This window comes from Geodermatophilus sp. CPCC 206100 (assembly GCF_048569675.1).
Classification (GTDB): domain Bacteria; phylum Actinomycetota; class Actinomycetes; order Mycobacteriales; family Geodermatophilaceae; genus Geodermatophilus.
The window spans coordinates 1-53967 of record NZ_JAQISV010000031.1 but is presented as its reverse complement, the minus strand read 5'-3'; the positions used below and the strand labels follow the sequence as shown (position 1 = coordinate 53967).

The following is a 53967-nucleotide window of genomic DNA, read 5'->3' as shown; positions in this document are numbered from 1 at the left end:
CCTCGCCGCTGACGGTGTGGTCGGCCGGCCACCACGTGCCGATGCCCGCGGTCCAGACGGCGAAGGCGTGGGCCACCGGGCAGGCGACGTCGAAGCCGAACCGCAGCGGCTCGGTCACGTGCCCGGCTCCGTGTTCTCCGCGACCAACCGGAACCGGGCCGCGGCCTCGCCCCACACCCGCTCCAGGTACTCCTGGACCGCCGCGAGCCCCTGCTCCTGCAGGCGGTAGATGCGCCGGGTGCCGCGCGGCTCCTCGACGACCAGACCGGCCTCCTTGAGCAGCCGCAGGTGCTTGGAGACGGCGGGCCGGCTGACCGGGAGGTCCCGCGCGAGCTCGCCCACCGAGCGCCCGCCCTGCCCGAGCAGGCTCAGGATCTGCCGGCGGGTGGGGTCGCCGAGGGCCTCGAAGGGGTCGCGCGCCGGGGCGCCCACGGTCAGGCGCCCGACTCGGCGCGGTCCTTGAGCCCGGCGGCGAACCGGTCGAAGGAGGGCTGCAGGTCCGGCATCGACCGCCAGACCAGCCCGAGCAGCGGGCCGCTGTACTCCTCGCGCACCCGGAAGTGCGTGCCCGCGCCGTCCGGGGTGAGCGTGTGGGTCCGGACACCGCGGAACAGGCCCAGCGGCATCCCGCCGGTGAACTCCAGCCGGGACGGCGCCTCGAACGCGGTCACCCGGACCGGGAACGCCCGCCCGGGCGCGGCCTCGGTGCGGATGCGCACCGTCCCGCCGGGCGCGATCGCGCCCTCGACGGCGGTGACGCCGGAGTCCCAGGACGGCCAGGTCCGGCCGTCGACCAGCAGCCGCCACACCTCCTCCGGTGCCGCCGCGATGGTCGCCGTCGCCTCGTAGGACCGCATCCCCCACTCCTCCCGCCTGGGGAACCCCAGCGTCACCGTAACCGACGGGTTACCGAGCTGGCCACCCGTGCGGGCGCCCGGGTGCGGCCACGTCGGCCGGGGCGCATGACCGGTCGCTCCACCGGGCACCCCTCCCTGGTCGGAGCCCGACGACCGAGGGAGTCCCGATGTCGACACCGATCCGTACCCTCCGTCCCCGCTGGCGCTCGGCGGCCGCCGGCGTCGCGATCGCCCTCGCCTCCTTCACCGCCGCCGGCTGCGGGGAGGACGTCGTCGACGACGGCGTCCAGCAGGAGGTCGAGGAGGGCGTGGACGACGCCGAGCAGGAACTCGAGGACGCGACCGACGGCGAGGACGACGGCGGCTGACCTCGCGTGATCGCGCGCCGCCAGGGGTAGGCAGCGCCGCGATGACCACCGACGCCACGACGCACTCGCTGTCCCGGGCCCGACGACTGGACCGCCTGCCGTTCACCCGCCAGCACGGCCGGCTGGTGGTCGGCTCCGGTCTCGGGTGGGCGCTGGACGCGATGGACGTCGGCCTCATCTCGTTCGTCATGGCCGCGCTCGCGGTCCAGTGGTCGCTGACGCCCACCGAGCTGTCCTGGATCGGCTCCATCGGCTTCGTCGGCATGGCCCTCGGCGCCACGCTGGGCGGCCTGCTCGCGGACCGGATCGGCCGCCGGCAGGTGTTCGCGCTGACCCTGCTGGTCTTCGGCGTGGCCACCGGCGCGGCGGCGCTGTCGTGGTCGGTGGGCGCGCTGCTGGTGTTCCGCTTCCTCATCGGCCTGGGGCTGGGCGCGGAGCTGCCGGTCGCCTCCACCCTGGTGAGCGAGTACGCGCCGGCGCGGGTGCGCGGCCGGGTCGTCGTCCTGCTCGAGGCGTTCTGGGCGGTCGGCTGGCTGATGGCCGCGCTCATCGGCTACTTCGTCGTCCCCCGGAGCGACGCCGGGTGGCGGTGGGCGCTGGCGCTGGGGGCGGTGCCGGCGGTCTACGCCGTCGTGGTGCGCCGCGGACTGCCCGAGTCGGTGCGCTTCCTGGAACTGCGCGGCCGCGTGGAGGAGGCCGAGGCCGCGGTGCGCCGCTTCGAGTCCGCCGCCGGGGTGGCGCCGGTGCCCTCGACGCCGCCGGAGCCGACGGCACCGCCAGGCCCCCGGGCGCTGTGGGCCCGCGGCACCCGCGGCCGGACGGCGGCGCTCTGGGCCGTGTGGTTCGGCATCAACTTCGCCTACTACGGCGCGTTCATCTGGCTGCCCACCCTGCTGGTGGCCTCCGGTTTCTCCCTGGTCCGCTCCTTCGGCTTCACCCTGCTCATCACGCTGGCCCAACTGCCGGGGTACGCCGCGGCCGCGGTGCTCATCGAGCGGTGGGGACGCCGTCCGACGCTGGTCGTCTTCCTCCTCGGCTCCGCCGTCGGGGCCGGCCTGTTCGCGCTGGCCGACGGCGAGACCGCCGTGCTCGTCACCGGCATGGTGCTGTCGTTCTTCAACCTCGGCGCCTGGGGCGCGGTGTACGCGGTGACGCCGGAGGTCTACCCGACCGCGCTGCGCGGCACGGGTTCGGGCGCGGCCGCCGGCTTCGGCCGGATCGCCTCGATCCTCGCGCCCCTGTGCGTGCCGCCGCTCCTGGACGCCGGCGGCAACGGGCTGGTCTTCGGCACCTTCGCCGCCTGCTTCGTCCTGACCGCGGTCGCCTCGTGGGCGCTGCCGGAGCACCGCGGTCAGGCGCTGGAGGAGATCGACGCCCGCGACGACGTCCTGACGCGGTGACGACGGCCGGACCCGGCGGCCTCGCCGAGCGCTACCGCCGCTACAACGCCTTGTGCAACGCACACCGCTTCGACGACCTGGGCGAGTTCGTCGCCGAGGAGCTCGAGGTGAACGGGGAGCGCCAGGGGCTGGCCGACTACGCCGAGGGCCTGACGGCCGTGGTGCGCGCGTTCCCCGACTACCGCTGGGACCTCCGGCACCTGCTGGTCGACGACCCCTGGGTGTCGGCGCACTTCGTCGACACCGGGACCCACCGGGGACCCTGGCTGGGCGTGCCGGCGACCGGGCGGGTGGTCCGCACGCAGGAGTTCTCGGTGTACCGCTGGGTCGACGGCCGGATCCGGGAGGTGTGGGTGACCGCGGACGACCTCGGCACGCTGCGCCAGCTGAGCTGACGCCGGCGCAACGCCCGCCGCGGCGCTCCGTCCCTCAGCAGGCAGCGCCGCCGCCCCAGCCCCCGCCGCCGCCCCAGGCGCTGCCGGCGGCGGTCGAGGTGGAGGGCGGCGCGAGCCGGGTGTCGTACTGGTTCCGGTCGACGTGACCGGCGCCCCACTGGCGGTGTTCGGTGCGGGGCAGGCGGACGGCGAGGGCGGTTCCGAGGACGAGTGCCAGCACCACCGCGATGCCGATGACGACGCTCATGGCTGCACCTCCGTGTCGGGAGCAGTGTGCCGGGTCGCCGTCCACCCGAGCGAGTCGCTCGACGGGGTGGGCGCCGCCCGGTCGACCCTCGTGCGTCACGCGAACGGGTGATCCGGCACGGCACTCGCGGCCGGAGCTGGGGAACCCCGCGCAAGGTCGGTCCGGTGACCGCCGCGCTGATCGCCGCGCTCACCATCGCCGTCGGCCTGCCACTGCTGGCGTGGTGGGTCGGGGGACGGCGGTTCTGGGGCCGGCTCCGGGGCTCGGCGGTGCCCGACCCGTGGCGTGACCTCGTACAGCGCCACCGGCTGTCGGCCGCCGAGGCAGCACGCATCGCCACCGAGGTGCCCCGCGGCCGGCCACTCGACGAGCCCCGCCTGCGCCGGGCGGCCGTCGACTGGGCCACCCGGTTGCTGGAGCAGGAGGCCGTTCGAGGACCGCGGAACCCGCGCACTCGCCGGCTGGTGCTGGCGCCGGTCGTGTGCTGGGCATCGGCGGTGTTCGCCTGGCTGGTCCACCGGGTCCTCAGCGGTCGGCCCGAGGACGTGAACTGGGTCAGCGTCGCCGCCTGGACCCTCGGGGCCTGGTGGATCGTCCGCCGACGCCGACGTCTGCGGCGCACGATCGCGGTCAACGCCGAGCCGTCCACGGTCGACGAGCCGTGAGGCCGCCGACCGACTCCGTGAGTGGAACCGGCGGCACCGGGGGACGTGACACCCCATGCCGAGCACCGTCAGCCGTCTCCTGCCCCCGCTGTTCCGCCTCCTCGGCGCCCGGCGCGAGTTCGCCGACCCGGAGGTCATGCTGCGCGGCGTCCGGGACCGCCAGGTACGGCCCGTCCCCTACGGGCCGCCGCGGGGACTGCGCGGTGTGCAGATCGAGGTCGACGTCCGCCACGACACCGGCTGGCCGGTGTACCGCGTCCTGCCGCGCTCCCGCACGGCGACCCGTGCCGCCGTCTACGTCCACGGCGGTGCCTGGGTCAACCAGATCCACCCGCTGCACTGGCGGCTGGTCGCCGGGCTCGCCGCGCGCAGCGGCACCGCGATCACCGTGCCGATCTACCCGCTGGCGCCCGTCGGGACCGCGGCCACGGTCGTGCCCCCCGTCGCCGACCTGCTCGCCGCGCTGGTCGACCGGCACGGCGCCGGGCAGGTCGCCGTCCTGGGCGACTCGGCCGGCGGGCAGATCGCGCTGTCCGCAGTCCAGCTCCTCCGCGACCGGGGGGTGCCGCCGCTGCACCGGACGGTGCTCGTCTCACCAGCGCTGGACCTGACCCTGGCCAATCCCGAGATCGACCTCGTCGAGCCGCAGGACCCGTGGCTGGCCCGGCCCGGCACCCGGGCCGCGATCGAGCTGTGGCGAGGGGACCTGCCGGTCAAGGACCCGATGGTCAGCCCGCTGTTCGGGGAGTTGGCCGGGCTCGGCCCGCTGACGGTCTTCAGCGGCACCCGGGACATCACCAGCCCGGACACCCGGCTGCTGGTCGGCCGCGCCCGGGCGGCCGGCGTCCCGGTCGACCACCACGAGGAACCCGGCCTGGTCCACGTGCACCCCCTGCTGCCGGTGCCGGAGGGGCGGCGGGCGCGCCGGCTCATGGCCGGCGTCCTCGGCGACTGACCTCGTCGGGGGCGGTCAGCTCCGGGCGGTGCCCGGTTGGTCCAGCTCGCGGCGGGCGGCGGCCAGCACGGCCTCGCGGACCCGGTCCAGCGTGGCCGAGCGCAGCCGCCACTGCTGCCAGTACAGGACGACGTCCACCGCGCCGGCCGGGTCGAGGACGAGCAGCTCCGCCCGAACGCCGCGCGCCTGCAGGTCAGGCACCATGCCCCACCCCAGACCGAGGGCGACGGCGGCGACGTAGTCCGCCGAGGCCGGCACGTGGTGCACGGGCGGAGCGACGCCGGCACCGGCCCGCGCGTGCAGGTAGCGGTGCTGCAGGTCGTCCTTGCGGTCGAAGACGACGACCGGCGCGCGGGCGAGCGCCTCGGCGGTCGGGCCGGCGGGGAACCAGCGCTGCGCGAAGCCGGGGGTGGCCATCGGCCGGTAGCGCATGCCACCCAGCCGGGTGGAGGTGCAGCCGGGCACCGGCTCGGCCTCCGCGGTCACCGCCGCCATGACCGCGCCGGCCCGCAGCAGGGCACTGGTGTGCTCCTGGTCCTCCCGGTGCAGGTCGAAGCAGACGTCGCCGCCCAGTGCGGCCAGCGCGGGCAGCACCCAGGTGGCCATGGAGTCGGCGTTGACCGCGACCGGCAGCGTGGGGACGGGCTCGGGCGACGGGTCGCCGCCGAGCTCGCGGGCGACGTCGGCGGTGAGCAGGTCGACCTGCCGGGCGAGGCGCAGCACCGCCTGTCCGGACTCGGTGACCTGCACCGGCTTCGTCCGCACCAGCAGGATCCGGCCGGTCGCGACCTCCAGCGCGCGCAGCCGCTGACTGATCGCCGACGGCGTGACGTGCAGTGCGCGGGCGGCCGCCTCCAACGTGCCTCCGCGGACGGTGGCGTCCAGCGCCCGCAGTTGGCCGAGGTCCAGCTCCATGAAGGGATGCTAACGATGCCTCAGGATCATGAGCTGGACGACGGTCCGTCGGGTTCCTACCGTCGATGGGGTGCTGACGACCCCCGCCCTGCTGGCCGTGGCGTCCGGACTCGCGCTCGGCATGGGGCTGATCGTCGCGATCGGCGCCCAGAACGCCTTCGTCCTGCGCCAGGGACTGCGCCTCGAGCACGTGGCCGCGGTGGTGGCGGTGTGCGCGCTCTCCGACCTCGCGCTCATCGGCGCCGGGGTGCTCGGCGCCGGCGCAGCGCTGTCCCGGGTGCCGTGGCTGATCCCGGTCGTGTGCTTCGCCGGGGCCGCGTTCCTGCTCTGCTACGGCGCGCTGGCCGCGCGACGGGCGCTGCGTCCGGGTGCGCTGCTCCCGGACGCCGCCGGCGCACGCACCGGTCTCGCGTTCACCGTGGGCACCTGCCTGGCGCTGACCTGGCTCAACCCGCACGTGTACCTGGACACGGTCGTGCTGCTGGGGTCGATGGCCTCGACGTACGGCGAGCACCGGTGGCAGTTCGCCGCCGGTGCCGGGATCGGCAGCGTCATCTGGTTCACCGGCCTCGGCTTCGGCGCCCGCCTGCTCCGGCCGGTGTTCGCCCGCCCGGCCGCATGGCGGGTCCTCGACGGGAGCATCGCCGTCGTCATGACCGCCCTCGCCGTCTCCCTCGCCGTCCGCGGACTCAGCGGGGCCTGAGCCCGGTAGCAGCCGTGGGTGGACGCCTGGAGGGGACGCGGCGGGTGCCGGTCAGCCGAGGGCGAGGAGGACGCACAGCACGGTGAGGCACGCGGTGAGCCCGCCCATGCCCCAGCGCTCCAGCGGGTGCCGGCCGGCGAGGTTGCCCGCGGTGTTCACCGCGAAGAGCACGGCGAGCCCCCAGCACGCCACGGTGAGCGCCGGGCTCTCCGACGCGGAGCCCACCACACCGCCGCGGAGGAGCAGCAGCCAGCCGATCCCGACCAGGACGACGGCGGCGACCAGGCTGGCGGCCCGGTACCTGCCCGGCAGCCGCCCGTCGGACCGCGCCGCCCGGCCGCCGTAGGCGGCGGCCGCCCACGGCGCCCCGGCGGTGAGCGCCAACTGGAAGGCGGCAGCGAGCAGCAGCAGGCCGCAGGCGGCGACGGCCAGGCTCTCGGTCACAGCGCGCTCCTCCGTCCGGAACCGGTCTCGCGAGGCCGGGATCAGCTGAGCGCTCCCCCGGCACCCGGTCTCGTCCCCGCGGCCCTCGCCCGGCACACGCGGGTGTAGGCCACGAGACCCAGCGCGATCCGGAGCAGCCCGACGGGCGAGACGAGTCCGGCCCACAGCGGGGACCGTCCGGGCCGGATCACCCCGCGGTCCCCCCAGGCCGCCACCGCCGGGGACAGGGTCAGGTGGACCAGGCCCGCGAGCCACGCCCACCGCGGGATGCGCCGGCGCTGCCACCGCTGCCACTCCCCCGGGCGCCGGCGGACGTGGTGCGCCACCCCCAGCGCGACGATCCCGCTGGCCAGGTTCACCAGGCCCGGGCCGACCGGCACCCCCGACCGGCGGCGCAGGCAGCGCACGACGGGGACGGCGACCTCTGCCGTGCTCCCCAGCATCGCGACCGCCCCCACCGCGCCGAGGTAGGGCCGCAGGTCGTCGAGGACCGCGGCGGTGACCGGATCGAGGGGTGTGGGCGCTCTCGGCGTCACGGCGGGACCGTAGCCGCTGCGGCGTGCCGCGCGACCGGCTCCGCGCCCCCGTCGGGCGGCTCCGGGTAGACCGCCGTCCTGCGGGTAGCGGCCCTGCATGGCAGAACTGACCCGGGACCACCTCCAGGGACTGCGCGTGGCCGTCACCGGCGCCACCGGCAACGTCGGGACGGCGTTGCTGCGCCGGCTGACCGCGCCGGGCAGCGGGGTGGCCGAGGTGCGCGGCCTGGCTCGGCGACAGCCGCCGGAGGGGGCTCCCTACGACGGCGTCCAGTGGCACCAGGCCGACCTCGGGGAGACCCGCAGCGAGCACGTCCTCACCCGGTTCCTGGACGGCGCCGACGCCGTCGTCCACCTGGCCTGGGCACTGCAGCCGGGCCGGCAGCCCGAGCGGCTGGCCCGGGTGAACGTCGACGGCACCCGCCGGGTGGTCCGCGCGGCGGTGGCCGCGGGCGTGGGCCACGTGGTGCACATGTCCTCCCTCGGCGCCTACGCCGCCGGCGCCGGTCAGCGGGCGGTGACCGAGGACTGGCCGACCACCGGCATCCCCAGCGCGCAGTACAGCCGCGACAAGTCCCAGGCCGAGCAGGTGGTGCGCGACGTCGTCGGCCGGCGGCAGGACACCACGCTCACCGTCGTCCGCCCCACCCTCGTGCTGCAGCCGGAGGCGAGCAGCGAGATCGGCCGCTACTTCCTCGGGCCGCTGCTGTTCGGCGCCGCGCGACTGGTCCCCGAGCCGCTGGCGAAGGTGCTGCCCCTGCCGCTGCCGTCGGTGTACGTCGGCTTCGTCCACGCCGACGACGTCGCCGACGCGCTCGGGCGGATCCTCGACCGCCGGGCACCGGGCCCGTTCAACCTCGCCGCCGAGCCGACGATGGACGCCGACGCCCTCGCCCGCGCGCTGGGCACCGTGCGGATCCCGGTGCCCGCCTTCGTGCTGCGCACCGCGCTCGCGACGGCCTTCCACGCCCGCCTCGTCCCGACCGAGCCCGGGTGGCTGGACATCGGCACCCAGGCGCCCGCCCTCGACAGCGCGCGGGCGCGCCGGTTGCTCGACTGGGCGCCGCGCCACCGGGGTGACGACGTGCTGCGGCAGTTCGTCGCCGCGCTCGGCCGCGGCGAGGGCGCGCCGGGCCCGCTGCTGCAGCCCGCCGGCGGAGCCGAGCTCGACCCCGCCGGCGACCCGGCCAACGCGCCCGGCCCGCGGGCGGACTAACCCCGCGGCATGCCGGCGTCGCGCAGCAGCCCGCCGCCGATGATCACCCGCTGCACCTCGCTGGTGCCCTCGTAGAGGCGGTAGAGGCGCGCGTCGCGGTAGAAGCGCTCGACCGGGGTGGTGCGCAGGTAGCCCAGCCCGCCGTGCACCTGGACCGCGCGGTCGACCGCGCGGCCCACCATCTCGCTGCAGAAGAGCTTGGCCGACGACGGGCCGATCGAGGTGTCCTCGCCGCTGTCGTAGCGCGCGGCGACGTCGCGCACCATGCTCCGGCCGGCCAGGAGCTCGGCGTGCACGTCGGCCAGGTGGGCCTGCACCAGCTGGAAGCGGCCGATCGGTGCGCCGCCCTGCCGGGCGGTGGCCGCGTACGCGACCGACTCGTCCAGGACCCGCTGGGCCATGCCGACGCACAGCGCGGCGATGTGCAGCCGGCCCCGGGAGAGCACGGTCAGCGCCTTCGCGTAACCCCGGCCCTCCTCGCCGACCAGCGCCTCGGCCGGCACGCGCACGCCGTCCAGGACGACCTCCGCCGTCCAGGCCCCGGCCTGGCCCATCTTCGCGTCCTTGGGGCCGACGGTGACCCCGGGCGTGCCGGCGTCGACGACGAAGCTGGAGATGCCCCGGCCGCCACGCTCCGCGGGGTCGCTGCGAGCGAAGACGACGAACAGGTCGGCCAGCGGGGCGTTGGTGGTGTAGCGCTTGACCCCGTCGACCACCCAGCCGTCGCCGTCCCGCCGGGCGGTGGTGCGCAGCCCGGCGGGGTCGGAGCCGGCCTCGGCCTCGGTGAGGGCGAAGGACCCGATCAGCGAGCCGTCGGCCATCCCGGGCAGGTACCGCGCCTTCTGCTCCGGGCTCCCGAACCGGGCGATCACCTGGCCGGCGATGCCGTTGTTGGTGCCGAACAGCGAGCGGAACGCCGGGGTCGTGTACCCGAACTCGAGGGCCAGCTCGACGTCCTCGGCCATGGTGACGCCCAGGCCGCCGTACTCCTCGGGCAGCGCGTACCCGAACAGCCCCATCTCCGCGGCGCGGGCGCGCAGCTCGTCGGGGATGCGGTCCTCGGTCTCGATCCGCTCCTCGAGCGGGACGACGACCTCGCGCACCAGCTGCCGCACGGCGTCCCTGACCTGGCGGAAGTCGTCGGCGTCCACGCCACCATCGTGCGGCCCGCGGGGACCGGACCGCCCGGCGGCCCGGGCGCGACACGCCAGAGCGCAGCGCAGTGGATCGTGGACTCCGTGTTGTGACCGGCGCTGACCGGCGCTAGCGTCGGGACCAACCGCTCGAAGCCGCAGGCGGTCGCTGCACAACCCGCCGGAGTTCCCGTGCCGCACCTGCAGATCTCGCTCGTCCCCGCTCCCGACCAGGTCGTCGTCCGGCTCTCCGGTGACGCCGACGTCTCGACCGTCGACCGCCTGACCAGCGCGCTCCAAGAGGCGGCGGAGCTGGGCACCCGCCGGGTCGTGGTGGACGTCGCCGGCGTCCGCTTCTGGGACGGCACGTGCCTGCACGCCCTGACCCGGTTCAGCGACGCCGTCTCCCCCACCGGCCGCTCCTGCCGGGTGGTCGGCGCCCCGGCCGCCACCCGCCGCCTGGTCCGGACCTCGGGCCTGGCCGGCCGGCTGGAGCTGGACGGGCCGCTCGGCGGCCAGGACCCGGTGCTGCCGGCCGGCCCCCGGCCGACCCCGAACCGGTCGCTGCCGGTGCCACCGGCCCCCGCGGCCGCCGGGAGCCGCCGGGCGGTGGCGCCGCACGAGGTGCGCACCGCGCGGCGGGTCGAGGACCGCCCGCCGCGGCGGCGGGTCCGGATCGGGACGCTGCGCCGCTGGCGCTGAGGTCCTCCCCGGGCGGCGCCCCCGCGCCGGTGAGACCCTTCCGGCGGCCGGCCGACCGGGCCGGCCGCGACAGTCGGGAGGCCCGGTGGGCGAGATCGTCGTGGTGCGGCACGGCCAGACGGAGTGGAGCCTCAGCGGCCAGCACACGGGCGTGACCGACCTGCCGCTCCTGCCGGAGGGCGAGGAGCAGGCCCGCCGCCTGGCCGACGCCCTCCGCGACCGCACGTTCACCGAGGTGTGGGTGAGTCCGCGGCAACGCGCCCGCCGCACCGCCGAGCTGGCCGGGCTGACCCCGACCGGCACCGACGAGGACCTCGTCGAGCTGGACTACGGGGCGTACGAGGGGCGGACCACGGCGGAGATCAGCGAGGAGCTGGGTCGCACGTGGTCGGTGTGGGTCGACGGCCCCACCCCCGGGGCGACCCCCGGGGAGACGCTGGCCGACGTCGGCGTCCGGGTGGACCGCGTGCTGGCGAGGGCCCGGGCCAGGCTCGACGGCGGGGACGTGGCGCTGGTCGCCCACGGGCACGTGCTGCGGGTCCTGACCGCCCGCTGGCTGGGCCTCGAACCGGCGGCCGGCGCCCTGTTCGCGCTCCCGGCCGGCTCCTACGGCATCCTCGGGCACGAGCACCGCCGGTCCGTCCTCACCGGGTGGGGCCTGCACTGACGAGGGCCCAACGGCCCGTCCCGCCGGGCCCTCTGGCCCGCGGCGACGCGCCGTCGGGCCGCGGTGTCCCGCCGCGGCCCAGCGGACCCTGGAGGGATGGGCGGCCGAGGATCAGCGCGCGGGGACCCGGCTGACCGGCGTCCCGCCCGGCACCGGAGGACCCGGCCGCCCGAACAGCCACCCCTGGCCGAGGTCCGCGCCGAGGTCGGCGACCTCCTCGGCGACCTGCTCGCTCTCCACGCCCTCGGCGACGACCAGGGCGCCGATCCGGTGCGCCACCTCCACCACCGCCCGCACCATGGTGCGCGCGCCCTCGTCGGGCAGCGCTTGCACCAGCGGCTTGCCGAGCTTGACCACGTCCGGCCGGACGGCGGTCAACAGCGAGCGGCTCGACCAGCCGGCCGCCACGTCGTCGATCGCGACCCGCCAGCCCAGCGCCCGGTGGTGCTCGAGCACCGCCAGCAGGTGCCCCCGGTCGGCCGCGGCGGAGACCTCCCCGACCTCCACCACCAACCGGCCGGGCTCGATGCCCGCGTCGTGCAGCGCCTGCTCCGTCGAGGCGAGGCAGACCTCGGGGCGCAGCACCGCCGCGGGGTGGGAGTTCACGAACAGGGCGGCGTCGCCGAGCCAGGGCGCCGCACCGGCGATCGCCGACTCGCGGCCGATCCGGTCCAGCCGGGCGAGCCAGCCGGCCGACTCGGCGACGAAGAAGAGGTCGCCGCCGCCCACCTCCCGGCCGTCCACCAGCCCGCGCAGCAGCGCCTCGTGGCCCACGACGGCCCGGTCGGCGAGCCGCACGATCGGCTGGTAGGCCGACCACAGCTCGGCCTCGGCCAGCAGTCCGATCTCGACGGTCACCCCCCGCCGGGCCAGCTCCACGGCCAGCGTCGGCGCGGCGAGCAGCCGCGCCGCGAGCGCCGCCCGGTCGGTCGGCGGATCGGTGGCCACCCGCACGTCCTCGGCCTCCGCGGTGGTGAGCTCGCGGGCCAGGCGCCGGAACAGCCGGTCGACGCCGCGGCCGCCGTCCTCGTCGGTGATGTCGAGCAGGTCCGACGCCCCCGAGACCGGCAGTCCGAGGGCCCGGGCGGTGCGGGCCACCTCCGCCAGCAGCCGCCCGTCCGAGGTCGCCAGCAGCACCCGGCCGACGTGTCCAGGGACGTGCCAGTACTCCCGGCGCCGGGCGCCGCCGTCCGTGCTCGCCACCCCAGCAGGATGACCGAGCGGGCACGTGCCCGCAGCCAGGCGCGCGTGGGAGGGAGGCGCAGGAACGCCGCCAGCCTCGTTTGCGTTGTCATAGCAACCGCTGCGAGTCTGGCGACCGTCCTCAACTTGAATGTCTAAGGTCGTGCACATGTTCCCTGTCGCACAGATGGTCCACCCGCCGCCGCGGTCCCGGGGCGGACGCCCGCGGGACCCCAGCCGGGACGGCGTCATCCGGTCGGCGATCCTCCGGCTGCTGGCCGACGTCGGGTACGGGGCCATGACGATGGACGCCGTCGCCGCCGAGGCGGGGGTGGGCAAGGCGACCATCTACCGGAGGTGGCGGACCAAGCAGGACCTCGTGGTCGACACCATCTCCGACCTCAACCGGGAGATCGCCGTCCCGGAGGACACCGGGTCCATCGAGGGTGACCTGCGTGCGGTGATGCGCCTGGTCGGCCGGTCCATCGACAGCCCGGCCGGCGCGGCGATCCGCGCGCTGCTGCCGGCCATGCAGCACCAACCGGCGCTGGTGGACGCCTTCCGCAACGGTCCGCTGGCCGTGTGGCGCCACGCCTACGCCGAGATCTGGTCCCGCGCCGAGGAGCGCGGTGAGGTCCGCCCGGGGCTGGCGCGGTCGGTGACCGCGGAGGCCACCAGCGCGCTCATCGTGCAGCGGTGGCTGCTCACCGGGGAGCCGATCGACGAGGCCTACATCGACCAGGTCCTCGAGGTCGTCGTCATGCCCCTGGTGCGCAACGCCCACCCCGACGCGCACTGAGGCTCACCAGCCGAGCGTTCCCGGTTCCCCCTTGAAGGGGCCGACCACCTCGGCGGTGATCCACCCGCCGTAGAAGTCGCCGGCCTGGGCGCGCACCGGCTCGCCGTCGACGAGGGCGCGGTCGACCCGGCTGGGGTAGAAGGCGACCGCACCCCGGAGCAGCGTGTATCGCGGGTCGGGGTCCTCGTAGGACCAGCCCACCGCGGGCACGCGCCGGTCGCCGACCACCGCGTCCCAGTAGGTCGCGGCGCCCTTCCACTCGCACCAGGAGGTGCCGGGCGCGCGCCGGAGGACGTCGTCGGCGACGTCCCCGCGGGGGACGTAGTAGACCGGCGGGTGGCTGGTCTCGCAGACCCGCACCGCCCGGGTCGAGTCGGCGAGGGTCCGACCGGCCAGCTCGACCACCACCCGCCGGCCCGTGACCTCGGCCGAGGGTGGGCGCGGGTAGTCCCAGACGGACTCCTGCCCCGGCCCGACCGGGTCCCGGCGCGGCTGCGGCACGTCAGTCGTTGCGGTGCCGGACCTTCTGGACGACGACCAGCGTGACGAGCAGGCCGAGCGCGCCGACCGCCGCCATCCCCGCCGGCGTCTGGAGGAACTGCTGCACAGCCGCCTGGCCCCGTGCCTTCAGTCGCTGCGGGCTGCTCCGGAAGACCAGCTGGTCGAGGGTCGCCGCCAGGGACTCACGGGCGGCGTCGATCTCCAGCTGGATCTGTCGAGGGTCGCGAGGCACGGCGACAGCCTGCCAGACGGCGTCGCGTCCAGCGCGTTCCCGTCGGTGGGGGCACCCGCACGGGCGACCTCCTAGACTCCGGACGCCGCGGGAGTGGTGTAACGGCAGCCACGCCAGACTTAGGATCTGGTGCCTTCGGGCGTGGGGGTTCGACTCCCCCCTCCCGCACCCGTCGACGCCGGGCGGTCACACCACCGCGGCGGTGCGGACCCGGTCGAACCAGAGCGCGAGCTCCTCGGCCGGCAGTGGCCGACACAGGAAGTAGCCCTGCGCGACGTCGCAGCCCAGCTCGCCCAGCCGCTCCCACGTACCCCGGTCCTCCACCCCCTCGGCGACCGTGGTCAGCCCGAGGTTGTGGCCCAGCTCGACCACCGACCGGACGATCAGCGCGTTGCTGCGGTCGGCGGCCATGTGCGCGACGAACGAGCGGTCGATCTTCAGCTGGTGCACCGGCAGGTCCTTGAGGTGGGCGAGCGAGGTGTACCCGGCGCCGAAGTCGTCGATGGAGAGGGTGATCCCGACCTCGGCCAGGCGGGCGAGGATCCGCTGCGCACGGGCGGGATCGGCCATGATCGCGCTCTCGGTCACCTCGAGCTCGAGCCAGGAGGCCGGCACCTGCCGGCGCGCCAGCACCTCGAGGACGTCGTCGACGAAGCGCTCGTCGAGCAGGTTGCGGGCCGAGACGTTGACCGCCACGTGCAGCTCCAGCCCCCCGGCCTGCCACCGGGCGCACTGCTCCAGGGCAGCGTCGAGCACGTAGCGGGTCAGCGGGCGGATGAGCGGCGTCCGCTCGGCGACGGGGATGAACAGCGCCGGCGGGATCAGTCCCCGCTCCGGGTGCTGCCAGCGCACCAGCGCCTCCACGCCGCACACCTGCTCGCCGGGGACGGCGACCTTCGGCTGGAAGTGCAGCACCAGCTCGCCGTTGTCGATGGCGCGCCGCAGCTCCCCGAGCAGTCCCAGCCGCTCCGGGCTGTGGTCGTTGAGCGCGGAGTCGTAGACGCACACGCCCAGGCTGCGGTCCTTGGCCGCGTACATCGCGATGTCGGCGTTCTGCAGCAGGGTCTCGACGTCGGTCCCGTGCGCGCCCGACAGCGCGATGCCGATGCTCCCGTCGACGTCCAGGTGGACCCCGTCCGCCTCGATCGGCGCCTCGAGGGCCGCCAGCGCCCGCCGGGCGAGCTCGAGGGCGGCGTCGGGGCCGTCGACGGTCGGCAGCAGGATGGCGAACTCGTCGCCGCCCAGCCGGGCCACCGTGTCGGTGCCACGCACCGTGTCCCGCAGCCGGCCGGCCACCGCCTGGAGGACGAGGTCGCCGTAGGCGTGGCCGAGGGTGTCGTTGATCTCCTTGAAGCGGTCCAGGTCGATGAGCATGAGGGCAGCCGCCGCCCCGCCGTCCGCGGACAGGGCGACCTCGCCGCGCTGGCGCAGCAGCGTGCGGTTCGGCAGACCGGTGAGCGCGTCGTGCAGGGCCTGCTGCCGGTTCTGCTCCGCCTGCGCGACGGTCTCCCGCCGGCTCCGGGTGAGGACCGCGGTGAACCAGCCGACCAGGGCCAGCCCCACCCCGAAGACGGCCGGCGTCGCCACGAGCAGCAGCTCCTGGGAGTGGCGCATGGAGTCCAGCGCCAGGCTGGACGCCAGCCAGTGCTCGCGTGCCTCGTCCTCGACCACGGCCTCGAGCCGGTCGTAGTGCTCGTCGACGAACTCGTCCTCGTAGGCCTCCGCCCGGGCCGGGTCCCACTGCGCGACGGCGATCAGGTCCTCGACCGCCTGCTGGTAGGAGTCGTGCAGCCGCAGCCAGCCACCGACGAGCTCGTCGTGCCCGGTACCCGAGACCGCACCGAGCTCCTGCAGCGCCGACCGGGTGGCCGCGCTGGCGGCTCCGTACTCCTCCCGGACCTCCGCGTCGTCCTCGACCGCCAGCTGGTCGGCGGACTCCTCCATCAGCAGCAGGGAGCGCTCGGCCTGGTCCGACCACTCGGAGACCGCGGCACTCTGCTCGGCCCTGGTGGCGGCGCGCGCGTTGGCGACCGCCGCGAGGACGGAGAAGACGGTGAGCACCAGGAGCACGGCCACGAGCCCGCCCGTGGCCGCGTGCGTGGACAGCCGGCGTGGGCGCCGCCGGCGGCGGCCCGCCGGGCGCAGTCGTCCCCGGGACGCGTCGGTCGTCGAGGTCATGTCCGGTTCTCCCTGGTGTCGGCGGCTCCTCGGTGAGGCCGTCCCCCGGGGGATCGGGTGCTCCCCCGCCCGGCACGACCGGCGGGCCGGGTCCGGTCACCCGGGGGGATGACGCGGGAGCGACGCCGCCGCCGGCCGCGACCCACCCGCACGGGGTGCCCGGGTGTCGCCCGATCGGGTCCTCCTCCTCCGCCGGGCGCCGACGCGAGCCGATCCCCTCTCCGGACCCCGGACCGGGCCCCTCCCCCCATCGGGTGACACCGCCGCGCGATGCGGTTGAGAGCGGGGTCCGGACGTGCCGACGACCTCCTCGTGACGCTCCTGTCCTCGCAGCCGGCCGCCGCCGGTGTGCCCTCCGCCGTCCCGGCGCCCGGCTCGGTCCTGCCGCCGCCCGAGCGCCGGCTCGGTGACGTCCTCGTCGAGCAGGGCGTGCTGACCGAGGCGCAGCTGTTCGACGCGCTCCGGCAGCACGAGCGGATCGCTGAGCCGCTGGGCGCGGTGCTCCTCGCCCGCGGCCTGGTGACCCGCCGCCAGCTCTACGTCGCCCTCGCCGACGTCTGGGGCGCCGACATGGCGTTCGTCGACCCGGTCGAGGTCGACCCCGACCTGGCGCGGCTGTTCCCCTCCGCGATGCTCGCCCGCGAGGTGTGGGTGCCGCTGCAGGTGGAGCGGGACGGCGACGGGGAGCTGCAGGTCGTCGTCGCCACCGCCGGCCGTCCCTCGGCGCACGTCGCCCAGGAGGTCGTGCAGCGCACCGGCATCCGGCGGGTGCGCCAGGTGGTCACCACCGACTGGGACGTGCAGCGGGCGCTGCGCACCGTGTGGCGCGACGAGCTCGTGCACGACGCGGTGCGGTCGCTGGCCGAGCGGCGTCCGGACGAGTCGGCGTCGAAGGTCTTCGTCTGGCCGCAGGTGGCCCTCGGCATCACGGTCGCGGTGGGCACCATCGTGTGCGCCGCCCTGTGGTTCTCGACGACGATGCTCGTGCTCGTGGCGACGGTGAACGTCGCCGTCGCCCTCGCCGTCGGCACCAAGGCGCTGATCAGCACCGTCGGGACCGCCTACGAGACCGTCGAGCAGGTCACCGACGCCGAGGTCGCCGCGCTCGAGGACACCGACCTGCCCCGGTACACGATCCTCGTGCCGGTCTACAAGGAGGCCGGCATCGTGGGCCTGCTGATGCGCAACCTCGCGGCGCTGGACTACCCGCGGGAGAAGCTGGAGATCCTGCTCCTGCTGGAGGAGGACGACCCGGAGACCCTCACCGCCGCGCTGGCCGCCGCGCCGCCGGACCTGGTGCGCATCATCGTCGTCCCGCACTCGCTGCCCAAGACCAAGCCCCGGGCCTGCAACGTCGGCCTGGCGTTCGCCCGCGGCGAGTTCGTCGTCATCTACGACGCCGAGGACCGGCCCGACCCCGACCAGCTGAAGAAGTCGCTGATCGCCTTCCGCAAGGGCGGCGAGGACCTGGTCTGCGTGCAGGCCGCGCTGAACTACTTCAACGCGCGGGAGAACCTGCTGACCCGCATGTTCACCCTCGAGTACTCCTCCTGGTTCGACTACACGCTGGCCGGCCTGGACAAGCTGCGGCTGCCGATCCCGCTGGGCGGCACGAGCAACCACTTCCGCACCGACCTGCTCCGCCAGCTCGGTGGCTGGGACCCGTACAACGTCACGGAGGACGCCGACCTGGGTATCCGGGCCTCGGCCCGCGGGCACCGCGTCGCGGTCGTGAACTCGACGACCTACGAAGAGGCCAACATGGCCGTCGGCAACTGGATCCGGCAGCGCAGCCGCTGGATCAAGGGCTACATGCAGACGGTGCTCGTGCACACCCGCCACCCGGTGAAGCTGGTGCGCACCGTCGGGCTCCGGCAGTCGGCCGGCTTCGCGCTGCTCATCGGCGGCACGCCGCTGATGTTCCTGGCGACGCCGTGGCTGTACGCGCTGTTCCTCGTCGAGCTGGTCTTCCCCGGCGCGCTGGTGCCGGTGCTGCCGGAGTGGCTGACCCTGGTGAGCGCCGCGAACCTGCTCCTCGGCAACGGCGTGATCATCTACCTGTCGCTGCTCGCCGGGTTCAAGCGCCGCAGCTACGGCCTGGTCCCGTTCGCGCTGCTGTCGCCGCTGTACTGGCTGCTGCACTCGATCGCGTCCTACAAGGCCGCCTGGCAGCTGCTGACCAAGCCGTTCTACTGGGAGAAGACCCAGCACGGTCTGTCCGCCCACGTGCAGGCACCGGGTGCGCCCGCGGACGCCGCGGCGGAGACGACGGCCGAGGTCCCGGTGCCGGCCGGTGCCGGCCGGCACGCGGCCGCGGGCGTCCACGGCCGGATGGCCTGGACCGACGTCGCACCGGAGGTGCACTCATGAGCACGATCCAGCTGCCGGCTCCCGGCCGGCCCGACACCTCCTGGGCGGTCCGACCGCCCCGGGTCGACCTACGCCGCGTCTTCCTGACCTGCGGGCTGGTGCTGGCCGCGGAGATCCCGCTGATGCTCGTCATGGGCAACTCGTGGGACGAGGCGATGCTGCCCGGCTACGCGATCCTCATGGTGACCTTCGGGGCCGTGTTCTGCCTCGCCGCGGTCACGGTGGCGGGCTTCACCGCCGGCGCGGCCGCCGCGGGACTGCTGCTGCTCGGTGTGGTCGACCTGCTCCCGGTGCTCGGCGGGGCGGCCGTGCTCGCCCTGGTCTGCGGGGTCGCCCCCGGCTGGGCGCGGGTCGAGGCCTGGCAGGCCGCGCGGTCGGTCGCGCTGACCGCCGGTGAGGAGGCCGCCGTGGCCCGCACCGCCCTGCCCATGACCGGCCGGCACCGCATGAGGGGCCCGCGCCAGCGGCTCACCTGGCGGCTGGACCGCACGTTCGCCGCGTTCCTGGTGCTGGCCTTCCCGCCGGCGATCGCCGCGTTCTCGCTGTGGTTCCTCGACTGGATCGCGCAGCGCTGACCGCGCCGCAGGGCCGGTCGCCCGGCCGGTGGCTGAGCCGCTCGCCCGGCCGGTCGCCGGGCGGGTCGCTCAGCGGCGGGCGAGCAGCTCGGCGACCAGCGGGACCAGCGCCGAGAAGGCCTGGCCCCGGTGGCTGCGGGCGTCCTTCTCCGCCGGGTCCAGCTCGGCCGCGGTGACCTCCAGGCCCTCCGGCACGAACACCGGGTCGTAGCCGAAGCCGTTGCTGCCCCGCTTCGCCCGGACCACCCGGCCGCGCCACGCGCGCTCGATCACCCGCTCGCCGCCGTCGGGCGTGACCAGGGCCGCGGCGCAGACGAACGCCCCGCCCCGCCGCTCGTCGGGGACGTCGGCCAGCTGCCCGAGCAGCAGGGCGGTGTTGGCGTCGTCGTCCCCGTGCCGGCCCGACCAGCGGGCGCTGAGCACGCCCGGCATCCCGTTGAGCGCGTCGACGGTGAGGCCCGAGTCGTCGGCGACCGCCGGCAGGCCGGTGTACCGGACCGCCTCCCGCGCCTTGAGCAGCGCGTTCTCCGCGAAGGTGACCCCGGTCTCCGGCGCCTCGGGGTAGTCGGCCACGTCGGCCAGCCCCACCACCGACACCCCGGCGACGGCGCTGCTCAGCAACCGCTGGAGCTCGGCCAGCTTGCCGGCGTTGCGGGTGGCCAGCAGCAGCCGGGTGCCGGCGGTCACCGGGCCAGCGCCTCGGCCTGCAGCCGGGACAGCTCTCCGCAGCCGGCGACCGCGAGGTCGAGCAGCGCGTCGAGCGTCGTCCGGTCGAAGACGCCGTTCTCGGCGGTGCCCTGCACCTCGACGAAGCTGCCGTCGCCGGTGCAGACCACGTTCATGTCGGTGCCGGCGCGCACGTCCTCCTCGTAGGCGAGGTCCAGCCGCGGCTGCCCGTCGACCAGGCCCACGCTCACCGCCGCCACCGACTGCACGACCGCCTTCGGGCGGACCAGCTTCTTCCGGCCGCCGAGCCACGCGACGGCGTCGGCCAGCGCGACGTAGGCGCCGGTGATCGCCGCCGTCCGGGTGCCGCCGTCGGCCTGCAGGACGTCGCAGTCGATGGCGATGCTGTTCTCGCCCAGCGCCGCCAGGTCGATCGAGGCCCGCAGCGACCGGCCGATCAACCGGCTGATCTCGTGGGTGCGGCCGCCGATGCGGCCCTTGACCGACTCCCGGTCGCTGCGGGTGTGGGTGGCCCGCGGCAGCATCGAGTACTCGGCGGTGACCCACCCCAGGCCCGAGCCCTTGCGCCAGCGCGGCACACCCTCGGTCACGCTCGCCGCGCAGAGCACGCGCGTGCGGCCGAACTCGACGAGCACCGACCCCTCGGCGTGATCGAGCCAGTGGCGGGTGATGGTCACCGGGCGGAGCTGGTCGGCCGCCCGGCCGTCGGGACGCGGGCTCGCGGCTGCTGTCACGTACACCGACAGTAGTGCGCGCCGGGCGGCGGCCGGTCGGCGCGGGCAGGATCGCGGGCATGCGATCGGAGCTGCGCGCGGTCCGCACCGGCGGCGTCCCCACCGTCGTCGACCTCACCGACGAGTGCGCCGAGTTCGTGCGCGACGAGGCCGACGGGCTGCTGCACGTCTTCGTGCCGCACGCGACGGCCGGGGTGGCCGTGATCGAGACCGGGTCCGGCAGCGACGACGACCTCCTGGCCCAGCTCGACGTCCTGCTGCCCCGGGACGACCGCTGGCGGCACCGCCACGGCAGCCCGGGCCACGGCCGCGACCACGTGCTGCCGGCGTTCGTGCCGCCGCACGCGAGCATCCCGGTGCTCGAGGGCCGGATGCAGCTGGGCACCTGGCAGCGGGTCTGCCTGGTCGACACCAACGGCGACAACCCGCAGCGCCACGTGCGGCTGTCCTTCCTCGCCGGCTGACAGCCTCGCGAGCATCGCAGCGAGCGCCAGCGAGCGATCGGGTGGCCGCGCTGCAGGGGCCCCCCACGAGCGCGCGAGTGGTGGGAGGCAGCGGGGTCCTTCCGCGAGGCGCGGAAGCCGGCCAGTGTCCTCGCCGGCTGACTCTCCGGCTCACCCGGCCCGCGTGCCGCGGAAGACGTAGCGGTTCAGGCTGAAGAAGTACTCGCGCCCGAGCGACCGCAGGTCGCTCGCCCAGGCCTCGGCGTCCGCCGGGGTCAGCCCGTCCCGGTCCCCGACGAAGGCCGCGACGAGGTCGAGCAGCCCCGCGCTGAACGCGTCGGGCCGGTAGCCGACGTCGAGCAGCGGCAGCACCAGGACGGGCTCGACCTCGAACCCCGCCCGCTCCAGGTGGCCGAGCAGCCGCCTGGGCAGGTGCGGATCGGCCAGGTGCTGCTCCCACGCCCGGAGCACCCGCTCCGTGCGGGCGCGGTCGCGCGAGTGCCAGACGACCGAGTCCCAGTCGGTGTCGAGGACCAGCACCCGGCCGCCCGGACGGAGCACGCGGCCCAGCTCCGCGAGGGCCGTCGGGACGTCTGCCACGTACTCGAGCACCTGGGTGGTGACGCCGACGTCGAACGTGGCGTCGGCGTACGGGAGCGCGACCGCGTCGGCGCGCCGCAGTTCGATCGGAGCGCTCCCCTCCGCGGCCGCCCGCCGGCCCGCGAGGGCGATCATGCTGTCGCTGGTGTCGACGCCGCAGACGCGCCCGGCCGAACCGACCTGCCGGGCCAGGTCGGCGGCGAGCAGCCCGGGCCCGACGCCGACGTCGAGGACCCGCTCCCCCGGGCGCAGTGCCAGCAGCTCGACGACGGCGCGACGCTGCGCCACCAGGGCGTCGGTGGTGTAGGCCTCCTCGAGCCGGCGCGACGCCTCGTCGTCGAAGTGCAGGGCGCCACTCATGGCGGCCTCCTCGCGGCGCGGCCGGGGACGGATCGACTGTGGCCCTCCCCTCCCGACGGGGCCAGCCCGTTCCGCACGGGCGCTGCGGCCCCGTCGACGCGTCGCGGCCCGCCGATGCCGGGCGGTCGCGCGGCGCGACCCCGTGGAGCCCCGTCGGCGGCGCACGGCAGGATGCCGGACATGACCGACAGCGGCATCGACACGGCTCCCGTCCGCCTGGCACCCGGGGACCGGGCACCGGACTTCACGCTGCCCGACGCCAACGGCACCCCGGTGTCCCTCGCCGACCACCGGGGACGGCGGGTGATCGTCTACTGCTACCCCGCCGCGCTCACCCCCGGGTGCACCACCCAGGCGGTCGACTTCACCGCCGCGGCCGGCGAACTCGCCGAGGCCGGGCTGGACATCATCGGCATCTCCCCCGACCCGCCCGAGAAGCTGCTGCGCTTCCGGGAGAAGGAGGGCCTGGGCATCTCCCTCGTGTCCGACCCGGACAAGGAGGTGCTGCGGGCCTATGGCGCGTTCGGCCCGAAGAAGCTCTACGGCAAGGAGGTGATCGGCGTGATCCGCTCCACCTTCATCGTCGACGCCGAGGGCCGCATCGAGCAGGCGTCCTACAACGTCAAGGCCACCGGGCACGTCGCCAAGCTGCGCCGCGAGCTCGGCCTGGGCTGATCCCGGCCGGGTCAGCCGCCGGCGGGCTCGGCGGTCGAGCCCTCAGCGGTGGAGGGCACTGCGGTCGAGGGCACTGCGGTCGAGGGCGCGGCAGGAGCCGGCTCGCCCGGCGCGCGGGGCTCCGGCACCCGGCCGGCGGAGGCGGTCTCCCGGCCCAGCCGCCGGCGGGCCGAGCTGCCGGACCCCACCGGGACCACCCGGCCGGCAGCCGCCAGCCCGGCCTCGGGCACGTCCTGGTAGATGGCCTCGTACTCGCCGGCCCGGACCAGGAAGGTCTCGTGCCAGATGCCGGTGCGGCCGTGCGGATCGCGGCGGTACCACTCCAGCCACGTCAGCCGGTGCAGGTCCCCCGGATCGCGGGCGAAGGCCTCCAGGTGCTCGAAGCTGCGCCAGTACTGCACGATCGTCAGCCCGGCGCCGCGGTAGCCCAGCAGCCCCTTCTCCGGGTGCTCCATGAGCTCCGCGAGCATCGCCTGCATGCCGCGCCGGCGGCCACCCAGGTCGCGGAGCGCGCGGAGGGCCAGCCACGGCCGGTTCAGGCGGGCGCCGATCAGCAGGACGACGAAGTCGCCGTCGATCTCGGCGCTGAAGCGCCCCGGGTGGATGCGCGCCATCGGGCACTCCCTCCCGTCGGGAACGGCGGCCGGTGCTCGGCTCCCGTTGACCGCGCATCGTCGGCGCATCCGGAGCCGGCGTACAGGCCACGCCGCGGCCCGACGCGCGCCCGGTGCTGTCCGTCGGCCGGAGGTGACGCTGGGGCGCGGACCCGCGGCGGCGGGTGCCCGGACCGGACCGGCCGCGCTCACGCGCGCCACGTGCCCGGCCGCGGCTGGCACCCGGGACCGCACGGGGAGCCGGGGTCCCAGGGGAAGGTGCCGTTCCGGTGCGGCCAGGGGAGCTGGTAGGCCGGCACCGAGTACTCGGGCGGCCGTTCGTAGAAGCGGTTGGCGGAGAACACCACCTCGCCGGGGTTGGGGCAGACCTCGACGTGCAGCTGCCCCGGCCGGCCCTCGCAGGAGAGGAACTCCCCGGGCACCAGGTCGCGCCCGCCGGCCACCAGCGTGCACACCGCGTCGAGCAGCCCGTGCGTCTCGTCAGGACCGAGGCCCACGATCACCAGTTCCGGGTGGCGCAGCCCGAACAGGCCGATGGTGTACCCGAAGGCCGGTTCGCCGGGCTCCTCGCCTGGCCCGACGTACTGCACCGCCCACCGGCTCCTGCGGACCACGGCGGCGAGGTGGGCGTCCTCCTGGTCGAGCCAGGCGGTCATCTGCGGGTCGGTCGTCATGCCGGCACCCTGCGACCCGCCGGCGACGGTTCACGGCGAGGACCGGCCCGGGCTGTGGACGGCGGCGCTCCTGTGGAGGACGCGCGGGAGTGTCAGTCCCCCTCGCCGGCGCGGCGGGCCCGCGCGCGGCGCCGGCCCTCGTGCATCGCCTGCACCCGCGCCACGGGGATGGTGTGCCCCTCGGCGACCAGGTCGGCGGGCAGCTCCTGCGGCTCGGGCAGCAGCTGCGCCCACGGATCGCCGTCGCCGAGCCGCTCTCCCGCCGTCCGCACCGTGAACTCCCCGGGCTGCACCCCCGGCAGGTCCGCCCACGGCACCGGCGCGGACACCGGCAGCCCGGTGCGGACCCGCGGGCTGTAGGCGGCGACGATCGTCGAGGAGTACGAGCGGGTGGAGTCGAGGAACACCCGGTCGTGCCGGTCGGCCTTGATGTAGGCGGTGGTCGCGAGCTCGGGGTCGAGGCGCTCGGCCCGGACGGCCAGCGCCCGGGTCGCGGCCGCGGCGTCGTCGGCGCGGGCACCGCGCACCGGCACGACGACGTGCACGCCCTTGGAGCCGCTGGTCTTCACCGCCCCCGCCAGTCCGGCGTCGGCCAGCGCGCGCCGCACCAGCTCCGCGGCCCGCACCACCACGGCGAAGTCCGCGCCCTCCGGGGGGTCGAGGTCGAGCACGATCCCGGTGGGCTCGTCGGCACCGGCCGGGACGAACGGCACGTGGAACTCCACGGCGCGCTGGTTGGCCAGCCAGAGCAGCGTCCGCCGGTCGTCGCACAGCACCTGGTGCACCTCGCGGTGCGCGCCGGTCGACCAGACGGCGACGGTGCGCACCCAGTCGGGCGCGCCCTTCGCGACGTTGCGCTGCATGAACGGCTGCTGCCCGGGCCGCACCCGCATCACCGACAGCGGCCGGCCCGCGAGCTGCGGCACCAGCCGGTCGGCGAACGCGTCCAGGTGGTCGACGAGGTCGCCTTTGGTCACGTCGAGCCCGTCACCCAGCGGCGCGTCCAGGCTGGTCAGCCGGACGCCGTCCCGTTCGTCGTCGACCACCGGCCCACCGTGCCCGCCCGCGGACGGCGGGGCAAGCGCGCGGCGAGCCCGCTGTGGCCCCCCGCAGGGTCCCGCCGCGAGCTTGCGAGCGGTGGGGGGCGGGGGGTCCTTCGTCAGACGTCGTAGGTGGCGCCGGGCTCGACCAGCTCGGAGGCCGGGAACACCGCGCGCGCGTCGGCCAGTTGCGCCTCCCGGTCGATCCAGGCCGGCACGTGGGTGAGCAGCAGCCGGCCGGCCTGCGCCGCCGCGGCGTGCTCGCCGGCCTCCCGGCCGGTCAGGTGCAGCGCCGGCGGCAGGTCCGGGACGTCGGGGTGCGCGGCCTCGGCGAGCAGGACGTCGACGTCGCGGGCGAGCTCGACGACGGCGTCACTCGCGCCCGTGTCGCCGGTGTAGACCAGCGACCGGCCGCCGGCGCTCAGCCGGATCGCGTAGCACTCGACCGGGTGCGCGGTGCGCGCCAGCTCGGCGACGAACGGCCCCAGCTCCAGGCTGCCCGCGCCCACGGGGACGAAGTCGAAGACGTCGGTCAACCCCTCACCGTCCGCGTCGTAGGCCAGCGCCAGCCGGCGCTCGGCTCCGACCGGTGCGTACATCGGCACCAGCTGCCGGGTGGAGCGACCCGAGTAGCGGTGCCACACGACGAACGGCGCGACGTCCAGGCAGTGGTCGGCGTGCAGGTGGGAGAGGAACACCGCGTCGACCGTGGCCGGGTCGGCCAGCGCCTGCAGCGCGCCGAAGGACCCGTTGCCGAGGTCGAGCAGCAGCCGGTAGCCGTCGTGCTCGACCAGGTAGCAGGAGGCCGGGGACGCCGGTCCGGGTCCGCTGCCCGAGCAGCCGACGATCGTGAGCCTCACGCAGTGTCCCCCGGGCGGTCGACGGTGCCTGGCACGCGGGTCAGGCTAACCGGCCGACCGGGGAGACCGGTCTCACGCCCGGCTCAGGCCCACAGCTGGCCCTCCAGCGCGGAGGTCGCCTCGTCGAGCGTGCCGGCGTAGGCGCCGGTCGACAGGTACTTCCAGCCGCCGTCGCAGACGATGAACACGACGTCGGCCCGGCGCCCGGCCGCCACCTCCTTCTCGGCGATGCCGAGGGCGGCGTGCAGGATGGCGCCGGTCGAGATGCCGGCGAAGATGCCCTCCTGCTCCACCAGCTGCCGGGTCCGGCGGACGGCGTCCTGCGGGCCGACGCTGTAGCGGGAGTCGAGCAGCGAGGCGTCGTACAGCTCCGGCACGAAGCCCTCGTCGATGTTGCGCAGCCCGTAGACGAGCTCGCCGTAGCGCGGCTCGGCGGCGATCACCTTGACGTCGGGCTTCTTCTCGCGCAGGTAGCGGGAGACCCCCATGAGCGTGCCGGTGGTGCCCAGGCCGGCGACGAAGTGGGTGATCGAGGGCAGGTCGGCGAGGATCTCCGGACCGGTCCCGGTGTAGTGCGCCTCGGCGTTGGCCGGGTTGCCGTACTGGTAGAGCATCACCCAGTCCTCGTGCTCCGCGGCCAGGCCCTTGGCCACGGCGACGGCCTGGTTGGAGCCGCCGGCCGCCGGGGAGCTGATGATCCGCGCGCCGTACATCTCCAGCAGCTGGCGCCGCTCGATCGAGGTGTTCTCCGGCATGACGCAGATCAGCCGGTACCCCCGCTGGCGGGCGACCATGGCCAGCGAGATCCCGGTGTTGCCGCTGGTCGGCTCCAGGATCGTGTCGCCCGCCTTGAGCTTGCCCTCCTTCTCGGCCGCCTCGATCATCGCGATCGCCGCGCGGTCCTTGATGGAGCCGGTGGGGTTGTGGTCCTCCAGCTTGGCCCACAGCCGGACGTCGGGGGACGGCGACAGGCTCGGCAGCCCCACGAGCGGGGTGTTGCCGAGTGAGTCGACGAGCGAGGCGAAGCGGGCCATGGGGAGCTCTCCGGGGGAACGGGCGGGGTCGGACTGCCGAGCGGGGCTCAGCAGCCGCCGGCGACCGCCGGGAGGATCGTGACCGAGTCGCCGTCCTTGACCTGGGTGTCGAGCGCACCGGTGAAGCGGACGTCCTCGTCGTTGACGTAGACGTTGACGAAGCGGTGCAGCTTGCCCTCCTCCGTCACCAGCCGGTTCTTGAGGCCGGGGTGCTGGGCGTCGAGGTCGTCGACGAGCGCACCGAGGGTGTCGCCGCTCCCCTCGACGGTCTTGTTGCCGCCGGTGTGGGTGCGCAGGATGGTCGGGATCCGGACCTCGATGGCCATGGCGTGCGGTGTCTCCTCTGGAACGGGGGGATGGGAGCGGGTCCGCGACGGCAGACCTCGCATCTGGACGGGGGAACGCCCGCTCGCCGCGGGGCATTCCGAGGGCGGCCCTGGTCGGCTGGCCCCGTCCAGGGCACCACCCCGAGCGCGCGAGGGGCGGGGAGGACGGGGTCCTCTCTCAGTCGTAGACGACGGTCGTCGGCGAGTGGCCGAACAGGTAGGACTCGACGACCTCGACGTCCTCCTCGCTCACCTCGCCGTCGACGATGCGGAAGCTGCGGAACTCCACCTCGTCACCGGCCAGGCCGGTCTGCGCGCCGTGGTGCCGGGTGGACACCAGGACGTAGTGGGCGTTCGGCTCCGACGCGTAGCTGATGTCGGTCCGCGACGGGTACGCCTCGGTGGCGGTGTGCGAGTGGTAGATCACCACCGGCTCCTCGTCCCGGTCGTCCATGTCCCGGTACAGCCGCAGCAGGTCGCCGGAGTCGAACTCGTAGAACGTCGGCGAGCGGGCGGCGTTGAGCATCGGGAGGAACCGCTCCGGGCGGTCGCTGCCCTCGGGTCCGGCGACGACGCCACAGGCCTCGTCCGGGTGGTCCTCCCGGGCGTGGGCCACGATGGCGTCGTAGGTCGCGCGGTCGATGCGCAGCACGGCCCCAGTGTAGGAGGCCCCCAGACGGGGCCTGTCCCACCCTCCGGAGGCTCGGGGCGGGACCCTGGACAGGGCAGCGTCTCTCGCGGGCTCGGCGCGAGCCCCGGGACGGGGCCGACGGCGAGGACACCCGCCCTTCACCACCCGTTACGGTTCGATCTCGTGGTCATCTCGCTGCTCATCGCCGCCGGCGTCGTGCTGATCGCACCGCCGGCCCTCGCCCTCGGGATCGGCGGCCTCCGGCAGCGCAGCGGTCACTACAGCAGCGACGCCGGCGCCGACCGCGTCTCGCTGGTCCTGCTGCTCACCGTCCGCGTGCTGGTGCTGCTGCTGGTGGCCGCCCTCTCGGCGGTCGTGCTCGTCTCCACGATCGGCGCGGTGATCCGCGACATCGAGCTGCACGGCATGGTCTACGTGCTCTTCGTGCTCGACGCCCTGCTGGTGGCGCTCGTCCTGCTCACCTTCGGCCGGCGCGACCGGCCACGAGCGCGTCGACGAGCGACCCCTGCAGCCCGGTGAGCCAGTAGTACACGGCCAGCTGCTGGCCCTCCTCGGACCCGAGGTCCTCGGGGGGCTCGGTGTCCTCGCTGACGCCCAGCCGGGTACCCAGGGCCAGCCGCAGGTCGTTGCTGGTGCGCAGCCAGGCCCCGGCCTGGTCGGGGTCCAGCCGGACCGTCCCACCCTCGGCCGGCAGGGTGGCGCGCACCGTGGCCAGGTCGTCGCCCTTGTCCGACCGCAGCGCCGACTCGGTCATCTCCCGGAAGTCGGCTGCCGCCTCGGGGTCCTCACGGTGGCCGGGGGGCAGCAGCCGCTCCACGACCGGGTCGCCGCGCACGTCGTCGGCGTCGGCGTCGAGCAGCTGCTCCAGCTGGTCGAGCAGCAGGCCGACGATGCGCGCCTCGGCCGGCTCCAGCCGCGCGACGACGTCGTCCCCCCGGCGTTTGAACGGCCTCATGAGTCGCGCTGGAAGCTGGCCCACAGCCCGTAGGCGTGTAGCCGGCTCGTGTCGTGTTCCATCCGCTCCCGGGGGCCGGAGCTGACGATCGCCCGGCCCTCGTGGTGCACCTGCAGCATCAGCGTCGTCGCCGTCGGCTCGTCGTAGCCGAACAGCTCCTGCAGGACGTAGGTGACGTAGGTCATGAGGTTGACGGGGTCGTTCCAGACGATGGTGACCCACGGGCGGTCGAGGTCGCCGTGCTCCTCGACCGTGGTCTCCGGTGCCTGCGTCGGCGCGAGCGGTCCGGCCACGTCCCCACCTTAGGACGCCGCCGCGCGGCGGGCGCCCCACCGTGCCCGACCTCACCCGCCGGGTCGGCGCACGCCGACCCGCCTAGGCTCCGTTGCCATGCCGACGGGTCCCGTCCTGCTCACCGACCGGTACGAGTTGACCATGGTCGCCGCCGCCCTCGCCGACGGCACCGCCGACCGCGACTGCGTGTTCGAGACGTTCGCCCGCCGCCTCCCCCACGGCCGGCGCTACGGCGTGGTCGCCGGCACCGGACGACTGCTCGAGGCCCTGGCCCGGTTCCGCTTCGGCGACGAGGACCTGGCGGCCGTCCGCGCGCAGGGCCTGACCGACGCCCGGCTGCTCGACTGGCTGGCCGGGTTCCGCTTCACCGGGGACGTCGACGGCTACGCCGAGGGCGACTTCTTCTTCCCCGGCTCCCCGGTGCTCACCGTGCGCGCGCCCTTTGCCGAAGGCGTGCTGCTGGAGACGCTGATCCTGTCCATCCTCAACCACGACAGCGCGATCGCCTCCGCGGCGGCCCGCATGGTGGCCGCGGCCTGCGAGCGGCCCTGCATCGAGATGGGGTCGCGCCGCACGCACGAGGAGGCCGCCGTCGCCGCCGCCCGCGCCGCGCACCTGGTCGGCTTCGCGTCGACGTCCAACCTCGAGGCCGGCCACCGCTACGGCGTCCCCACCACCGGGACCAGCGCGCACGCGTTCACCCTCCTGCACGACGACGAGGCCGCGGCCTTCCGCGCCCAGGTGGCGGCGCTCGGCGTCGGGACGACGCTGCTCGTGGACACCTACGACGTCGACCAGGGCATCCGGACGGCGATCGAGGTGGCCGGGCCCGGCCTCGGCGCGATCCGCCTGGACTCCGGCGACCTCCCCACCCTGGCCACCCACGCCCGGGAGCTGCTCGACTCCCTCGGCGCGACCGGCACGCGGATCATCGTGACCAGCGACCTCGACGAGTTCGCCATCTCCGGGCTCATGGCGGCGCCGGTCGACGGCTACGGCGTGGGCACGTCGCTGGTCACCGGCTCCGGCGCGCCGACGGCGGGGATGGTCTACAAGCTGGTCGAGCGGGACGGCGTCCCGGTGGCGAAGCGGTCCGAGGGCAAGAACTCCGTGGGCGGGCGGAAGTCCGCCGTCCGCCGGCACGACGCCTCCGGGACCGCGACCGCCGAGGTCGTCTGCAGCGGCCCCATCACCCCGGAGGACGGCGACCGGGACCTGATCGTCGAACTCGTCCGCGGCGGGCGGGCGTGCCAGGAACGCTCGCCGCGCGAGGCGCTGGCCGCGGCACGCGCTCACCACGAGCAGGCGCGGTCGGCTATGCCGCAGGAGGCGTGGGCGCTGTCCCGCGGCGACTGCGCGATCGACACGGTGCACGGCTGACGGAGGGGGTGCCGGGATGACGCGCGCGCTGCTGGTGGTGGACGTGCAGAACGACTTCTGCGAGGGCGGCAGCCTGGCCGTCGCCGGGGGCGAGGCGGTCGCGGCGGCGATCAGCGCGCACGTGCGGGCCCGCGCCGGCGACTACGCGCACGTGGTCGCGACCCGGGACCACCACGTCGACCCGGGCGGGCACTTCGCCGAGCAGCCGGACTACGTCGGGACCTGGCCGCGGCACTGCGTCGTCGGCACCGGCGGCGAGGAGCTGCACCCCCGGCTGGAGCGTCAGCCGATCGAGGCCGTCTTCGACAAGGGCGAGTACGCCGCCGCCTACTCCGGCTTCGAGGGCCGGTCCGACGGGGTCCCGCTCGCCGCGTGGCTGCGCGGTCACGGCGTGGACGCCGTCGACGTGGTGGGGATCGCCACCGACCACTGCGTCCGGGCCACCGCGCTGGACGCCGTCCGGGAGGGCTTCGCCACCCGCGTGCTGCTGCCCCTCACCGCCGGCGTCAGCCCGTCGACCACCGAGGCCGCCCTCGACCAGCTGCGCACCGCCGGCGTCGAGCTCGAGGGAGCGGTCCACTCGGCAGGCGAGGCATAGGAAGCCACACCCCCGTCGTGCCGACGCCAGGCGCCGGTAGAGCTTCCAACACCTCAGGGGACGGCGTCGCGGACCTCGTCGCGGGTGAAGCCGAGGACCTGCAGGACCGCGTCGAGGTGGGGCTGGTTGAGCGCCGTGTGCGCCTGCTCGCGGACGTAGGGCTTGGCGTTGAATGCGATGCCGAGCCCGGCGGCGTTGAGCATGTCCAGGTCGTTGGCGCCGTCCCCGACGGCGACGGTCTGGTCCAGCGGGATCCCGTGCTCGGCGGCGAACCGCGCCAGGGCCCGGGCCTTGCCGGCGCGGTCGACGATCTCCCCCACCAGCCCGCCGGTCAGCCGCCCGTCGGCGATCTCGAGGGTGTTGGCGGCGGCGAAGTCCAGCCCCAGTTCCTCGGCCAGCCGGTCGGTGATCTGGGTGAAGCCGCCGCTGACGATGCCGCAGCGGAACCCGAGGCGCTGCAGCGTGCGGATCAGCGTGCGCGCCCCCGGGGTGAGCACGAGCCGCTCGCGTACCTCGTCGAGCACCTCCACCGGCAGCCCGGCGAGCACGGCCACCCGCGCCCGCAGCGACTGGGCGAAGTCCAGCTCGCCGTTCATGGCGGCCGCGGTGATCCGGGAGACCTCGTCGGCCCGCCCGGCCTGTGCCGCGAGCTCGTCGATCACCTCCCCGCGGACCAGCGTGGAGTCGACGTCGAGCACGATCAGCCGCTTGCTGCGCCGGGCCAGCCCGACCGGCTCGACGGCGATGTCGGCGCCCGTGCTCGCGGCCACCTCCGCCAGCGCGGTGCGCAGGGCGGTGGACTCCCCGCCGGAGACGGTGAGCTCGAAGCTGACGACGGGGTAGTCCGACAGCCGGCGGATCGCGTCGATGTTGCCGCCGATGCCAGCGATGGCCGACGCGGCGCCGGCCACCGCCTCGGGCGGGACGGGACGGCCGAGCACGATCACGTGGTGCGCCCGGCCGGAGGGCTGCTCCGGCGCGTCCACCGAGACGACCTGCACCTGCATGCCCGTGGCGTCCCCGACCTCGGAGGCCAGTCGCGCCAGCCGGGCGAGGAAGGCCGGTTCGTCGACCGGCGCCCCGCCGTCGAGGGCGACGGCGGTGACCTCCACCCCGAGCACCAGCTGCCCGTGGACGACGACCTGCTCGACGTCGACCACCTCGATCGCCCGCTGCTCGTCGCCGGCCTCGGCCAGCGCGCCGAACAGGCAGGCGGTCACCCCGGGCCGGTCGCCCCCGGTGACGGTGAGCAGCGCCCGCGGTGGGCCCAGCGGGGGTGCGGTCGACGGCGTCCGGGGGGCGGGGTCCAGCGGCACGGCAGCCATCGTGCCCCACCGCCGTCGACCGTCCGGGGGCCGCCCCGGGACGCGGCGACGCCCCGCCGGCCGGAGCCGACGGGGCGTCGCGCGTGAGGTACTGGAACGGCCACCCTCCAGGGTCCCGCCCCGAGGAACGAGACGTGGGGAGGACGGGGTCCCGCCTCGGCTTCTGGCCCCCTCCAGGGCACCGCCCCGAGGAACGAGGGGTGGGGAGGGGGGGTCCCGCCTCGGCTTCTGGCCCCGTCCCGGGCCCCGCCCTGAGCCTGCGAAGGGTGGGGAGGACGGGGTCCTCTCTCAGGTGGGGTCGGGGTCCCGGCTCCCCTGCCGCGGCCCCGCCGTACCACCCAGCTCGCTGGCGTACGGCTCGTGCCGCTTGCCGGCGTGCGCCTCCCGCTCCAGGCGCTCGAGCAGGTGCGGGTAGTGCGCCTCGAACGCCGGCCGCTCGGAGCGGATCTTCGGGATCTCGAGGAAGTTGTGCCGCGGCGGCGGGGACGACGTCGCCCACTCCAGCGAGTTGCCGTGGCCCCAGGGGTCGTCCCGGAGCGCCAGCCGGCCGTACTTCCACGACTTGGCCACGTTGTAGAAGAACGGGATCGCGGAGGCGCCCAGGACGAACGAGAAGATCGTCGAGACGGTGTTCAGCGTGGTGAAGCCGTCGGTGGGCAGGTAGTTCACGTAGCGGCGCGGCATGCCCTCGTTGCCCAGCCAGTGCTGGACGAGGAACGTGCCGTGGAAGCCGATGAACGTGAGCCAGAAGTGCAGCTTGCCCAGCCGCTCGTCCATCATCCGGCCGGCCATCTTCGGGAACCAGAAGTAGACGCCGGCGTAGGCGGCGAAGACGACGGTGCCGAAGACCACGTAGTGGAAGTGGGCGACGACGAAGTAGCTGTCGTTCAGGTGCCAGTCCAGCGGCGGGCTGGCCAGCAGGACGCCGGTCAGGCCACCGAGGAGGAAGGTCACCAGGAAGCCGATGGAGAACAGCATCGGCGTCTCGAAGGTCAGCTGGCCCCGCCACATGGTGCCGATCCAGTTGAAGAACTTGATCCCGGTGGGCACGGCGATGAGGTAGGTCAGGAACGCGAAGAACGGCAGCAGCACCGCGCCGGTGGCGTACATGTGGTGCGCCCACACCGCGAGGGAGAGCGCCGCGATGGCCAGGGTCGCGAAGACCATGCCCTTGTAGCCGAACAGCGGCTTGCGGCTGAACACCGGGATGATCTCGGTGACGATGCCGAAGAACGGCAGCGCGATGATGTAGACCTCGGGGTGCCCGAAGAACCAGAACAGGTGCTGCCACAGCATCGACCCCCCGTTCTCCTCCGAGTACACGAGCGCACCGAGCTGCCGGTCGGCCAGCATGCCGAAGATCGCCGCGGTGAGGATCGGGAAGGCGAAGAGCACCAGCAGGCTGGTGACCAGGGAGTTCCAGGTGAAGATCGGCATCCGGAACAGGGTCATGCCGGGCGCCCGCAGGCAGACGATCGTGGTGATGAAGTTGACCGCGCCGAGGATGGTGCCCAGACCGCTGACGGCCAGGCCGGCGAACCAGAGGGACGCGCCCGCGCCGGGAGAGTGCGTGACGTCCGAGAGCGGCGCGTAGGCGTACCAGCCGAAGTCCGCCGCACCGCCGGGGGTGAGGAACCCGGAGAGGGCGGTCAGGCTGCCGAACAGGAACAGCCAGTAGGAGAAGGCGTTCAGCCGGGGGAAGGCGACGTCCGGGGCACCGATCTGCAGCGGCATGATCAGGTTGCCGAACGCGAAGAACAGCGGCGTCGCGAACATCAGCAGCATCACCGTGCCGTGCATGGTGACCAGCTGGTTGTACTGCTCCGGCGACAGGAACTGCAGGCCCGGGCGGCCCAGCTCGGCACGCATGAGCATGGCCATGAGGCCACCCGCGACGAACATCGCGAACGAGGTGGCCAGGTACATCAGGCCGATGGTCTTGTGGTCGGTGGTCCGCAGCAGGTTCGAGAGCCGCGTGCCCTTGTGGACGTCGCGAGCCGGGCTCGGCCGGCTCACGATCGGCGCCGGTGCGATCGTCACCGGCGCAGCATAAGCGGTGCCTCTGCGACACCTCTCGCCGACCGGGGCTGGCGCGCCGGTCCGCCGCCTGCAGGCGGGCGGGGTCGTGACCCCACCGTGACCTGCACCTCGGCCCGAGCCCCTCAGCCGGCCGGTCGCCAGGTGGTGACGTCGACCGACACGGTGACCGGCGAGCGCTCCGGCAACCGGGCGACCGCCGCCGCCAGCGCGTCCGGCGCGAGGTGCCGGGCGTGCGGCCCCATGCCGACGAGCGTGGTGACCGCCGGGCGGTCGAGCAGCAGCCGCTCGCGGTGACCGGAGGCGGCCACGGGGACCAGGTGCGGCTCGAGGCTGGCCGACAGCCGCCGGGCCTTGTCCGGGTCCACGGTGAGCAGCCCGAGCGGCGCCACCAGCTCGGCGAGGTGGTCGGCGGCGGGGGTGACGACCACCAGGCGCCCCTCCGGCCGCAGCACGCGGGCGGTCTCGGGACCGTTGCGCGGCGCGAAGACGACGAGGACGCGGTCGACGGCGGCGTCGCGCACGGGGACCGCGGCCCAGGTGTCGGCCACGACGGCGAGCGCGCGCGGCGAGGCGGCGGCCGCCCGCCGGGCGGCGTACCGGGAGGAGTCCAGGACGACGCCCACGGCGTCCGGCAGCCGGTCGAGGACGCCGGCCAGGTGGTGGCCGGTGCCCCCGCCGAGGTCCAGCAGGCTGCCCGGCGGCGGACCGTCGGCCGCGATCACGGCGTCGGCCAGGGCGGCCGTGACGCCGTCGTAGTGGCCCGCCGCGAGGAAGGCCGCCCGGTCGGCGACCATCGGCGCCGAGTCGCCGGACGGCGGCACGTGCCCGGGCGGCAGCAGGGTGACGTGGCCCTGCCGCGCGCGGTCGAAGGAGTGGCCGGCGGCGCACCGCAGGCCGGTGTCGCCGGGCAGCGCGGCGAGCCCCGCGCCGCACACCGGGCAGGCCAGCAGCTCGACGGCCCGCGCCGGCCACGGCCGCCGGGGGCTCACCTCGGGACCGGGTGGAAGACCACGTCGTGCAGGGCGCCGCCGGCCGCGACCGCGGTGACGAAGGTGCCGTGCGGCTGGCGGCGCCGGTCGGTCGGCGAGCCGGGGTTGATCAGCCGCAGGCCCGTGGGGGCGGTGGTGTCCCAGGGGATGTGGCTGTGCCCGAACACCAGCAGGTCGGTGTCGGGGAACCGGGCGGCCGCGCGGGCCTCGCGGCCGGTGCGGTCCCCGGTCTCGTGGACGACGGCGACCCGCAGCCCCTCGAACTCGGCGCGGGCCACCTCCGGCAGGCGCCGGCGCAGCGGCCCGTGGTCGTTGTTGCCGTAGACCGCCACCAGCCGCCGCGAGCGCTCCTCCAGCCGGTCCAGCAGCGCCACGTCGACCCAGTCGCCGGCGTGCACCACGACGTCCGCGGCGTCGATCGCGGCCCACAGGGAATGAGGTAGCTCACGTGCACGCTTGGGCACGTGCGTGTCCGCGGTGAACACGAGGGAAACCGGCACGTGCACATGGTCGCAGGGGGTTACGTTGCCGAACGCCCGACGACCGGGCTCTTCCCAGGACGACCTCGAGGACCTCCCATGACAGACCCCACGCCCACCCGCGCCGCCGGCGCCGGACACGTCGGCGAGGATCCGTACCCGAGGCGGTGGCTGGCCCTGGGGGTCATCGCCCTGACCGTCCTGCTGGTCATCCTCGACGCCACCATCGTCAACATCGCCCTGCCGGCGGTCACCGCCGATCTGGGCATCAGCGCGGCGAGCCAGCAGTGGATCGTCACCGCCTACACCCTGACCTTCGGCGGCCTCCTGCTGCTGGGCGGCCGGATCGCCGACTTCTGGGGCCGCAAGCGCACCTATCTGGTCGGCGCGGGCGGCTTCGCCGTCGCCTCGGCGCTCGGCGGGGTGGCCCAGAACGAGGCCATGCTGTTCGCCGCCCGGGCCCTGCAGGGTGCCTTCGGCGCGCTGCTCGCCCCCGCCTCGCTGGCGCTGCTCACCGTGCTGTTCACCGACGCCAAGGAGCGGGCGAAGGCCTTCGCGGTCTACGGCGCCATCGCCGGCGGCGGCTCGGCCGTCGGCCTGCTGCTGGGTGGGGTGCTCACCGAGTACGCCGACTGGCGCTGGTGCTTCTGGGTGAACCTGCCGGTGGCGATCATCGCCGTGGTGGCGGCCATCCCGATCGTCCCCGAGAGCCGCGCCCCGGGTGACACCAGCTACGACATCCCGGGCGCCGTCCTCGTCACGGCGGGCATCGCCTCGTTCGTCTACGGCTTCACCCAGGTCGCGGAGCAGTCGCAGGAGAACGCGGCCGCCGGGAGCACGGAGAGCGGCTGGACCGACCCGGCGGCCCTGGCGTTCATCGGCATCGGTGTGGTCCTGGTCGCGGCGTTCGTCGTCCTGGAGCTGCGGACCCGCAACCCGCTGCTGCCGATGCGCATCGTCCTCGACCGGAACCGGGGCGGGGCCTACCTGACCGCGACGCTGGTCGGGGCCGGGCTGCTCGGGGCCTTCTTCTTCCTGAGCCTCTACTTCCAGCAGGTCCTGCAGTACAAGCCGGTCCACGCCGGCGTCGCCTCACTGCCGGTGACCCTGGGCGTGCTGGTCTCCGCGGGCGCGGCGAGCGCGCTGGTGGTCAGGGTGGGCCCGAAGCCGCTCATGGTGCTCGGTGGCGTGCTGGCCGCCGCCGGCCTGTTCGTCCTGTCCTTCCTGCAGGTCGACAGCGGGTTCTGGTCGCTGGCCTTCCCCGGCCAGCTGCTGCTGGGCCTGGGCCTGGGCTTCACCTTCGTGCCGCTCTCGAACCTGGCCCTCGTCGGGGCCGGCCCCCACGACGCCGGGGCCGCGAGCGCCGTCCTCAACGCCACGCAGCAGGTCGGCGCGTCGATCGGCACCGCGCTGCTGGCCACCCTGTCGGTGGGCGCGATCACCGACTACATGACCGACGTCGCGGCCACCGGCGGCAACCCGCAGGACCCCGCCGTCGGGCTCCAGGCGCAGGTCGAGGGCTACACGACGGCGTTCACCTGGGCGGCCGCGCTGCTCCTGCTCGGCGCGCTGGTCTCCGCGGTGCTCATCAAGGCCACCAAGGAGGACCTCCCCGCCGAGGGAGCCGCCGTCCACGCCGGCTGAGCCCCCGCCCGCTGCGCCCCCTCCCGCCTCCGGGGAGGGGGCGCAGCCGGTTCAGGCCCCGTCGCTGCGGGCGGCCATCGCGCGGAGGCGGGCGTTGTAGGCGGCCAGCTCGGCGTCCTCGGTGCGGAGGGCGACGCGGTCCAGCCGCTTGGCCGTGCGCTCCTCGGAGCCCATCCAGGAGAAGAGCACGACCGCCAGCACGAACAGCGTCGGCAGCTCACCGAAGGACCACGCGATGCTGCCGGCGGTGTTCTGGTCGGCCAGGACGTCGACCCCCCAGCCGGCCGGCGGGTTCGCGAAGGTCTGCACCACCAGCGAGCCGGCCATCATCACGGCGACGCCGAAGAACGCGTGCAGCGGCACGGGGATGAGCAGCTCGAGCATCCGGCCGGCGTGGCCGGTCGTCCGGGGCCACGGGTCCTGGGCGAGGATCGGCCCGAAGAACAGCAGCCCGGTGACGACGAAGTGGGCCAGCATGAACTGGTGGCCGAACGGGTCGCCCATGAGGACGTCGAAGATCGGCGTGAAGTAGACCCCGTAGAGGCTGGCCAGGAACAGCGGCAGGGCGAACGCCGGGTGCGACAGGAACCGGGCCACCCGGCTGTGCAGCGCGTCCAGCAGCAGCGCGCGGGGGACGCCGGGCAGGCCCCTGCCCCGGGGCAGCGTGCGCAGCGCGAGGGTCACCGGGGAGCCGACCAGCAGGAGCAGCGGCGCCACCATCGACAGCACCATGTGCTGGGCCATGTGCACGCTGAACAGCACCATGCTGTAGCCGTTGAGCCAGGTGCCCGTCACCGCGAACAGCGCGAGGCAGCCGGTGACCCAGGCCGCCGTCCGCCACCACGGCCAGGCGACGCCGGAGCGGCGCAGGACGACCATCGCCGCCAGGTACCCGGCGATGCCCAGCAGGCTGAGGACCGCCAGCACCGACCAGCCGTCCAGGTGCGGCAGGAACATCCGCCCCCAGGTCGGTGGCTCCGCGGGCACCCACATGCCCGAGTGCTGACCGTGCTCCACCGCGCCGCCTCCCGCTGTCTCCGACTGCTGTCCCACTGTCCCACCCCGGAACCCGACCGGATGGCCCCCTGCAGGGTCCCGCCGCGAGCTCGCGAGTGGCGGGCAGGGGTCTTTCTTCAGTCGTGGACGGGCGCCTCGTGGCCGGCGTGCGCCGCACCCTCCAGCTGGAAGGTGCAGTGCTCGACGTCGAAGTGGCCGCCCAGGCAGGCGCAGAGGGCGTCCAGGACGCGGCCGCTGTGCCCACCCTGCAGCGCCTCGTCGGTCACCACGACGTGCGCCGAGAGCACCGGCAGGCCCGAGGTGATCGTCCAGGCGTGCAGGTCGTGCACCCCCACGACGCCGTCCACGGCGAGGATGTGGGCCCGGACCTCGTCGAGGTCGACACCGCGGGGCGCCGCCTCGAGCAGCACGTCGACGGCCTCACGCAGCAGTGACCACGCCCGCGGCAGCACCAGCGCGCTGATCGCGACGGAGGCGACCGTGTCGGCCGCCGTCCAGCCGGTGGTGGCAATGACGACGGCCGCGGCGATGACCGCCACCGAGCCCAGCGCGTCGGCCAGGACCTCGAGGTAGGCGCCGCGCACGTTCAGCGACTCGCCGCGGCCGCGGTGCAGCAGCGCCAGCCCGGCGAGGTTGACCAGCAGGCCGGCCGCGGCGATCGCCAGCATCACACCGGACTCGATCTCGGGCGGCTCCCCGAGCCGGCGCACCGCCTCCACGAGCACGTACCCGGCCACGGCCAGCAGCAGCAGGCCGTTGGCCACCGCCGCCAGGATCTCCAGCCGCTGCCAGCCGAAGGTCCGCCGGCCCCGGGGCGGGCGCTGGGCCAGCGTGACGGCGCCCAGCGCGAGACCGATGCCGAGGGCGTCGGTGGCCATGTGACCGGCGTCGGCGAGCAACGCCAGCGAGCCCGACACCACCGCGCCGGCCACCTCGGCGACCATGACGGCGACGGTCAGGCCCAGCACGACGGCCAGCCGGCGGCGGTGCGCCGCCGACGCGGTGGCGGGGCCGGAGCCGTGCCCGTGGTCGTGGCCCATCAGGCCCGGTCCTCCGCCTCGCCCCGCACACCGGCAGTGTGCCGCACCGCCCGGCACCCCCCGCCCGGACGAGCCCGGTGACGAGCTGGAGCGGCCCCCGTGCAGGGCCCCGCCGCGAGCGCGCGAGCGGTGGGGGGCAAGGGGGTCCTCTCTCAGATCTGGACGCCGCGCTCCCGGAGCCACGGGAGCGGGTCGACCTTCTCGCCGTCGAGGCCACCGATCTGCACCTCGAAGTGCAGGTGCGGCCCGGTGGACTGCCCGCGGTTGCCGAGCAGCGCGATGGTGTCGCCGGCCCGCACCGCCTGCCCGGGCGTCACGAGGATCTCCTCCATGTGCCCGTAGACGGTGACGTCGCCGTTCCCGTGCTGCAGGTAGACCACGTTGCCGTAGCCGCTGGCCGGGCCGGCCTCGAGCACCACGCCGTCCATCGCGGCGTACTCGGGCGTCCGCATGGGGGCGGCCAGGTCGATGCCGGCGTGCATCCGGCCCCACCGGGCACCGAACTGGCTGGTCAGCCGGGCGCCGGCAACGGGCAGCACGGCCTGCGGGCGGGCGGCCTTCGCAGCCGCCTCGGCGGCGAGCCGGTCGGCCTCGGCCTGCGCCTGCGCGGCCGCGGCCTCCTCGTCCTCGCGGGCGGTGCGGCTGGCGGCCACCTCTCCCAGGCCGGCCGCCGCCTCGGCCTCGATCGCCGCGGGAACGTCCTCGCTGCCGGAGCCGGCGGTGTCGATCCCGAGCTCCTCGGCGACGCTCACGGACTCGCTGACCGGGGCGTCGGCCTGCGCGACGTGGTCGCCGACGGTGACCAGACCCAGGCCGGCGGCGCCGACCAGCGCGGCCGCCAGGTACAGGGCCGGGCGGCGGGCGGCGGCCGGCGGCGCCGGGCGGCGGCGCCGCCCGAACCGGGTGACCAGGAGCGCGGGTGCGGCGACGGTGGCCGCACCGTCCTCGGTGAGCTCTCCGATGCCGGCGCGGGCGGCCGCCTCGGCCTGCCCGGTGAGGTCGGCCAGGTCGGCGACCTCGGCCAAGCACGGCGCCGGTCCGACGGTCGCGGAGAGAGTGGTCCCCGACTGCTGCGCGTCCCCCGAGCGCGGCGTCGGGATGGTCGGGGTCGACGCGTCGTGGAGGAGACGGTCGGGATGGAGCTGAGACATGCACCTGGCTTCCGGAGGGGACGGGGATGTCGTGCGGTGCCCGGGGGAGCGAGCGGGGCCCATGTAAACACGTCGTGACCGTTTCGTGATGTGAGGACCAGGGCCTTGACCTGCGGTTTCGTGTGCCACGTCACAGAACGGCAGCTATGTCGTTCGACTCGCTGTCGAACCGAAGTCACCCTCCGTGAGGGGCGCGCCGGGGCCGGCCCGAAACAGGGGCGATGCACGTCACGAGCGGGCAGGAGGCCCTGGTCGGAGCCCCCGACGACGACCTGAGGAGCACACCCCCATGCGCGCAGTGACCTGGCACGGCCGAGCAGACGTCCGGGTGGACACCGTCCCCGACCCGGCGATCCAGGAGCCCACCGACGTCGTCATCGAGGTCACGTCCAGCGGCATCTGCGGCTCGGACCTCCACCTCATCGAGGTCATGGCGCCGTTCATGACGGTGGGCGACGTGATGGGCCACGAGCCCATGGGTGTCGTCCGCGAGGTGGGCGCCGAGGTGACCGCCGTCAAGCCCGGCGACCGGGTCGTCGTCCCCTTCAACATCTCCTGCGGCACCTGCTGGATGTGCTCGCAGGGCCTGCAGTCGCAGTGCGAGACGACACAGAACCGCGACAAGGGCTTCGGGGCCTCGCTGTTCGGCTACACGAAGCTGTACGGGCAGGTGCCGGGCGGCCAGGCCGAGTACCTGCGCGTGCCGTTCGGCAACACGCTGCCGATCAAGGTGCCCGACGGCCTGCCCGACGACCGGTGGGTCTACCTCTCCGACGTCCTGCCCACCGCCTGGCAGGCGGTGCAGTACGCGGCCGTGCCGCCGGGCGGCACGCTGCTGGTCCTCGGCCTGGGGCCGATCGGTGACATGTGCACCCGCATCGCCCACCACCTCGGCATCGAGAAGGTGTTCGCGTCCGACATCGTCCCCGAGCGGATCGAGCGGGCCGCCGCGCGCGGCACCCAGGTCATCCGCACGACGAGGAGGAACGAGGTCGTCAGCGCGATCCAGGAGGCGACGGCCGGCCGCGGCGCCGATGCGGTGATCGACGCCGTCGGCATGGAGGCGCACGGATCCCCGCTGGCCAGCTTCGCGCAGAAGGCGACGGCGATCGTCCCGGACGCGGTCATGGAGCGGGTCATGCAGGTCGCCGGCGTCGACCGGCTGGCCGCGCTCAACACGGCCATCGACGCGGTCCGCCGGGGCGGGACCCTCTCGCTGTCCGGCGTCTACGGCGGCGCGACCGACCCGCTGCCGCTCATGCGGATGTTCGACAAGCAGATCCAGCTGCGGATGGGCCAGGCCAACGTGTGGCGGTGGGTGCCCGACATCCTGCCGATCCTCAGCGAGGGCGACCCGCTGGGCGTCGACGACTTCGCCACCCACCACGTGCCGCTCGAGCAGGCCCCCCAGGCGTACGCCGACTTCCGGGAGAAGAAGGACGGCGCGGTCAAGGTGCTGCTCAAGCCCTGACCCCCCGGCCGCCCCGCGGGATGCCCCGCGGGGCGGCCCGCTCCGGCGTGTGAGCAGGCCCACCCGGCGTTCCGGGCATGCCCCTGCGGGGCACCGCCTTGCCCTGAGGGAGGGTCGTCTCGACCCCGGCAGGACGACGCAGTCCGCGCCATCCCGTCCTCGCCGCCTCTCCCAGGAGTCCTGCTCGTGCCCCGCGGTCTGCTCGCCCTCGCCATCGGTGCCTTCGGCATCGGCACCACCGAGTTCGTCGTCATGGGGATGCTGCCCCAGATCGCCGACGGCCTCGGGGTGTCGGTCTCCGCGGTCGGGATGCTGATCTCGGCCTACGCCATCGGTGTCGTCGTCGGCGCCCCCACGCTCACCGCGTTCGGCGTGCGCTTCTCCTCCCGCCAGACGCTCGTCGGGCTGATGGTGGTGTTCGTCGTCGGCAACGCGCTGTCGGCCTTCGCCCCCACCTACGAGACGCTGACCGCCGCCCGCGTCCTCACCGCGCTGTCCCACGGCGCCTTCTTCGGGGTGGGCGCCGTCGCCGCCCGCCGGCTGGTCTCCCCCGACCGCGCCACCCAGGCGATCTCGCTGATGCTCACCGGCCTGACGCTGGCCAACGTGATCGGCGTCCCGCTGGGCACCTTCGTGGCCCAGCAGACCAGCTGGCGGCTGGTCCTGGGCGGGATCGCGGTCATCGGCCTGGTCACCATCGCCTGCCTGCTGGCCTGGATGCCCGCGGACGTCGGCGAGCCCGGCGACCTGCGCGCGGAGCTGCGCGCCTTCCGCCGCGGCCAGGTCTGGATGGTGCTGGGCCTGACCATGGTCGGCTTCGCGGCACTGTTCGCCGTCTACAGCTACGTCAGCCCGATCCTCACCGAGCTCGGCGGCATCCCCGAGGCGTGGGTGACCCCGGTGCTGGCCCTGTTCGGCGTCGGCACCACCGTGGGCACGCTGCTCGGCGGCCGCTTCGGCGATCGGTACGGCTTCTCCTTCGTCGCCGTCGGGCTGGTGGCGACCAGCGTCGTCCTGGCCGCCTTCGCCTTCGTCGCCCGCACCCCGGTGGCCGCGGTGCTGCTCCTGGTCCTGTTCGGGACGGTGTCGTTCGCGCTGGGCCCGGTCGTGCAGAACGGCGTGATCGAGGCGGCACAGGTGCGAGGCGGCAGCCTCGTCTCCGCGGCCAACCAGGGGGCCTTCAACATCGCCAACGCCGTGGGCGCGGCACTCGGCGCCCTCGTCCTCTCGGCGGGCTTCGGCTACACCGCACCGGTGTGGGTGGGCGCCGTCCTCGCCCTGGTCGGCGCGGGCGTCGCCGTCCTGACCCAGGCGGTCAGCCGGCGGGGGAACGACCCGGCCGCCGTCGCTGCGGTGCCCGCGCCCGAGGTGGTCGGCAGCACCGCCTGACCCGCTCGCCGGCGGGGTAGGGGGACGTCCATGACGACGTTCACCGCGGAGCGGTCCGGGCAGTTCCCCCTCGGCGGCCGGTCGGTGCACCGCCTCGGCTACGGCGCGATGCAGCTGGCCGGGCCGCACGTGATGGGGCCACCGGCCGACCGCGCCGCGGCCGTCGCCGTCCTCCGCCGGGCGGTGGAGCTGGGTGTCGACCACGTCGACACCAGTGACTACTACGGCCCGCACGTGACCAACGAGATCATCCGCGAGGCGCTGCACCCCTACCCCGAGGACCTGGTCCTCGTGACCAAGGTCGGGGCCCGCCGGACGCCGGACGGCGGGTGGCCCGAGGCCCTCTCCCCCGCGGAGCTGCGCTCGGCCGTCGAGGACAACTGCCGCAACCTCGGTGTCGAGGCCCTCGACGTGGTGAACCTGCGGATGCCCGGGGTGCACGGAACGGTCGAGCGGTCGCTGGCCGAGCCCTTCGGCGAGCTGGCCGCCATGCAGCAGGAGGGGCTGATCCGGCACCTCGGGGTCAGCCACGTGACGACCCAGCAGCTGGCCGAGGCCCAGGCCATCGCGCCGGTCGTCTGCGTGCAGAACCACTACAACCTGGTGCACCGGCAGGACGACGCGATGATCGACGCGCTCGCCCGCGAGGGGATCCCCTACGTGCCCTACTTCCCGCTGGGCGGCTTCAGCCCGCTGCAGTCGGCCGCGCTGGAGACCGTGGCCCGCCGGCTCGAGGCCTCCCCCATGCAGGTGGCCCTCGCCTGGCTGCTGGCCCGCAGCCCCAACCTGCTGCTCATCCCGGGCACGTCCTCGGTGGGCCACCTGGAGGAGAACCTGACGGCGGCGGCGCTGGTGCTGGGCCCGCGGGAACTGGCCGAGCTCGACGCCATCGGCGGCACGCCGACGCCCTGAGTCAGCGCCCCGGCGCCGGCCCGAGCACGCGGTCGAGGTGGGCGTTGGCCAGCACGCCGGTGGGGTCCAGCCGGTCGCGGACGGCGAGGAACTCGTCGAACCGCGGATAGCGCTCCCGCAGCGTCGCGGCGTCCAGCCCGTGCAGCTTGCCCCAGTGCGGCCGCCCGCCGACCGCGCCGGCGATGGCCTCCAGCGCGGTGAACCAGGGGCCGGGGTCGGTGCCGGCGGGCACGTGCGCGGCGATGTAGGCGGTGTCGCGGCCGGACGCCGTCGACAGCGGGATGTCGTCGGCGGCGGCCAGCCGGACCTCGACGGGGAAGGCGGTGCGCCAGTCCCCGGCCTCGTGCACCCGGCGGAGCTCGGCCAGCACGCCGGGGGCGGCGTGGCGGGGAACGGCGTACTCCATCTCCAGGAAGCGCACCCGGCGGCGGCTGACGAAGACGCGGTGCGAGTGGTCGGTCCAGCTGCGCGGCCCGAGGGCGCGGGCCGAGACCCGGGCCAGGGACGGCACGAGCGCGGGCACCCGCCGGCCGGCCGCGACCACCCCGGCGAAGGCCGCGTTGGCCAGGATCTCGTCGTCCCACACCTCCCGCCAGCGCGGCAGGGGGTCCAGGCCCTGGGCCAGGGGGACCCGGGTGTTGCACTTGACCAGGGTCGCGTCGGTGTGCGGGAACCAGTAGAACTCGACGTGGTCGGTGCAGGTCATGAGGTCCTCGAAGCCGCGCAGCGCGGCCGACAACCGGCCCGGCCCCTCGACCGCGTGCAGGGCGAACGCCGGCTCGGCCTGCAGCGTCACGGCGGTGACCACCCCGAGGGCGCCCAGGCCCACCCGGCCGGCGCGGAAGACCTCGGGGTGGGTGGTGCGGTCGCACGACAGAACCTCGCCGGCCGGGGTGACCAGCTGCAGGCCGCGGACCTGGGTGGCCAGCCCGCCGAAGCGCGCGCCCGTGCCGTGCGTGCCGGTGGCCAGCGCGCCGGCGACGGTCTGCCGGTCGATGTCGCCGAGGTTGGTCAGGGCCCAGCCGGTGCGCGCCAGCTCGGCGTTCAGCCGGTACAGCGGCGTCCCGGCGCCGACGGTGACCCGGCCGTCCTCGCCGACCGCGACGCCGCACAGCTCGTCGAGGACCACCTGCAGCTCCTCCGGCCGGCCGATGGCCGAGAAGGAGTGGCTGCTGCCGATCGGCCGCACCCGCCGTCCATCCCGGGCGGCCGTGGCGACGACGTCGGCCACCTCGTCGGCGGAGGTGGGGTGGACGACCAGCACCTCGGCTCGCTGGTTGCCGGACCAGTTGCGCCATCGCGTGGCGGCACCGGGCACCGCTCTCCCCGTCACCCGGGCCTCCTCGTGGTCGGTCCCCGGCACTCTGCATCGCACGACTGGGCAGGTCAACGGCCCAGCCAGGGGGTTGACCGTCCGCGGTCGGACGGCGACGCTCGCGCGGGTGCGCACCGTCCCGTCGGCCGCCGCGGCCCGTGCGCGGCTGGACGCGGCGACCGCTGCTCTCGACCCGCCCCTGGCCGTCGTCGACCTGGACGCCCTCGACGCGAACGCCGCCGCCCTGGTCGCTCGGGCCGCGGGGCGGCCGATCCGGGTGGCCAGCAAGTCGGTGCGCTGCCGCGCGGTGCTGCGCCGGGTGCTGGCCCGGCCCGGCTTCGCCGGCGTGCTCGCCTACTCGCTGGCCGAGGCCCTCTGGCTCACCGGCGGGGACGACCCGGTCACGACCGACGCCGTCGTCGGCTACCCGACGGTCGACCGGACGGCGCTGCGGGCGCTGCTGGCCGACGAGGGAGCCGCTGCCCGGGTGACGCTCGTCGTCGACTCGGCCGCGCACCTGGACGCCGTCGACGCGGTGGCCCCGCCGGGGCGGCGCCCGCCGGTGCGGGTCTGCCTGGACGTCGACGCCTCCCTGCGGGCCGCCGGCGGCCGGGTGCACGTGGGCGTGCGCCGCTCCCCCGTGCACGACCCGGAGCAGGCGGCGGCCCTGGCGCGCACGGTGGTCGCCCGTCCCGGTTTCACGCTGGCCGGCGTCATGGCCTACGAGGCGCAGGTGGCCGGGCTCCAGGACGCACCGCCGGGGCGGCCGCTGCGGGGACTCGCGGTGCGCGCGATGCAGGCGCTGTCGGTCCGCGAGCTCGCCGGCCGGCGGGCCGCCGTCGTGGCCGCGGTCGCCGCCGTGGCGCCGCTGGAGTTCGTCAACGGCGGGGGCACGGGCAGCCTCGAGCGCACCGCGGCGGACCCGTCGGTGACCGAACTGGCCGCCGGCTCGGGCCTCTACGCCCCCACCCTGTTCGACGGGTACCGGGCGTTCACCGCGGTCCCGGCCGCCCTCTTCGCGCTGCCGGTGACGCGGGCACCGGCACCGGGCACGGTCGTCGTCGCCGGCGGCGGGTGGAGCGCCTCGGGCCCGCCCGGCGCGGACCGGCTGGCCCGCCCGGTGTTCCCGGCCGGGCTGCGGCTGCTGGGTGCGGAGGGGGGTGGCGAGGTGCAGACCCCGCTGCGCGGGCCGGGTGCCGCCGGGCTGGCCGTCGGTGACCGCGTCTGGTTCCGGCACGCGAAGGCCGGTGAGCTGTGCGAGCACGTCGACGTCCTGCACGCCCTGGCCGGGGACGCGCTGAGCGGCGCCGTCCCCACCTACCGCGGCGAGGGGAAGGCGTTCGGCTGATCGGCGGGGTCGTCGCCGGCCAGCGCACGGGCGGCGGCCGCGTCCTGCTCGTCGAAGCCGATCTGCCCGACGGCGCCGTGCTGGGCGACCTGGCCGTCGATCCAGCGGCGGTGCGCCTCCCACGCCGACTGGCGGGTGGTGCCCAGCGCCTGCCCGATCTCGGCCCAGGAGGCGCCCGTCGTCCGCGCCGTCCGCACGGTGAGCTGCCGCCCGTAGCCGCTCTTGCGCGCGATGACCTCGCCCAGCGCGAGCAGCTCCAGGGCCTCGGCTCGGTCCAGCGGGGGCTCGCCGAGTGAGTCCCGCGTGCGCAGCTCCTCGAACCGGACGACGGCGGCCGGCAGGGTGTACCGGCGCTCCAGCTCCTCGATGACGGCCATGACCCAGCATGCGTCAGGCTGCCCTGACGCGTCAAGGTGCTCTGACGGGGCCACGGGGAACCCCGTGCGGTGATCGGCAGGAACGGGGGCGGGGATCCGCGCAGCGGCGCACACGGTCGGCGCTGACGCCTTCTTCAGCGGGCGCGCTGGACCCGCGCCTCGTCGAACACCGGCTCGGCCGACTCGTACACCCGCCCGTCGGCGCCGAAGACGACGAACCGGTCGAAGGAGCGGGCGAACCAGCGGTCGTGGGTGACCGCGAGGACCGTCCCGTCGAAGGCGGCCAGCGCCTCCTCGAGGGCCTCGGCCGACAGCACGTCGAGGTTGTCGGTCGGCTCGTCGAGCAGCAGCAGCGTCGCCCCGGACAGCTCGAGCAGGAGCACCTGGAACCGCGCCTGCTGGCCGCCCGAGAGCGTGCGGAACAGCTGGTCGCCGGACTCGGCCAGCCCGTAGCGGCGCAGCGCGGCCATCGCCCGGCCGCGGTCGACGCCCGGTCGCCCGGGCTCGCCGTGCCACAGCAGGTCGACCGGCGTGCGCTCCTGCCACTCCGGGTGGGCGTGGGTCTGGGCGAAGAACCCCGGCACGACGCGGGCGCCGAGCCGCCAGCCGCCGGTGTGCGCGACGTCCTGGCCGGCCAGCAGCCGCAGGAAGTGCGACTTCCCGGCGCCGTTCGCGCCCAGGACGGCGACCCGGTCGCCGTACCAGACCTCCAGGTCGAACGGCCGCATCAGCCCGGACAGCTCCAGCTGCTCGGCCATCACCGCCCGCACCCCGGTGCGCCCGCCCCGCAGCCGCATGGCCAGCTTCTGCTCCGGCGGCCGGTCCGGCGGCGGACCCGCCGCCTCGAACTTGGCCAGCCGGGTCTGCATCGCCGAGTAGCGCGAGGCCATGTCGGGTGAGTTGGCGGCCTGTTGCTGCAGGGTGCGCACGAGGTCGACCAGCCGCTGGTGCTCCTCCTCCCACCGCCGGCGCAGCTCGGCCATCCGCTCGTGCCGCGCGGACCGGGCCTCGGAGTAGCTGACGAAACCGCCGCCGTGCACCCACGCCGTGCCGCCCTCGACGGTGACGACGCGGTCGGCCACCCGAGACAGCAGCTCCCGGTCGTGGCTGACGAACAGCACCGTCTTGCGGGTCTCCAACAGCCGCTCCTCGAGCCAGCGCTTCCCCGGGACGTCGAGGTAGTTGTCCGGCTCGTCCAGCAGCAGCACCTGGTCCGGGCCACGCAGCAGCGCCTCCAGGGCCAACCGCTTCTGCTCGCCGCCGGAGAGCGTGGACAGGTCGCGGTACTTGCAGCCGTCGTACGGGACGCCGAGGGCAGCGACGGTCACCGTGTCCCAGGTGACCTCCGCCTCGTAGCCGCCGACGTCGCCCCAGTGGGCGAGCGCGTGCGCATAGGTCATCTGGCCGGGCTCGTCGTCGGTCTCCATGAGCGCGAGCTCGGCGGCCTCCACGGCGTCCCATGCCTCGCGGACGGCGGTCGGGGCGAGGTCGAGGAGGAAGCGCTGGACGTTCGTGTCGTCGCGGACCGACCCGATGAACTGGCGCATCACCCCGAGCCCGCCGACCCGGGCCACCGCCCCGGCCTCGGGCGCGAGGTCACCGGCGACGATCCGCAGCAGCGTGGTCTTGCCGGCGCCGTTCTCCCCGACCAGTGCGGCGCGGGCACCCTCGCCGACGCGGAAGGAGACGTCGTCGAGCAGCACCCGCCCGTCCGGGAGGGTGTGTCGGATGCCGGACAGGTCCACGTAGCCCACCCGGACATCGTCCGGGATCGGGCAAGCCGGTCACGCCCCCGGCTGCAGCACGACCTTGCCCATCGTGCGCCGCTGCTCGAGGTCGGCGTGCGCGCGGGCCGCCTCGGCCAGCGGGTAGGCGGTGATCAGCGGCGTCCAGGCCCCGGCGGCGACCCGCGCCAGCGCCCGCCCGGCGAGGCCGGGGATGCCGCCGGGCAGCGCCGCCATCCGCGGGCCGAGGCTCCAGCCCACGGTGATGGCGCGGGCCACGACGTCGCCGGTGTCGAAGGCGGTCGGGGCGCCGGCCGACCAGCCGAACAGCACCTGCCGGCCACCCGGTCGCAGCAGCTCCAGCGCGGCCCGGCCGACCTGGCCGCCCACGCCGTCGTAGACGAGGGTGACCCCGCCGAAGGCCTCCCGGACCGCGGCGTCCCAGCCCGGCCGGCCGTAGTCGACGACCAGGTCGGCACCCAGGCCCGCCAGCCGGGCGAGCTTGCCCTCCCCGCGGGCGGCGGCGACGACCGTGGCCCCGGCCGCCTGGGCGCCCTGGACGAGCAGCCAGCCCAGGCCGCCCGCGGCGGCGGGCACGAGGACGACGTCGTCCGCGGTGGGCGGCTCCAGCTCCAGGACGCCCTGGGCGGTGCGGCCGGTGCCCACGGCGGCGACGGCGGCGTCCGCCCCCACCCCGTCGGGCACGCGGAACAGCGCACCGCCGGGGGCGACCGCCTGCTCGGCGTACCCACCCGGCGCCGTGCCGAGGTGGGCCACGACGCGCGCGCCGAGCCAGTCGGCGGCCGCGCCCTCCCCGACCGCGTCGACGGTGCCGGCGACCTCCCGGCCAGGGACGGTCGGCAGCTCGGGGAGCGGCACGGGGCCCGGTTCGCCGCGGCGCAGGGTGGTGTCGAGGAGGTGGACGCCGCTGGCCTCCACCGCGATGCGGACCTGCCCCGCGCCGGGGCTCAGGTCGGGCAGCTCGTCGAGGACGAGCGAGTCGGGCGGGCCGAAGGCGGAGAGTCGGATGGCGTGCACGGCGCCGATCCAAGGAGTTCGAGCGCGCTCGAGGTCAAGCCCCCGGCGCTCGGGGTCAGTGCGCCGTCTGCAGCCGGGTGCGGGCCAGGCGCTCGACCAGTTCGGGCAGCGCCGTCGCCGGCACCCCGCTGAGGTCACGCCGGCAGCTGCGGACCACGGTGCCGATCACCTGCGGGCGCAGCCGGGCCTGGAACTCGTCAGCGAGCCGGGCGACGGCCTGGTCGACGACGGGGTCGTCGGTCAGCGTCATGCGGAGGCCCTCCAGGGGTCCGGGTCGGGCGCCGTTCGGCGTCGGACGTCACCCACCGTTGCGTTCCGGTCGCCCCGGCACCAGGGACCTAGGTCACGGGCCCCTGGTCACCGCCGGCCGACGCGCGGAGCATGGTCCCCGGAGCCGAGGAGGGAGCGGTGCCGTTCACCGACCGCCGGGACGCCGGGCAGCGACTGGGCCGCCACCTGGCCGGCATGGCCGCGCCGGGCGTCGTCGTCCTCGGCCTGCCCCGCGGCGGGGTGCCGGTCGCCGCCGAGGTGGCGCGGGCGCTGGGAGCGCCGCTGGACGTGATCCTGGTGCGCAAGCTGGGCCTGCCGCAGCGGCCGGAGCTGGCGATGGGCGCGGTCGGCGAGGACGGCGTCGTCGTCCTCAACGAGGACGTGCTGCAGATGGGCCGGGTGGCCGAGCAGACGCTGGCCGACGTCCGGCGGCGCGAGGAGGAGGAGCTCCTGCGGCGGGCCCGCCGGTTCCGCGGGGACCGGCCCCGGGTGCCGCTGGCCGGCCGGACGGCCGTGGTCGTCGACGACGGCATCGCCACCGGGGCGACCGCGCGGGTGGCCTGCGCCGTGGCGCGGGCGCACGGCGCGGCCCGGGTCGTGCTGGCCACGCCGGTCGGCTCCCCCCAGTCGCTGCGGGACATCGGGACCGAGGTCGACGAGCTGGTCTGCCTGGAGGCCCCGCACCGCTTCGCCGCCGTCGGCCAGGCCTACGACGACTTCGCCCCCACGACCGACGACGAGGTGGTGGAGCTGCTGCGCGGTCCCGTCCCCCGGGACGAGGACGTCACTCCCGACGCCGCGGGCGTTCCGCTGCCCGGCCGGCTGACCGTCCCGGCCGGCGCCACCGGGCTGGTCGTCTTCGCGCACGGCAGCGGCAGCGGCCGGTCCAGCCCCCGCAACCGGCGGGTGGCCCGGCGGCTGCAGGAGGCGGGGCTGGCCACGCTGCTGGTGGACCTGCTGACGCCGGACGAGGCGGCCGACCGGGATCGCGTGTTCGACGTCGCCCTGCTCGCCGCACGGCTGGCGGCGGTCACCGCGGACGTCCGGTCGGGCAGCGACCTCGCCGCCCTGCCCCTCGGGTGGTTCGGCGCCAGCACCGGCGCGGCCGCGGCGCTGTGGGCCGCCGCGGAGGACGACGGCGTGCGGGCGGTGGTCTCGCGCGGCGGGCGGCCCGACCTGGCGGGGCCGCGGCTGGCCGGGGTCCGCGCGCCGACCCTGCTCGTGGTCGGCGGCCGGGACGGGCAGGTGCTCGAGCTCAACCGGCTGGCCCAGGCCCGGCTGCGCTGCGAGAGCCGGCTGGTCGTCGTCCCCGGGGCCACCCACCTGTTCGAGGAGCCGGGCACCCTGGACGAGGCCGCCTGCCTGGCCCGGGACTGGCTCCTCGCCCACCTGGCCTGATCAGGTCGCGTAGTAGGCGTTCCGCCCGGCGTCCGTGAGGGCGACGGCGTCGCGCACGAGCGCCGTCAGGGCGGCCTGGTCCACCCGGTCCAGGGCGGGAAAGCGGACGCAGCTCCGGCCGCAGGAGACCCGGCCCAGCTGCTCCGCCCGCGCCTCCGGCAGGTACTGGCCGTCGACGACCGCGCAGACGTAGAGCGACAGGTGCCGCTTCTGCGCCGCCAACGCGACCAGCGGCCACATCGTCGTCTCCTTGGCCGACTTCGGCCGGTACGGCATCAGGCCGTAGCCCAGCATCGACTGGGACCCGGCCGGCACCAGTTGGCGGTCGATGCCCGGTGCGGCGGCCATGACCAGTGCGTCCACCCGGCGCAGCTCGTCCTCGCGCGGGCCGGCCGCGGCGAACCAGGCCTCGATGTCGTCGACCACCGCGCCTCCCGTCAGCCGAGCGCGAGGGACAGCACGGTCGCCGCCGCCGCGACCAGGAGCGCGACGACGAGCACCGAGGCGACCATCCGCCGGCGCCGCTGTGCGTCGCGGCCACCGGCTCCACCCATCCCCATCACGCGGGGCAGGCTACCGCCGTGGAACGACGGTCCGGTCGCTGCGCCGTCCCCACAGCAGCGTGTCCAGCGCGGTGCCGGCCGGGGTCTCGCGGCGCACCTGCTCGAGCCGGTCGACGTCGAGCAGGGCGGCCACCGGGGCCAGCCGGGTCACGCTGTGCAGGATCGTGGGGTCCTGCGGGCCGCCGACGCCGGCGGTGACGTTGTCCACGTCGTGGCCGAGGACGAGCAGCCGGCCGCCGGGCCGCAGCCAGGTCACGGCCCGGCGGAAGAGCGCCGTCGTGTCCGGCTCCGGCAGGTGCAGGTAGGCGACCAGCACCAGGTCCAGCGAGCTCGCGGGGGCGCTCCAGTCCAGGACGTCGGCGGTCACCCAGGTCACCCGCTCGGCTCCCGGCCGCTCCTGCCCTCGGGCCAGGCCGGTCGCGGAGAAGTCGACGGCGGTGACCTGCCAGCCGCGGTCGGCCAGCCACAGCGCGTGCCGCCCCTCCCCCGCCGCGAGGTCCACCGCCCGGCCGGGTGGCAGGCCCTCGAGCAGCTCAGCGACCAGCGCGTTCGGCCCGGCCGACCACTGCTGCTGCTCGGCGTACCGCGCGTTCCAGTCCTCCGCCCGCACGGCCGCAGTCTGCCAGGGCCGGGCCCCCGGGGGCGGGCAGCGGCGGCTCTGGCGGTCACTCCGCGTCACCGCGCCGCCGAGAGTGCGCCCGGTCGGGGGACCCGATCCGGCCTGCACGACGCCGCACGTCTGCCTAGGCTCAGCGTCACTGTCCGGTTGCGAAGAGTAGGGGGAGACGGTGTCCGACTCCGCGCCTCCCCTGCCGCGCGCCGGCTCCCGGCTGCGCCGCCTCCTCGTGCGGGCCGCGCTGCTCACCGGCCTGGCCCTCGGGCTGTGGCTGGCCGGCACCACGGGGGCCGCCGCCGACGAGGCACCACCGCCTCCTGTGCTCCCGGACGCCGTCGGAGCACTCGTGACCGGGGTGGCGGAGCCGATCCGTCCGCTGACCGAGCCGGTCCGGTCGCTGACCGAGCCGGTGCGCTCGGTGGCCGAACCCGTGGGCGCCGTCGTCGCGTCCGCCACCGCCCCGGCGGCGCCCGTGGTCGCGGCGGTCGCCCCCGGAGTCGCCGTCGCCGAGCCGGTCGTGGCGGCCACCCACCGCGTGCTCGCTCCCGTGGCAGCCGCCGCCGCTCCCGTCGTGCAGGCCGTCGCTCCGGTCGTGGACGCGGTGGCTCCCGTCGTGGACGTCGTCGCTCCCGTCGTGCACGCCGTGGCTCCGGTCGTGGACGTCGTCGCTCCCGTGGCCGAGGTCGGCGGCCCCGCCGTCGCCGCCGTCGCCGCCGTCGCGCCGTCCGCGGCGCCGGGCGGGTCGGGAGCGATCCCGGCCGCGGACGCCCAGGCCGTGCCGGCCTCGCCGGCCGCCGGAACCCCGGCCGACACGGCCGCCGCGCTGCCGGCCCTCTCCGGCGGGGCACCGACCGCGCGGCCGTCCGCCGCCCCCGCCGCCGCCGTCGCGCCGGCG

General features: G+C 75.4%; 62 protein-coding genes, 1 tRNA gene and 1 pseudogene (1 of these 64 only partly in view). 25 read left to right on the top strand and 39 right to left on the bottom strand.

Annotated features, from left to right (window positions below; translation table 11 throughout):
- The 3 genes in view from PGN05_RS15650 to PGN05_RS15640 are tightly spaced (at most 2 nt apart) and all read right to left on the bottom strand, a layout consistent with a single transcriptional unit that may run on beyond the window.
- Positions 1 to 118, bottom strand: the beginning of a protein-coding gene (locus PGN05_RS15650; RefSeq protein ID WP_419753485.1) for an SRPBCC domain-containing protein. 374 nt of this gene lie to the left of the window's left edge; the window shows 118 of its 492 coding nt (coding positions 1-118); its start codon is at positions 116 to 118; its stop codon lies off the left edge, out of view.
- Entirely contained in the window at positions 115 to 432 is a 318-nt protein-coding gene (locus PGN05_RS15645; protein WP_419753484.1) for an ArsR/SmtB family transcription factor, read from the bottom strand. The genes PGN05_RS15650 and PGN05_RS15645 overlap by 4 nt, the downstream gene beginning before the upstream one ends.
- Positions 433 to 434: 2 nt before the next feature.
- Positions 435 to 857, bottom strand: coding sequence for an SRPBCC family protein (locus PGN05_RS15640; RefSeq protein ID WP_419753483.1), 423 nt, complete (start codon positions 855 to 857; stop codon positions 435 to 437).
- A gap of 167 nt (positions 858 to 1024) precedes the next feature.
- On the opposite strand from PGN05_RS15640, the gene PGN05_RS15635 reads away from it, so the two are divergent.
- Genes PGN05_RS15635 through PGN05_RS15625 form a run of 3 tightly spaced genes read left to right on the top strand, consistent with a single transcriptional unit; the run spans position 1025 to position 3020 of the window.
- Positions 1025 to 1225 (top strand): hypothetical protein, encoded by a 201-nt coding sequence (locus tag PGN05_RS15635; RefSeq protein ID WP_419753482.1) that lies wholly within the window; start codon positions 1025 to 1027, stop codon positions 1223 to 1225.
- A gap of 41 nt (positions 1226 to 1266) precedes the next feature.
- Positions 1267 to 2625 carry an MFS transporter gene (locus PGN05_RS15630; RefSeq protein ID WP_419753481.1) on the top strand — a complete coding sequence of 453 codons (1359 nt, stop codon included), beginning with the start codon at positions 1267 to 1269 and terminating at the stop codon, positions 2623 to 2625.
- The gene (locus tag PGN05_RS15625; protein WP_419753480.1) at positions 2622 to 3020 is read left to right on the top strand and encodes an ester cyclase; all 399 of its coding nucleotides are present in this window, start codon (positions 2622 to 2624) and stop codon (positions 3018 to 3020) included. The genes PGN05_RS15630 and PGN05_RS15625 overlap by 4 nt, the downstream gene beginning before the upstream one ends.
- A gap of 34 nt (positions 3021 to 3054) precedes the next feature.
- Here the strand turns inward: PGN05_RS15625 and PGN05_RS15620 are convergent, their stop codons facing one another.
- The gene (locus tag PGN05_RS15620; RefSeq protein WP_419753479.1) at positions 3055 to 3267 is read right to left on the bottom strand and encodes a hypothetical protein; all 213 of its coding nucleotides are present in this window, start codon (positions 3265 to 3267) and stop codon (positions 3055 to 3057) included.
- A gap of 164 nt (positions 3268 to 3431) precedes the next feature.
- On the opposite strand from PGN05_RS15620, the gene PGN05_RS15615 reads away from it, so the two are divergent.
- Together PGN05_RS15615 and PGN05_RS15610 are read left to right on the top strand one after the other, a co-directional pair.
- Positions 3432 to 3932, top strand: coding sequence for a hypothetical protein (locus tag PGN05_RS15615; RefSeq protein ID WP_419753478.1), 501 nt, complete (start codon positions 3432 to 3434; stop codon positions 3930 to 3932).
- A 55-nt stretch (positions 3933 to 3987) separates the two neighbouring features.
- A complete protein-coding gene (locus tag PGN05_RS15610; protein WP_419753477.1) occupies positions 3988 to 4887 on the top strand; it encodes an alpha/beta hydrolase fold domain-containing protein in 900 nt (299 codons plus the stop codon).
- Between the two features lie 15 nt (positions 4888 to 4902).
- Here the strand turns inward: PGN05_RS15610 and PGN05_RS15605 are convergent, their stop codons facing one another.
- A complete protein-coding gene (locus tag PGN05_RS15605; protein WP_419753476.1) occupies positions 4903 to 5802 on the bottom strand; it encodes a LysR family transcriptional regulator ArgP in 900 nt (299 codons plus the stop codon).
- Between the two features lie 70 nt (positions 5803 to 5872).
- On the opposite strand from PGN05_RS15605, the gene PGN05_RS15600 reads away from it, so the two are divergent.
- On the top strand, positions 5873 to 6505 hold the full coding sequence (locus tag PGN05_RS15600) for a LysE/ArgO family amino acid transporter (RefSeq protein WP_419753475.1): 633 nt from the start codon (positions 5873 to 5875) through the stop codon (positions 6503 to 6505).
- Between the two features lie 51 nt (positions 6506 to 6556).
- Here PGN05_RS15600 and PGN05_RS15595 read toward each other — a convergent pair whose 3' ends face one another.
- Together PGN05_RS15595 and PGN05_RS15590 are read right to left on the bottom strand one after the other, a co-directional pair.
- Positions 6557 to 6949: a hypothetical protein gene (locus tag PGN05_RS15595; protein ID WP_419753474.1), complete on the bottom strand. Its 393-nt coding sequence runs from the start codon at positions 6947 to 6949 to the stop codon at positions 6557 to 6559.
- A gap of 41 nt (positions 6950 to 6990) precedes the next feature.
- Positions 6991 to 7485, bottom strand: a complete 495-nt coding sequence (locus PGN05_RS15590) for a hypothetical protein (RefSeq protein ID WP_419753473.1) — start codon at positions 7483 to 7485, stop codon at positions 6991 to 6993.
- A 97-nt stretch (positions 7486 to 7582) separates the two neighbouring features.
- Between PGN05_RS15590 and PGN05_RS15585 the strand changes: the two genes are divergently transcribed.
- Complete coding sequence (locus PGN05_RS15585) at positions 7583 to 8701, top strand: NAD-dependent epimerase/dehydratase family protein (RefSeq protein ID WP_419753472.1); 1119 nt, start codon at positions 7583 to 7585, stop codon at positions 8699 to 8701.
- Here PGN05_RS15585 and PGN05_RS15580 read toward each other — a convergent pair.
- Positions 8698 to 9852, bottom strand: coding sequence for an acyl-CoA dehydrogenase family protein (locus tag PGN05_RS15580; protein ID WP_419753471.1), 1155 nt, complete (start codon positions 9850 to 9852; stop codon positions 8698 to 8700). The two genes, PGN05_RS15585 and PGN05_RS15580, sit on opposite strands and share 4 nt — an antisense overlap.
- A gap of 174 nt (positions 9853 to 10026) precedes the next feature.
- On the opposite strand from PGN05_RS15580, the gene PGN05_RS15575 reads away from it, so the two are divergent.
- Together PGN05_RS15575 and PGN05_RS15570 are read left to right on the top strand one after the other, a co-directional pair.
- A complete protein-coding gene (locus tag PGN05_RS15575; RefSeq protein WP_419753470.1) occupies positions 10027 to 10536 on the top strand; it encodes an STAS domain-containing protein in 510 nt (169 codons plus the stop codon).
- A gap of 85 nt (positions 10537 to 10621) precedes the next feature.
- A complete protein-coding gene (locus PGN05_RS15570; protein ID WP_419753469.1) occupies positions 10622 to 11203 on the top strand; it encodes a histidine phosphatase family protein in 582 nt (193 codons plus the stop codon).
- A 111-nt stretch (positions 11204 to 11314) separates the two neighbouring features.
- On the opposite strand, the gene PGN05_RS15565 is transcribed toward PGN05_RS15570, so the two are convergent.
- A complete protein-coding gene (locus PGN05_RS15565; RefSeq protein WP_419753468.1) occupies positions 11315 to 12406 on the bottom strand; it encodes an EAL domain-containing protein in 1092 nt (363 codons plus the stop codon).
- A gap of 148 nt (positions 12407 to 12554) precedes the next feature.
- On the opposite strand from PGN05_RS15565, the gene PGN05_RS15560 reads away from it, so the two are divergent.
- A complete protein-coding gene (locus PGN05_RS15560; RefSeq protein ID WP_419753467.1) occupies positions 12555 to 13184 on the top strand; it encodes a TetR/AcrR family transcriptional regulator in 630 nt (209 codons plus the stop codon).
- A 3-nt stretch (positions 13185 to 13187) separates the two neighbouring features.
- Here PGN05_RS15560 and PGN05_RS15555 read toward each other — a convergent pair whose 3' ends face one another.
- On the bottom strand, positions 13188 to 13685 hold the full coding sequence (locus tag PGN05_RS15555; protein ID WP_419753466.1) for a DUF427 domain-containing protein: 498 nt from the start codon (positions 13683 to 13685) through the stop codon (positions 13188 to 13190).
- Position 13686: 1 nt separating this feature from the next.
- Positions 13687 to 13917, bottom strand: a complete 231-nt coding sequence (locus PGN05_RS15550; protein WP_419753465.1) for a DUF3618 domain-containing protein — start codon at positions 13915 to 13917, stop codon at positions 13687 to 13689.
- Positions 13918 to 14004: 87 nt separating this feature from the next.
- On the opposite strand from PGN05_RS15550, the gene PGN05_RS15545 reads away from it, so the two are divergent.
- Positions 14005 to 14085: transfer RNA gene (locus PGN05_RS15545), tRNA-Leu, on the top strand.
- Positions 14086 to 14103: 18 nt separating this feature from the next.
- Here PGN05_RS15545 and PGN05_RS15540 read toward each other — a convergent pair.
- Entirely contained in the window at positions 14104 to 16095 is a 1992-nt protein-coding gene (locus PGN05_RS15540) for a putative bifunctional diguanylate cyclase/phosphodiesterase (protein ID WP_419753464.1), read from the bottom strand.
- A 312-nt stretch (positions 16096 to 16407) separates the two neighbouring features.
- Here PGN05_RS15540 and PGN05_RS15535 point away from each other — a divergent pair, with 312 nt between their 5' ends.
- Both PGN05_RS15535 and PGN05_RS15530 read left to right on the top strand, forming a co-directional pair.
- Positions 16408 to 18465 (top strand): glycosyltransferase, encoded by a 2058-nt coding sequence (locus PGN05_RS15535; protein ID WP_419753463.1) that lies wholly within the window; start codon positions 16408 to 16410, stop codon positions 18463 to 18465.
- The gene (locus PGN05_RS15530; protein WP_419753462.1) at positions 18462 to 19040 is read left to right on the top strand and encodes a hypothetical protein; all 579 of its coding nucleotides are present in this window, start codon (positions 18462 to 18464) and stop codon (positions 19038 to 19040) included. Before PGN05_RS15535 ends, PGN05_RS15530 begins: the two co-directional genes overlap by 4 nt.
- A gap of 69 nt (positions 19041 to 19109) precedes the next feature.
- Here PGN05_RS15530 and rdgB read toward each other — a convergent pair whose 3' ends face one another.
- The gene (gene rdgB, locus PGN05_RS15525) at positions 19110 to 19727 is read right to left on the bottom strand and encodes an RdgB/HAM1 family non-canonical purine NTP pyrophosphatase (protein WP_419753461.1); all 618 of its coding nucleotides are present in this window, start codon (positions 19725 to 19727) and stop codon (positions 19110 to 19112) included.
- Entirely contained in the window at positions 19724 to 20461 is a 738-nt protein-coding gene (gene rph, locus PGN05_RS15520) for a ribonuclease PH (protein ID WP_419753460.1), read from the bottom strand. The genes rdgB and rph overlap by 4 nt, the downstream gene beginning before the upstream one ends.
- Before the next feature lie 59 nt (positions 20462 to 20520).
- Here rph and PGN05_RS15515 point away from each other — a divergent pair, with 59 nt between their 5' ends.
- Positions 20521 to 20925, top strand: coding sequence for a YjbQ family protein (locus tag PGN05_RS15515; RefSeq protein WP_419753459.1), 405 nt, complete (start codon positions 20521 to 20523; stop codon positions 20923 to 20925).
- Between the two features lie 150 nt (positions 20926 to 21075).
- On the opposite strand, the gene PGN05_RS15510 is transcribed toward PGN05_RS15515, so the two are convergent.
- A complete protein-coding gene (locus PGN05_RS15510; protein ID WP_419753458.1) occupies positions 21076 to 21864 on the bottom strand; it encodes a methyltransferase domain-containing protein in 789 nt (262 codons plus the stop codon).
- Positions 21865 to 22044: 180 nt separating this feature from the next.
- Here PGN05_RS15510 and bcp point away from each other — a divergent pair, with 180 nt between their 5' ends.
- Positions 22045 to 22539, top strand: a complete 495-nt coding sequence (bcp, locus tag PGN05_RS15505) for a thioredoxin-dependent thiol peroxidase (RefSeq protein WP_419753457.1) — start codon at positions 22045 to 22047, stop codon at positions 22537 to 22539.
- A gap of 11 nt (positions 22540 to 22550) precedes the next feature.
- On the opposite strand, the gene PGN05_RS15500 is transcribed toward bcp, so the two are convergent.
- The 7 genes from PGN05_RS15500 to PGN05_RS15470 form a co-directional block, all read right to left on the bottom strand.
- Positions 22551 to 23153: a DUF4188 domain-containing protein gene (locus PGN05_RS15500; protein WP_419753456.1), complete on the bottom strand. Its 603-nt coding sequence runs from the start codon at positions 23151 to 23153 to the stop codon at positions 22551 to 22553.
- Positions 23154 to 23341: 188 nt separating this feature from the next.
- Positions 23342 to 23827, bottom strand: coding sequence for a DUF4262 domain-containing protein (locus tag PGN05_RS15495; protein ID WP_419753455.1), 486 nt, complete (start codon positions 23825 to 23827; stop codon positions 23342 to 23344).
- Between the two features lie 92 nt (positions 23828 to 23919).
- Positions 23920 to 24873 (bottom strand): DNA polymerase domain-containing protein, encoded by a 954-nt coding sequence (locus tag PGN05_RS15490; protein ID WP_419753454.1) that lies wholly within the window; start codon positions 24871 to 24873, stop codon positions 23920 to 23922.
- A gap of 113 nt (positions 24874 to 24986) precedes the next feature.
- Positions 24987 to 25727 carry an MBL fold metallo-hydrolase gene (locus PGN05_RS15485; RefSeq protein WP_419753453.1) on the bottom strand — a complete coding sequence of 247 codons (741 nt, stop codon included), beginning with the start codon at positions 25725 to 25727 and terminating at the stop codon, positions 24987 to 24989.
- A gap of 83 nt (positions 25728 to 25810) precedes the next feature.
- Entirely contained in the window at positions 25811 to 26761 is a 951-nt protein-coding gene (locus PGN05_RS15480) for a PLP-dependent cysteine synthase family protein (protein WP_419753452.1), read from the bottom strand.
- Positions 26762 to 26808: 47 nt separating this feature from the next.
- Positions 26809 to 27087 (bottom strand): ubiquitin-like small modifier protein 1, encoded by a 279-nt coding sequence (locus PGN05_RS15475; protein ID WP_419753451.1) that lies wholly within the window; start codon positions 27085 to 27087, stop codon positions 26809 to 26811.
- A gap of 178 nt (positions 27088 to 27265) precedes the next feature.
- On the bottom strand, positions 27266 to 27739 hold the full coding sequence (locus PGN05_RS15470; protein ID WP_419753450.1) for a Mov34/MPN/PAD-1 family protein: 474 nt from the start codon (positions 27737 to 27739) through the stop codon (positions 27266 to 27268).
- Positions 27740 to 27901: 162 nt separating this feature from the next.
- Between PGN05_RS15470 and PGN05_RS15465 the strand changes: the two genes are divergently transcribed.
- Positions 27902 to 28258: a hypothetical protein gene (locus tag PGN05_RS15465; protein ID WP_419753449.1), complete on the top strand. Its 357-nt coding sequence runs from the start codon at positions 27902 to 27904 to the stop codon at positions 28256 to 28258.
- Here the strand turns inward: PGN05_RS15465 and PGN05_RS15460 are convergent.
- Positions 28197 to 28694 (bottom strand): DUF2017 family protein, encoded by a 498-nt coding sequence (locus PGN05_RS15460; RefSeq protein WP_419753448.1) that lies wholly within the window; start codon positions 28692 to 28694, stop codon positions 28197 to 28199. The two genes, PGN05_RS15465 and PGN05_RS15460, sit on opposite strands and share 62 nt — an antisense overlap.
- Positions 28691 to 28987 carry an ATP-dependent Clp protease adapter ClpS gene (clpS, locus tag PGN05_RS15455; RefSeq protein ID WP_419753447.1) on the bottom strand — a complete coding sequence of 99 codons (297 nt, stop codon included), beginning with the start codon at positions 28985 to 28987 and terminating at the stop codon, positions 28691 to 28693. The genes PGN05_RS15460 and clpS overlap by 4 nt, the downstream gene beginning before the upstream one ends.
- Positions 28988 to 29084: 97 nt before the next feature.
- Here clpS and PGN05_RS15450 point away from each other — a divergent pair, with 97 nt between their 5' ends.
- Both PGN05_RS15450 and PGN05_RS15445 read left to right on the top strand, forming a co-directional pair.
- The gene (locus tag PGN05_RS15450) at positions 29085 to 30368 is read left to right on the top strand and encodes a nicotinate phosphoribosyltransferase (protein ID WP_419753446.1); all 1284 of its coding nucleotides are present in this window, start codon (positions 29085 to 29087) and stop codon (positions 30366 to 30368) included.
- 16 nt (positions 30369 to 30384) lie between these two features.
- Complete coding sequence (locus PGN05_RS15445) at positions 30385 to 30966, top strand: isochorismatase family protein (RefSeq protein WP_419753445.1); 582 nt, start codon at positions 30385 to 30387, stop codon at positions 30964 to 30966.
- 53 nt (positions 30967 to 31019) lie between these two features.
- On the opposite strand, the gene serB is transcribed toward PGN05_RS15445, so the two are convergent.
- The 4 genes from serB to PGN05_RS15425 all read right to left on the bottom strand — a co-directional run bounded on the left by serB (position 31020) and on the right by PGN05_RS15425 (position 35820).
- Positions 31020 to 32282, bottom strand: coding sequence for a phosphoserine phosphatase SerB (gene serB / locus PGN05_RS15440; RefSeq protein ID WP_419753444.1), 1263 nt, complete (start codon positions 32280 to 32282; stop codon positions 31020 to 31022).
- A 297-nt stretch (positions 32283 to 32579) separates the two neighbouring features.
- Positions 32580 to 34331, bottom strand: a complete 1752-nt coding sequence (gene ctaD / locus PGN05_RS15435) for a cytochrome c oxidase subunit I (protein WP_419753443.1) — start codon at positions 34329 to 34331, stop codon at positions 32580 to 32582.
- A 122-nt stretch (positions 34332 to 34453) separates the two neighbouring features.
- Positions 34454 to 35320, bottom strand: a complete 867-nt coding sequence (locus PGN05_RS15430; protein ID WP_419753442.1) for a putative RNA methyltransferase — start codon at positions 35318 to 35320, stop codon at positions 34454 to 34456.
- Positions 35317 to 35820, bottom strand: coding sequence for a metallophosphoesterase family protein (locus tag PGN05_RS15425; protein ID WP_419753441.1), 504 nt, complete (start codon positions 35818 to 35820; stop codon positions 35317 to 35319). Before PGN05_RS15425 ends, PGN05_RS15430 begins: the two co-directional genes overlap by 4 nt.
- A gap of 78 nt (positions 35821 to 35898) precedes the next feature.
- Between PGN05_RS15425 and PGN05_RS15420 the strand changes: the two genes are divergently transcribed.
- On the top strand, positions 35899 to 37443 hold the full coding sequence (locus PGN05_RS15420) for an MFS transporter (protein WP_419753440.1): 1545 nt from the start codon (positions 35899 to 35901) through the stop codon (positions 37441 to 37443).
- A 51-nt stretch (positions 37444 to 37494) separates the two neighbouring features.
- Here PGN05_RS15420 and PGN05_RS15415 read toward each other — a convergent pair whose 3' ends face one another.
- From PGN05_RS15415 to PGN05_RS15405, 3 genes are all read right to left on the bottom strand, one after another.
- Positions 37495 to 38460: a cytochrome c oxidase assembly protein gene (locus PGN05_RS15415; protein ID WP_419753439.1), complete on the bottom strand. Its 966-nt coding sequence runs from the start codon at positions 38458 to 38460 to the stop codon at positions 37495 to 37497.
- 116 nt (positions 38461 to 38576) lie between these two features.
- A complete protein-coding gene (locus PGN05_RS15410) occupies positions 38577 to 39500 on the bottom strand; it encodes a cation diffusion facilitator family transporter (RefSeq protein ID WP_419753438.1) in 924 nt (307 codons plus the stop codon).
- A gap of 152 nt (positions 39501 to 39652) precedes the next feature.
- Positions 39653 to 40525, bottom strand: a complete 873-nt coding sequence (locus PGN05_RS15405) for a M23 family metallopeptidase (RefSeq protein ID WP_419753437.1) — start codon at positions 40523 to 40525, stop codon at positions 39653 to 39655.
- 415 nt (positions 40526 to 40940) lie between these two features.
- Here PGN05_RS15405 and PGN05_RS15400 point away from each other — a divergent pair, with 415 nt between their 5' ends.
- The 3 genes from PGN05_RS15400 to PGN05_RS15390 all read left to right on the top strand — a co-directional run bounded on the left by PGN05_RS15400 (position 40941) and on the right by PGN05_RS15390 (position 44423).
- Positions 40941 to 42122 (top strand): alcohol dehydrogenase catalytic domain-containing protein, encoded by a 1182-nt coding sequence (locus tag PGN05_RS15400; RefSeq protein ID WP_419753436.1) that lies wholly within the window; start codon positions 40941 to 40943, stop codon positions 42120 to 42122.
- A 186-nt stretch (positions 42123 to 42308) separates the two neighbouring features.
- The gene (locus PGN05_RS15395) at positions 42309 to 43511 is read left to right on the top strand and encodes an MFS transporter (protein WP_419753435.1); all 1203 of its coding nucleotides are present in this window, start codon (positions 42309 to 42311) and stop codon (positions 43509 to 43511) included.
- Positions 43512 to 43541: 30 nt separating this feature from the next.
- Complete coding sequence (locus tag PGN05_RS15390) at positions 43542 to 44423, top strand: oxidoreductase (protein ID WP_419753434.1); 882 nt, start codon at positions 43542 to 43544, stop codon at positions 44421 to 44423.
- A gap of 1 nt (position 44424) precedes the next feature.
- Here PGN05_RS15390 and PGN05_RS15385 read toward each other — a convergent pair whose 3' ends face one another.
- Positions 44425 to 45756: a D-arabinono-1,4-lactone oxidase gene (locus PGN05_RS15385; RefSeq protein ID WP_419753433.1), complete on the bottom strand. Its 1332-nt coding sequence runs from the start codon at positions 45754 to 45756 to the stop codon at positions 44425 to 44427.
- A gap of 109 nt (positions 45757 to 45865) precedes the next feature.
- Here PGN05_RS15385 and PGN05_RS15380 point away from each other — a divergent pair, with 109 nt between their 5' ends.
- Positions 45866 to 47086 carry an alanine racemase gene (locus tag PGN05_RS15380; RefSeq protein ID WP_419753432.1) on the top strand — a complete coding sequence of 407 codons (1221 nt, stop codon included), beginning with the start codon at positions 45866 to 45868 and terminating at the stop codon, positions 47084 to 47086.
- Here PGN05_RS15380 and PGN05_RS15375 read toward each other — a convergent pair.
- The 4 genes from PGN05_RS15375 to PGN05_RS15360 form a co-directional block, all read right to left on the bottom strand.
- Positions 47056 to 47463 (bottom strand): hypothetical protein, encoded by a 408-nt coding sequence (locus PGN05_RS15375; RefSeq protein WP_419753431.1) that lies wholly within the window; start codon positions 47461 to 47463, stop codon positions 47056 to 47058. The two genes, PGN05_RS15380 and PGN05_RS15375, sit on opposite strands and share 31 nt — an antisense overlap.
- A 134-nt stretch (positions 47464 to 47597) precedes the next feature.
- On the bottom strand, positions 47598 to 49217 hold the full coding sequence (locus PGN05_RS15370; protein WP_419753430.1) for an ABC-F family ATP-binding cassette domain-containing protein: 1620 nt from the start codon (positions 49215 to 49217) through the stop codon (positions 47598 to 47600).
- 30 nt (positions 49218 to 49247) lie between these two features.
- Positions 49248 to 50225 carry a zinc-binding dehydrogenase gene (locus PGN05_RS15365; protein WP_419753429.1) on the bottom strand — a complete coding sequence of 326 codons (978 nt, stop codon included), beginning with the start codon at positions 50223 to 50225 and terminating at the stop codon, positions 49248 to 49250.
- Positions 50226 to 50280: 55 nt separating this feature from the next.
- Positions 50281 to 50475, bottom strand: a complete 195-nt coding sequence (locus PGN05_RS15360) for a three-helix bundle dimerization domain-containing protein (RefSeq protein ID WP_419753428.1) — start codon at positions 50473 to 50475, stop codon at positions 50281 to 50283.
- A gap of 158 nt (positions 50476 to 50633) precedes the next feature.
- Here PGN05_RS15360 and PGN05_RS15355 point away from each other — a divergent pair, with 158 nt between their 5' ends.
- Positions 50634 to 51893, top strand: coding sequence for a phosphoribosyltransferase family protein (locus PGN05_RS15355; protein WP_419753427.1), 1260 nt, complete (start codon positions 50634 to 50636; stop codon positions 51891 to 51893).
- Here PGN05_RS15355 and PGN05_RS15350 read toward each other — a convergent pair whose 3' ends face one another.
- From PGN05_RS15350 to PGN05_RS15340, 3 genes are read right to left on the bottom strand one after another with little or no spacing between them, the layout of a single operon-like run.
- Positions 51894 to 52319, bottom strand: coding sequence for a DUF1801 domain-containing protein (locus PGN05_RS15350; protein WP_419753426.1), 426 nt, complete (start codon positions 52317 to 52319; stop codon positions 51894 to 51896). It abuts the gene before it with no gap.
- Between the two features lie 11 nt (positions 52320 to 52330).
- Positions 52331 to 52453, bottom strand: coding sequence for a hypothetical protein (locus PGN05_RS15345; protein WP_419753425.1), 123 nt, complete (start codon positions 52451 to 52453; stop codon positions 52331 to 52333).
- A 13-nt stretch (positions 52454 to 52466) separates the two neighbouring features.
- Entirely contained in the window at positions 52467 to 53066 is a 600-nt protein-coding gene (locus tag PGN05_RS15340; RefSeq protein WP_419753424.1) for a class I SAM-dependent methyltransferase, read from the bottom strand.
- 178 nt (positions 53067 to 53244) lie between these two features.
- On the opposite strand from PGN05_RS15340, the pseudogene PGN05_RS15335 reads away from it, so the two are divergent.
- A pseudogene (locus PGN05_RS15335) lies at positions 53245 to 53967 on the top strand (hypothetical protein); the annotation flags it as partial.

What these genes read in the sequence shown, in the direction of transcription:
- PGN05_RS15500 (WP_419753456.1), bottom strand. Translation starts at nt 23,153, where the DNA reads ATGGCGCGCATCCACCCGGGGCGCTTCAGCGCCGAGATCGACGGCGAC.
- PGN05_RS15360 (WP_419753428.1), bottom strand. Translation starts at nt 50,475, where the DNA reads ATGACGCTGACCGACGACCCCGTCGTCGACCAGGCCGTCGCCCGGCTC.
- PGN05_RS15375 (WP_419753431.1), bottom strand. Translation starts at nt 47,463, where the DNA reads ATGGCCGTCATCGAGGAGCTGGAGCGCCGGTACACCCTGCCGGCCGCC.
- PGN05_RS15390 (WP_419753434.1), top strand. Translation starts at nt 43,542, where the DNA reads ATGACGACGTTCACCGCGGAGCGGTCCGGGCAGTTCCCCCTCGGCGGC.
- PGN05_RS15635 (WP_419753482.1), top strand. Translation starts at nt 1,025, where the DNA reads ATGTCGACACCGATCCGTACCCTCCGTCCCCGCTGGCGCTCGGCGGCC.
- PGN05_RS15345 (WP_419753425.1), bottom strand. Translation starts at nt 52,453, where the DNA reads ATGGGGATGGGTGGAGCCGGTGGCCGCGACGCACAGCGGCGCCGGCGG.
- PGN05_RS15495 (WP_419753455.1), bottom strand. Translation starts at nt 23,827, where the DNA reads ATGACGACCGACCCGCAGATGACCGCCTGGCTCGACCAGGAGGACGCC.
- PGN05_RS15530 (WP_419753462.1), top strand. Translation starts at nt 18,462, where the DNA reads ATGAGCACGATCCAGCTGCCGGCTCCCGGCCGGCCCGACACCTCCTGG.
- PGN05_RS15480 (WP_419753452.1), bottom strand. Translation starts at nt 26,761, where the DNA reads ATGGCCCGCTTCGCCTCGCTCGTCGACTCACTCGGCAACACCCCGCTC.
- PGN05_RS15620 (WP_419753479.1), bottom strand. Translation starts at nt 3,267, where the DNA reads ATGAGCGTCGTCATCGGCATCGCGGTGGTGCTGGCACTCGTCCTCGGA.
- PGN05_RS15605 (WP_419753476.1), bottom strand. Translation starts at nt 5,802, where the DNA reads ATGGAGCTGGACCTCGGCCAACTGCGGGCGCTGGACGCCACCGTCCGC.
- PGN05_RS15400 (WP_419753436.1), top strand. Translation starts at nt 40,941, where the DNA reads ATGCGCGCAGTGACCTGGCACGGCCGAGCAGACGTCCGGGTGGACACC.
- bcp (WP_419753457.1), top strand. Translation starts at nt 22,045, where the DNA reads ATGACCGACAGCGGCATCGACACGGCTCCCGTCCGCCTGGCACCCGGG.
- PGN05_RS15510 (WP_419753458.1), bottom strand. Translation starts at nt 21,864, where the DNA reads ATGAGTGGCGCCCTGCACTTCGACGACGAGGCGTCGCGCCGGCTCGAG.
- PGN05_RS15640 (WP_419753483.1), bottom strand. Translation starts at nt 857, where the DNA reads ATGCGGTCCTACGAGGCGACGGCGACCATCGCGGCGGCACCGGAGGAG.
- PGN05_RS15560 (WP_419753467.1), top strand. Translation starts at nt 12,555, where the DNA reads ATGTTCCCTGTCGCACAGATGGTCCACCCGCCGCCGCGGTCCCGGGGC.
- PGN05_RS15610 (WP_419753477.1), top strand. Translation starts at nt 3,988, where the DNA reads ATGCCGAGCACCGTCAGCCGTCTCCTGCCCCCGCTGTTCCGCCTCCTC.
- PGN05_RS15410 (WP_419753438.1), bottom strand. Translation starts at nt 39,500, where the DNA reads ATGGGCCACGACCACGGGCACGGCTCCGGCCCCGCCACCGCGTCGGCG.
- PGN05_RS15540 (WP_419753464.1), bottom strand. Translation starts at nt 16,095, where the DNA reads ATGACCTCGACGACCGACGCGTCCCGGGGACGACTGCGCCCGGCGGGC.
- PGN05_RS15585 (WP_419753472.1), top strand. Translation starts at nt 7,583, where the DNA reads ATGGCAGAACTGACCCGGGACCACCTCCAGGGACTGCGCGTGGCCGTC.
- PGN05_RS15450 (WP_419753446.1), top strand. Translation starts at nt 29,085, where the DNA reads ATGCCGACGGGTCCCGTCCTGCTCACCGACCGGTACGAGTTGACCATG.
- PGN05_RS15445 (WP_419753445.1), top strand. Translation starts at nt 30,385, where the DNA reads ATGACGCGCGCGCTGCTGGTGGTGGACGTGCAGAACGACTTCTGCGAG.
- PGN05_RS15630 (WP_419753481.1), top strand. Translation starts at nt 1,267, where the DNA reads ATGACCACCGACGCCACGACGCACTCGCTGTCCCGGGCCCGACGACTG.
- PGN05_RS15475 (WP_419753451.1), bottom strand. Translation starts at nt 27,087, where the DNA reads ATGGCCATCGAGGTCCGGATCCCGACCATCCTGCGCACCCACACCGGC.
- PGN05_RS15460 (WP_419753448.1), bottom strand. Translation starts at nt 28,694, where the DNA reads ATGAGGCCGTTCAAACGCCGGGGGGACGACGTCGTCGCGCGGCTGGAG.
- PGN05_RS15515 (WP_419753459.1), top strand. Translation starts at nt 20,521, where the DNA reads ATGCGATCGGAGCTGCGCGCGGTCCGCACCGGCGGCGTCCCCACCGTC.
- PGN05_RS15420 (WP_419753440.1), top strand. Translation starts at nt 35,899, where the DNA reads ATGACAGACCCCACGCCCACCCGCGCCGCCGGCGCCGGACACGTCGGC.